Genomic DNA, 57,671 nt, shown 5'->3' with positions numbered 1-57,671 from the left:
TTTCATTAATGTATCTACCTTCATCCATGATTGTTTTTTCTAAAAACTGATGATCTGGATTTACAGCCATTACACTATAAGAATTGGCTTCGTTTTTATACTTAATGGTAAAATTTTTAAAGATTCTGGCAGATTTGTACTGTATTTCACTATCATACTCATCTGCAATATAATTGTAATCTTTATTTTTAAGTTGTACTGTTCTACCTGTTTGTAATCCTTTATATGGTTTAGATGTTTTCCATACACGAATAAACATAGAGTTTTGTGCATCATCTGCAAAAGCTCCTTTAAACGAATTACTTAAACCACTAACAACACCAAACAGTAAAGTAAAAAGTAAAATGGCAAATGCTACTGTAAAACCAGACATTACAGAACGTAATCTGTTTTTATTAATACTTTGAAATATTTCTCTCCAACGATCTAAATCAAACATAATTAAATGGCTTTAGCTTTTCCTATAGCTGTAATTTCATCACTTATAATTAAGCCATCTTTTAAACGTACTACTCTTTTTGTTTGTTCTGCAACTTCTTCTTCATGGGTAATAACAAAAACCGTCATTCCTTCATCATTAATATCTTTTAACAAATCCATTACAGAATCTGTGGTTGTAGAGTCTAATGCTCCTGTTGGCTCATCTGCTAAAACTACTTTGGGTTTTGTGGCTAAAGCTCTTGCAATGGCAACACGTTGTTTTTGACCTCCAGAAAGCTCGTTAGGTAAGTGATTAGCCCAATCTTTTAAACCTACTTTATCTAGGTATTCTAAAGCAATTTCTAAACGCTCTTTTCTTGCCATTCCTTTATAATATAAAGGTAAAGCAACGTTTTCTAAAGCCGTTTTGTATGAAATTAAGTTAAAAGACTGAAAAATAAAACCTAAAAATTTATTACGTAATAAAGCCGCTTTTTTCTCGTTTAATTTATCAATAAGCTGACCGTTAAGATAATATTTACCTTCATCGTGTTCATCTAACAAACCTACAATATTTAAAAGTGTCGATTTTCCTGAACCAGAAGATCCCATAATAGAAACAAATTCACCTTCTTTTATATGCAAATCAATTCCTTTTAAAACATGTAAAGAATCTTTACCTATCGGATAAGATTTATGTAATTTTTCTATTTTAATCATTCTTGGCTAGTTTTTAAAAATATTAAATGATGCAGATAATACTTATCTTTTTTATGTTGAAAAAAATATATTTTTAACTCAACACAAACATAAGACGCTTCAAAATAAATTATGTTACAAGAAATTTAAAAAAAGATAAAGTATCTTTGTTTTGTATAAAATTTTACTGTTTTAATGATTGATTTACCTAAGGATAAAAAAATAATACTTTTTGATGGTGTTTGTAATTTATGTAATAATTCTGTTTTAAAAGTTATTAAACACGACAAAAACAACATATTCATTTTCAGTTCACTACAATCTAAAACAGGACAAGAAATTATAAATAATTTAAAAATAGAAATTTCTAAAATAGACTCTATAATATTATATGAACCTGGTATTTCTTATGATATAAAATCTACAGCTGCTTTAAGAATAATGAGTAGTTTTGGTGGTTTTTGGTCTTTATCTCAAGTTTTTTTACTCTTACCAGAAGGTTTTAGAAATCTTGTTTATGATTATATTGCAAAAAACCGATACAAATGGTTTGGTAAAAAAGACAGCTGTATGATACCTACACCAGAACTTAAAGCTAAATTTTTAGATTAAAAATGAATTCTTTACTATCTATTAAATATGCTTTATACTCTCTTGTTTTAACAATTGCCATAATTATTTTATCAGTAAAAATAAATGAAACAAACCCTTATGTTGTTTCTACAATAGTGGGATTACTTGCTTTTATTATCTTAATTTTATCGATTATTGGTCTTATAAATGCTTTAAAAAGTTTTAAAGAAGTTAAAAAATTTCAAACAATCTTTGCCTTTGCTGTAAACTTGTTTTTTTTAACTCTATACTCATATTTAATAATATCTAATATTTAAAAAACCAAAAATGGAATTACCAAAAGAAATAAAATGTGTAATTTTTGATATGGATGGAGTAATTATAGACTCCGAAGAAATTCATAAAAAAGCTTATTACGAGACTTTTAATGCAATTGGCGTTAATGTTTCTGATGATTTATACAAAACCTTAACAGGATCTTCTACCATAAATGCTTTTCAGAAATTAGTGGCACATTTTAATTTAGATTTAAACCCAGAAGAATTGGTTTTAAATAAAAGAAAAAGATATGTAAACTTCTTTGAAAACGATCCAACTTTACATTTAGTAAAAGGTGTAGAAGATTTAATAAAACATTGCTATAATAAAGGACTTACTTTAATTTTAGCTTCTTCTTCTGCAATGGTTAATATTGATAGAGTTTTTAATAGGTTCGATTTAAACAAATATTTTACTGCTAAAATTAGTGGAGCGGATTTAACTGCTTCTAAACCCAACCCAGAAATTTTTGAAAAAGCGGCTGTTTTAGGAAATACACCCAAAGAAAATTGTATTGTTATTGAAGATTCTGACAACGGAATTAAAGCTGCAAATGATGCTAATATTTTTGTTTTTGGTTTTAAAAATCCAATGGCAGAAGACCAAACATTAGAAAATGCAGATTTTATTATTAATAATTTTAAAAGATTAAAAAAGATAATTTAGTATTATTTTTTTAAAAAGCATAAAAAAAAGCCTATCAAAATTGATAGGCTTTTAGATAAAAATTTAACTAGTAATAAATATATATATTATAATACTCTTACGTTTACTGCGTTTAATCCTTTTCTTCCATCTTGTAAGTCGAATTCAACCTCATCGTTTTCACGAATTTCGTCAACTAATCCTGACACATGTACAAAATGTTCTTTGTTTGTTCCTTCTTCAGTGATAAATCCAAATCCTTTAGATTCATTGAAAAATTTTACGGTACCTTTATTCATTATAAAAAATTATTGTGTTGTTTGTTTTATTACTAACAACGTGTATATTAGTTACAAAGGTAATGCCATTTTTTAAATAATCACATAAATTATTGATTTTCTTTATTTTAAATCATTAAAGCCTATAAACAAAGGCTTTAAGTCTATTAAATTCTTCTAAAATATCTTCTACTACATCATTTACAGGTTTTATACCATCAATTAAACCTGCTATTTGACCAATTTCTAATTCTCCATTATCTAAATCCCCTTCAAAAATTCCTTTTTTAGCTCTACCTTTTCCTAATAACTCTTTTATTTTTTCTTTTGATGGATTTTGTTGATATAATTCTTGCAAATCATTGTAAAACTTATTTTTTATCAGACGAACAGGCGCCAATTCTTTTAAGGTTAAATGTGTATCGCCATCTTTAACGTTAACAATTGTATTCTTAAAATTGATATGTGCAGAAGATTCTTTTGTGGCTGCAAACCTACTACCAATTTGCACACCATCTGCTCCTAAAACCATAGCTGCCAACATACCTCTTCCTGTTGCAATTCCTCCTGCTGCAATTATTGGTATTTTAATTTGTTCTTTAACCATAGGTATTAGTGTAAAAGTTGTAGTTTCTTCTCTACCATTATGTCCGCCAGCTTCAAAACCTTCGCAAACAACGGCATCAACTCCTGCTATTTCTGCTTTTAAAGCAAATTTTACAGAACTTACCACATGTACAACTATAATCCCTTTTTCTTTTAAAAAGGAAGTCCAAGTTTTTGGGTTTCCTGCAGAAGTAAATACAATTTTAACCTCTTCTTCAATAATAATATCTATAATTTTTTCAATATCCGGATACAGCATTGGCACATTTACACCAAAAGGTTTATTAGTGGCTTTTTTACATTTTTGTATGTGCTCTCTTAAAACATCTGGATACATAGAACCCGCACCAATTAAACCCAAACCACCAGAATTAGAAACAGCCGAAGCTAAACGCCAACCAGAAACCCAGACCATTCCTCCTTGTACAATTGGGTATTTTATTTTAAAAAGTTCAGTTATTTTAGTTGTCATTAATAAAAGTGTAGTTTTAATTTAAACTATAAAGTAATCTTCAATATCAATAAAATTATATTTTTAATAATTTTATATTTTTCTCTTTATTGTCTTTATAAATTTTTAATAAATAGATACCTTTTTCTAAAAAAGAAACGTCTAATATCTTAGATGTTAAGCCTTCTTTTTCTAACAGTTTTTCTCCAAGAACAGAAAACAGTTCTAATTTTACATCATTAAAATCATCTATTGCAATAGTAAAAGTACTTTCCACAGGGTTTGGATATATTTTTACATCCAAAAAACTTTCATCAATCAAAGACAAACTTGCTTGATAACTATTTAATGCAGTTTCAAAATTAGGAATTCCGTAACCATATTGATCTGCAGGGTTATTAAATTTATCTGCAGATTTATAAACTGCTTGTTTTAAATATTCATTTAAATTCTCTGCGGATGTTTTTGCAGATGTTTTTAAAGCAAAACTTTCATTTTGATTTAAACAAGCAATTAAACCTGTCATAATTGGTGATGAAAATGAAGTTCCGCTAGAAGATGTTGTTATTTCTCCTGTTAGATAATTAATTAGTGATGGATTTTGTCCTTGTCCTAAAATCTCTGGTTTTATTCTTCCGTCTGATGTTGGACCAAAAGAACTAAAACTAGCAATTTCTCCCGAAGCATTTACAGCTCCTACAGAAATTACAGAAGAAGCGTCTGCAGGTGCTCCAATATATTTCCAAGAACTGTTACCGCTATTTCCTGCAGAATTTACCAATAATAAACCACGAGAAGCTCCTATTTCTGCTCCTCTAGATATAAAAGTAGTTTTACCATCCATATCATTATAGGTATGACTATGGTTAGCGTTGTCAAAAGTTGTATAACCTAAAGATGTATTTACAACATCAACACCTAAACTATCTGCTCTTTCTGCGGCTTCTACCCAAAGTGTTTCTTCTAAAATAGTTTCTGTTTCTGCAATTTCTGATATGAATAAATAAAATTTCGCATCTGGTGCGGTTCCTACAAATTCATCTTCTAAATAACCAGCAATAGAAGATAAAACATGTGTACCGTGGCTATTTCTTGTATAAAAATTCTCATTTCTATCCGCAAAATTATATCCTCCTAAAATTTGATTATTTTCTCTAATTCTTTTAAATGCTTCTAAAGTATTTACATTAGGAAAACCGGCATCAATTATGGCTATAATTTGATTTTCTCCTGTTAAACCTTGCTCGTGCAAATAATCTCCTTTTAACATTTTAATTTGATTATCTGCAGCTCCATAAACAAAATCGGTTTGTACATCATTAAATTTATTGTAATGATTAGGTGTAATTTGCTCAGATTTTGTTTCTGTTTTACCCGAAGCATTTAAACTTTTATTTGCAAACTCTACATGATCTATAAAACTATAACTTGCTAATAGATTGTTAATATCTTCAACATCTCCTTGTATGTGAATTGCATTTAACCACTTAGATTTTGCCAAAACTGTAATTGTGGTTTCATTTTTTAATTGATTGTAATAATCCGAATCAATAGGAACATCAATTTCATCCAAAGAAATATTAAGTCTAGTTCTTCTATCTAATGCTCTTTGAGAAAGCATTGTTAATGGATTTTCTAAAAAAGTAGTTTTATTGGGTTTATCCTTTAAAAAAACCCATGCATCTTCTTGAGATATAGCCTGAAAAGTAATTGTTAAAAACAAAAAAAGTAGTAAATTCTTCATAATCCGAATTTACTACTTTTTTATAAAAATTTTTTATTTTTTTTATGATATAACTCCAGAACCTAAAAGTTCTTCCTCTTTATACCAAGCCACAAACTGACCTTCTTGTATGGCAGATTGTTTGTTTTCAAACTCAACATATAAACCTGTTTCGACTTTGTATAATGTTGCATTTTCTAAAGGTTGTCTATATCTAATTCTTGCATCAACCTGCATTGTTTCTCCTACTTCTAAAGTTAAATCTTCACGAATCCAATGCATTTCTTCATTAGAAACAAACAACACATTTCTATATAATCCTGGGTGATTTTTACCTTCGCCAGCATAAATTACATTTTCTACAACATCGGTTTCTATAACATACAAAGCTTCTTTTGTACCACCAACATTTAACCCTTTACGTTGTCCTTTTGTAAAATAATGAGCGCCTTGGTGCTTACCAACCGTTTTACCGTCTTCTTTTTTGTAAGAAAACTTTGTAGCAAAATGAGCCAATTCTGCTTCTTTGTTTTCAAACTCTGGAGCTTGTTTTGTATACTGCTCAAAATCTGAAGGAATGGTAACAATAACTCCATTTTTTGGTTGAAGTTTTTGCTGTAAAAATTCTGGCAATCTAACTTTACCAATAAAACATAAACCTTGGCTATCTTTTTTTTCTGCAGTAATTAAATCTGCTTCTTTAGCAATTGCTCTAACTTCTGGTTTAGTTAATTCGCCAATAGGGAATAATGCTTTTGTTAATTGATCTTGTGATAATTGACATAAAAAATAAGATTGATCTTTGTTATTATCAATTCCGCCTAATAATTTATATACTGGTTTTCCATCAATAATTTCTTCTCCTTTTCTACAATAATGGCCAGTAGCTACATAATCTGCACCTAATTTTAAAGCGATGTCCATAAAAACATCAAACTTAATTTCTCTATTACAAAGTACATCTGGGTTTGGTGTTCTCCCTTTAGAGTACTCATCAAACATATAATCTACAATACGTTCTTTGTATTGCTCGCTTAAATCTACAACCTGAAAAGGAATCCCTAATTTTTCTGCAACAATCATTGCATCATTAGAGTCTTCTAACCACGGACATTCATTAGATATTGTTACAGAATCATCGTGCCAATTTTTCATAAAAAGCCCAATTACTTCGTAACCTTGTTCTTTTAATAAATAGGCTGTTACACTACTATCTACACCACCAGAAAGACCTACAACTACTCGTTTCATTTTTTAATTTTGAGGATGCAAAGTTACAACATTGTAAGAGATTTGTATATTGAAAAAAGTAATAGATAAATTGATTTGATTTATTAAATAAAATCTAAAAAAAATTATTTAATTATTCGTCTTTTTAGTGTAACTAGATTTACTCTTCTTTAATTCTTTTTCTGTGGTAATTTCTCCATCTAAATAATATTCCCACTCACCTACTCTTTTTCCATCTTTATACTCACCAAATTCTTTTAAATCACCATTTAACTCATAATATTTTGCAAGTCCGTTTTGCTTTCCATTTTTGTAAGTAATTTCTTCTATTAAAATGCCATCACTTGTATAAGTTTTAGAAACACCGTCTTTCAATCCATTTTTATAAAAAGATTCTTCTGTTATTTTTCCGTTGGGATAATAATTTATTAAAACACCATCTAATTTATCGTCTTTATAAAACTCTTCAGACATTTTATTTCCATTCGCAAAATAATAAATCCATTTTCCTACTCGTTTTTTCCCTAAAAAATAACCTTTACTTTGCACACCTCCATCAGAATTATAAAAAGTAACAAGAACTTCATCTTTATCTTCTGAATAAGTTTTAATAATTGATGGAAAACCAGAATTTGAATCATCATAAAACTTAAAAACACCAACCTCTTTTCCGTTTTTAAAAGTACCTGTGTATCTAATTTTGTTATTAGGATAATATTTTTGCCAAACACCTGTTCTTTTATTATTGGCATCAAATTGATTAATTTTCTGAGCTTTAGAATTTTTGCTGATAAAAAAAGCAAAAAAAACCAGAATAAAACTTAGTCTTTTTATATTTAACATTTAAAATAAATTTTAGAGTAAATATACATTAAACGTAATAAAATGAGTATTATTTTTTTAACACAAGAATTAGAAAATATGGAAAACCCTAAAAGGGAAAACCGAGAAAGAGTTGCTAATATTGTTTTAGAAAATAAAAAGTTAATTCGTTATTTGGTGTCAATTACTTTTGATGTAGATAACAAAGTATCTATAAAAGCCGCTTGGATTTTAGAGTGGATTTGCACTCACCATCAATTAGAATATATTTTACCACATTTAGATGAATTTACAAGAAAAATAGAACTCTTAAAATTTGATAGCGCAATTAGACCTTGTGCAAAAATTTGCGAACATTTGGCCAATGCTTATTTTTCTAATAAAGATAATAAAGTAAAAGAAAAATTAACAGCACAACACATTAATAGTATTATAGAAACTGGTTTCGATTGGTTAATAACACCACAAAAAATAGCTGTAAGAGCATATACAATGACTACTTTGTATTTATTTGGATTAAAAAAATCTTGGATTCACCCTGAGTTAAAACACCTTATAGAAACTAAAATTATTCATGAAAGTAAAGGTTGTAAAGCACGCGGAAAGCATATTTTATATTTGATAGAAAAACATCAAAAAACAACTTTATAAATCTGTTAAAATGCCTATTTTTGCATTTAACAACATAACAAAAAAATGGAATTAACACAATTAAATGCCATCTCGCCAATAGATGGACGCTATAGAGGTAAAATAGCAAAATTAGCAGATTATTTTTCTGAAGAAGCTTTAATAAAATACAGAGTTCGTGTAGAAATAGAATACTTTATTGCTTTGTGCGAAATTCCGTTACCTCAATTAGTGGACTTTAATTCTGATTTATTTGACGAATTACGTAAAATTTATATTGATTTTACTGCAGAAGATGCTCAAAAAATAAAAGATATAGAAAGCATTACAAATCACGATGTAAAAGCTGTTGAGTATTTTATAAAAGAAAAATTTGATGCTTTAAAATTAGAAGGTTTTAAAGAATTTATACACTTTGGGTTAACTTCTCAAGACATAAATAACACAGCTGTTCCGCTTTCTATAAAAGAAGCAATGAATGATGTTTATGTACCACATTATTTACAAATTTTAGATAAATTACAAGAATTAGTTGTAGAATGGGCAGATGTTTCTATGTTAGCAAGAACACATGGGCAACCAGCATCGCCTACTAGATTAGGTAAAGAAATAGATGTTTTTGTAGTACGTTTACAAGAACAATTTAATTTATTAAATGATATACCAAGTGCTGCTAAATTTGGTGGTGCAACCGGTAATTATAACGCTCATAAAGTTGCGTATCCAAAAATTGATTGGAAAGAATTTGGTACTAAGTTTGTACAAGAAAAATTAGGTTTACACCATTCTTTTCCTACAACACAAATTGAGCATTACGATCATATGGCTGCTTTGTTTGATAATTTAAAACGTATTAATACTATTATTTTAGATTTAGACAGAGATTTTTGGACATACGTTTCTACAGATTATTTTAAACAAAAAATTAAAGCAGGTGAAGTTGGTTCTTCTGCAATGCCACATAAAGTAAATCCTATAGATTTTGAAAATTCTGAAGGAAATTTAGGTTTAGCAAATGCTATTTTTGAACACCTTTCTGCAAAATTGCCGGTTTCTCGTTTACAAAGAGATTTAACAGATAGCACTGTTCTACGTAATATTGGTGTTCCTTTTGGTCATACAATTATAGCTTTTACATCTACTTTAAAAGGTTTAAATAAATTATTATTAAATAAAGAAAAGTTTAATCAGGATTTAGAAAACAATTGGGCTGTTGTTGCAGAAGCTATTCAAACTATTTTAAGAAGAGAAGCTTACCCAAATCCTTACGAAGCTTTAAAAGGCTTAACAAGAACTAACGAGAAAATAAATAAAGATTCTATTGCAAACTTTATAGATACTTTAGAAGTTTCTACAGAAATAAAAGAAGAGTTAAAACTTATTACACCTTCTAACTATACAGGTATTTAATGAAAAAATTATTTGGAGTACTTACAATTTTAATCACTTTAGTTTCTTGTAAATCAGAAATTGAAGATAATTCTGATCGATTTAAACAAGGAGTTTTTGAAGTTCCGGCCGGTAAAGGATATAGTAAAACTATAATTACAAGAATAGACTCGATTCAAATTGAAGAATATGATAAAATTGTAAGTATTTCTAATGATAGTACTACTTCAGAAAAAAGAATAAAACATATTGATACTTTGTATATCAAATGGAAAAATAATTTCTTTTATACTTTAAAAATGAAATCACCTAAAAAGGAACTAGATAAAGATCCTATTTATGTGCAAATAACCGAAGTTAAAGACAGTTCTTATAACTTTAAAGCAAAAATTGGTTTTAGTAAATTTGTTACAGACGGTACTATTTACAAAATAAAATAAGCTTAATTCTACTTTTTATCATTAAAATATATTTTACAAAAAGGCTTTTTTAAGAGTAATAATTATATATTTTTTAATTATTTTAAGAATTCATTAACAAATCTATTATTACATTTGTTTTTTTACACAAAATACGTTTTAAAATTAATTACACAATTATTCACTTTAAAAAACATATAAGCACAGTATTATTGGTAATTTTTTTATTACCAATGTCTATACTCTCTTTACATGGTTTTAGTAACCATGAGCATGTTATTTGTTATTCTAAAGTAGAAAATCATATCCATAAAAAAGATTTAGACTGTAAGTTAAACGTTTTAAAACAAAACCATTCTTTTTTAACTAATAACAGTTTTTATTTAGAGTTAAAGCAATCATTTGTTACAAATAATATATTACAATATAATTTCTTAAAAAATCATTATCATCTATCGTTTTCATTAAGAGGTCCACCCTTTTGTATTTAAATTAATTTCTATTTAATTTAAACTTATGAAAATAAAAAATGATAAAATTACTTTGTAAATATGTATTTGCAATATGTATAACAACAACTGCATTTACACAAGAATGTCAATTTTCTTTTAAAGGAAAAATTACAGACTTTCATGATAATACATCAATAATTGGTGCTTCTTTACAGATAGAAAATTCAAATAAATTTGCCACTACAGATTTTGACGGTTTGTTTGAATTTAAAAACTTATGTGAAGGAAAATATACCATAGTTATAAAACATATTTCTTGTGAAACTAAGAGAGTTACAGTTTCTGTAAATAAAAATACCTTTCAAGAAATTACATTAGAACATCATGTAGAAGATTTAAAAGAAGTTATTGTAACATCTACACATAATGTAACTGCAAAAACTAACCAAACCACAAAAATAGATAGTAAAACTATTGATGAATTTAGTGGTAAAAGTTTAGGAGATGCGTTAAAAAATGTTGCAGGTGTTTCTTCAATAAATACAGGTAATACTATTGTTAAACCAGTAATTAATGGTTTACACAGTAGTAGAATTATTGTAATGACAGATGGTGTTAGATTGCAAGACCAAGAATGGGGAATAGAACATGCGCCTAATATAGACATAAATAATGCCGATAAAATAACAGTAGTTAAAGGTGCTAATTCTTTAGAATTTGGTGGCGATGCTATTGGCGGTGTTATTGTTTTAGAACCTTCTAAATATGTTTTAAAAGACAGTATTTTTGGTAAAACTATTTTGGGTATACAAAGTAATGGTAGAGGTGGTAATTTACATAGTAGTATTACCAAAACTACTAAAAAAGGATGGTTTTTAAATGCTAAAACCACTCTAAAAAGGTTTGGAGATTTTAATAGTCCAGATTATAATTTAACAAATACAGGTTTAGCTTCAAAAGCTTTTTCTATTCATACAGGATTGAAAAAATTTGAAAATGGATTTACTGTTGATTATAGTTTTATTAACAACAATATTGGTATTTTGAAAGCATCACATATTGGTAATATAGATGATTTAGTAAGCGCAATTAATAATAAAGAACCTTTAATTGTAGAAAGTTTTAGTTATGATATAAATGCGCCAAAACAAGAAATAAATCATCATATTTTTAAAATTGATTATTACAAAAGATTTCAAGATTTAGGCAAACTTGATATTCAGTATGATTTTCAAAAAAACCAACGATATGAGTACGATATAAGGGTTGGAGACGACAAAGATAAAGCATCAATTGATTTAGATTTAACAACACATTCAATCAGTTCTACTTTTGATTTTAACAACAACTTAGAAAAAACTTATAAAATTGGTGTAAAAGGAGTTTATCAAAATAACTTTGCAAATCCTTTAACTGGTGTTAGACGATTAATACCTGATTATGATAAATTTGATGCTGGCATTTTTGCTATTGGTAATTATATTTTAAATGATAAAACAACTGCTAATGTTGGTTTAAGATATGATTTTAATTATATAAATGCTAAAAAATTCTATTTAAAAAGTAGATGGACAGAAAGAGGTTATGATGAAGAATATGGTAATCTAATTACTGGTGATTATACAACACAGTGGTTAGTAAACCCTAAATTTTCTTTTCATAATATTTCTGCTTCTGCAGGAATAGTTTATCAAATAAATGATAAAAACGCTATTCTTTTCAACTACGGATTATCTAATAGATCACCAAATGCATCAGAATTATTTAGTGATGGTTTACACCATTCTGCAGCTAGAATTGAGTTGGGTGATTTAGCTTTACAACAAGAAATTTCTAATAGAATTTCTTCTACATATAACTTTACATCAAACAATACTTTTATATCTGTAGAAACATTTTTTAATAACATTCATAATTTTATTTATTTAGAACCAACGGGTACAGAACAAACTATTCGTGGTGCGTTTCCTGTTTGGGAATATAAAGCTACAAATGCCAACTTATTTGGATTTGATTTTACATGGCGTCAAAAAATTAATAATGCTTTATTATTTAGCAATAAATCATCTTTAACTTTTGGTAACGACGTTAAAAACAATAAATCTTTAATTGATATCCCTGCTCCTAGCTTTAAAAATTCTTTAGAATATAAAAATGTAAATTGGCATCAACTAAGTGTTCGTTTAGATAGCGAGTTGGTTTTAAAACAAACTAATTATCCAAACAACAATTTTACAACTTATTTGCCTACTAAAGACAGCTACGAAGTTGTAGACATTAGCTCTACACCTGCAGGTTATCATTTATTACATTTACACACAGATGCCGTTTTTCATCTTTCAAAAAAAACAGATTTACAAATATCAGCTAGTGTAACTAATCTATTAAATACAAAGTATAGAGATTACTTAAATAGATTACGATATTATGCCGATGATTTAGGAAGAAATTATAACCTACAAATAAAAATTAATTATTAAATACACATTATGAAATCTATAAAACACATATTAATATTAGCATCAATTATTTTAGCAACAGCTTGTTCTAATGATGATGATCCAGAAGTAGTAAACGAAGAAGAATTAATAACTACAGTTACTGTAACATTAACATCGCAAGAAGATGGAACTGAAATTGTTTTAAATAGTGTAGATTTAGATGGAGACGGACCAAATGAGCCTGTAGTTACAGGTGGAGTTTTAGCAGCTAATACTATTTATACTGGTAGTACAAAAGTTTTAAATGAAACTGAAGATCCTGCAGAAGACATTACAGAAGAAGTTTTAGAAGAAGGTGTAGATCATCAATTCTTTTATTCTTTTGCTAATAGTTTAGCTATAGCTACTTATACAGATGCAGATGAGAACGGAGATCCTATTGGTATTACTTTTACATTATCAACTTCGTCTGCTGGTTCAGAGAACTTAACTGTTTCTCTTATACACGAACCAAACAAAAGTGGTGAGGGAGTTATAGATGGAAATATTACAAATGCAGATGGAGAAACAGATGCAGAAGTTACTTTCCCTTTAACAATAGAATAAGTTCTTACAAAAACATTTTTAGAAAAAAGTGCTGAATTTATAAATTCAGCACTTTTTTTATTTTACATATTTTGTCTTTTTTAAAGTACTTAAAATAATTAAAGACGCTAAAAAAAATAAACCTAAGCACAATACAGACCATTGCATAGAATCTGTAATTGCATATAATACACCATATACTAGAGTACCTAAAACTATTGCTATTTTTTCTGTAACATCATAAAAGCTAAAGTAAGTTGCATGATCTTCGGTTTCTGGTAATAATTTAGAATAAGTAGACCTAGTTAAAGATTGTATAGCACCTAAAACCAAACCTAAAACAGCACCTAAAGAATAAAAATAAGTAGCAACATTTGGCAACTCTTTATGTAATAAAAAAGCACCAAAACAAACCAGCATCCATATTACAATTGCAATTTTTAAAGCAAAAAAGTTTCCTTTTTTTTCTGATAATCTAGAAAACAAAAATGCTCCTAAAATAGCTACAATTTGTATTAATAAAACGGTTATAATTAAATCTATAGCTTCTAAACCTAATTCTGTAGAACCAAATATTGTTGCTAACAAAATAATAGTTTGTACCCCAACACTCAGTAAAAAAAAAGAAATTAAAAAACGTTTTAATGTTTGGTTCTCTACAACTTCTTTAAAAACTAATTTTAATTCTCTAAAACCTTTCCATATATAATCTTTATCTGGTTTTCTATTGTAAATATCATTTGGTAATTTTTTAAAAGTAAATTGTGCAAAGCCAATCCACCAGATACCAACCATAACAAAAGAAATTCTAGAAGCCATACCAGAAGAAATACCGAAAAAATCTGGCATTTGTATCATTATTAAATTAATAATTAATAAAATAACAGAACCAATATAACCATAAATAAATCCTTTTGCACTTGCTCTATCTTGTTGATCTGGATGTGCAACTTCTGGTAAATAAGCATTATAAAAAACCAAACTTGCCCAAAAACCAATACTAGCCAAAACTGTAAATACAATACCAATCCAAACAGTATCTATATCTTCAAAAAAATATAAGCTTGCTACAGATAAACCACCCAACCAACAAAAAAACTTCATAAACTTTTTCTTGTTACCGGTATAATCTGCTATACCTGATAATATTGGAGAAATAAAGGCTACTATTAAAAAAGAAAAAGACAACGCATAACTATATAAACTATCTGAATGAGACCAGTTTACACCCAAAAAAGAAACTGTTTTACCATCTGTAACTGCACTATAGTATAATGGAAAAACAGCTGTACTAATTACTAAAGAATATACCGAATTTGCCCAATCATAAAAAGCCCAAGCATTAATTAATTTCTTATCTCCTATTTTTAACATAATTACTTTTTTATAAAAAAACCGTTCAAAAAAATCATTTTTTTTGAACGGTTACAATATAGGAAATCTATTTGTTTTATTGTTTAATACTATTTAGCATTATACTGTGCTGCATATTTTCTTGCAGTAGGTAAATATGTTTTTAAATCTTCTATTCTAGATTCGTTAGAAGGGTGTGTACTTAATATTTCTGGAGTAGAACTACCACCAGAATTTTGGCTCATTCTTACCCAAACTTCCGCAGCTTCTGTTCCATCATAACCAGCCATAATCATAAAAATTAAACCCAATCTATCTGCTTCTTGTTCATGAACTCTACTATATTTTAACATTCCTAAACCAGATGTTACACCATAAGCGGTATTCCAAATAGCTTGTGTTTGAGGGTCTTTGTTAGATGTACCTAAAGCAACCAATAAAGTACCTATTTCTTGTCCGTAAGAAGATGTCATACGTTCTTGACCATGTTTTGCAAATGCATGAGCTACCTCATGCCCCATAACAGCTGCTACTCCATTTACATTATCACAAATTGGCATAATCCCTGTATAAAACACAACTTTTCCACCAGGCATGCACCAAGCGTTTACAGTTTTATCATCCACCAAATTAAACTCCCATTTATAAGCATCTGCCTCTTCTACCATATTATTTGCTCTCATAAATCGATCTACAGCTTCAGAAATATTTTTTCCAACAGATTTTATCTGATTAGTCATTTCTTTATTTGTAGATAATTTATTTTCTTCTAAAAAAGTAGAATACTGGGCAAAACTAGTTGGTAAAACCTGTGCATCACTTACTAAATTAACACGTTTTCTACCAGTAATTGGCACAGTACTACATTCTACAAATACTAAAACAGTTAAAATTAAAACAATTATTTTTTTCATATTTATCTTTATTTTATCAATTATTCAGACACTAGGTTCTTTAATTTGTCACAAATTTATTGTTTTAAAATTACAGATCTTAACTCATATAATAGTTTTTTTAGCCTAAAAATTTTAAGCTGTAAGTTAACTCCTTAAATTTCGTCTAAATTTACAAACAAAAAATAATTAAAATACATGAAGAAATTTGTATCCATCATAACCTTATTATTGATGATCAATTGCGTTGGAAATGCGCAAAACTCATCAAAAGAACAAAAGACGTATAAAGTGGAAAAAACAAATGCAGAGTGGAAAAAACTTTTGTCTCCTTTACAATACTATGTTTTAAGAGAAGCTGGTACAGAAAGAGCTTACACTAGTGAGTTTAATAGTAATCACAAAGAAGGAACTTATGTTTGCGCAGCTTGTAACACACCTTTATACAAATCTGAACACAAATATGAATCTGGTTCTGGATGGCCTTCATTTGATAGAGCTATTGAAGAAAATGTTGAGTTAGATGTAGATTATAAAATAGGATATGCAAGAACAGAATTAAAATGTAATACTTGTGGTGGTCATTTAGGGCATTCTTTTGATGATGGCCCAAGAGAAACAACAGGTAAACGCCATTGTATTAATGGTGTTGCTCTAAAATTTATTCCAACAAAAAAATAAGTACTTATTTTTTTTATCAAGCATAAACTTATAAATATTAGTACCAATAAATTACTTACCTAATTTGGTATTAGTAATATTCTTTATAATGATAGTTATTAATCATGTTTCTTTTTAAACGTATTAATAACTATCATTTTTTTTAAGAAAATGTATACAAAAAAGTATTCGTAATCAGTTTACAAATCGACTCTAATTCATATATTTGTGCTTCCTAAAAAAGAAGACAATTTATGTTTAATAATTTAAGCGAAAAATTAGATAAAGCCTTACACACCTTAAAAGGTCATGGTAAAATTACCGAGGTAAATGTTGCAGAAACTTTAAAAGAAGTAAGAAGAGCGTTATTAGATGCCGATGTTAACTTTAAAATTGCCAAAGAATTTACCAAAAGAGTACAAGTTAAAGCTATTGGGCAAGATGTATTAACTACATTAAACCCAGGACAATTAATGGTAAAGTTAGTTAAAGATGAACTAACTGATTTAATGGGTGGAGAAACTGTAGGTGTAAACTTAGGTGGATCACCAACCGTTATTTTAATGTCTGGTTTACAAGGTTCTGGTAAAACCACTTTTTCAGGAAAATTAGCCAACTTTTTAAAAACAAAAAAAGCAAAACAAGTTTTATTAGTTGGTTGTGATGTTTACAGACCTGCCGCTATTAATCAATTACAAGTTGTTGGAGAACAAATTGGTGTAGAAGTTTATGCAGAAGTTGGTAACAATAACCCTGTAGAAATTTCTGTAAACGCCATTAAACATGCAAAAGCTAATGGTAAAAATGTAGTTATTATTGATACCGCTGGTCGTTTAGCTGTTGATGAGGAAATGATGACAGAAATAGCAAACATCCATAAAGCTATTACACCACAAGAAACTTTATTTGTTGTAGATTCTATGACAGGGCAAGATGCAGTAAATACTGCAAAAGCTTTTAATGATATTTTAAATTTTGATGGAGTTGTTTTAACAAAGTTAGATGGTGATACTCGTGGTGGAGCTGCATTATCTATTAAATCTGTTGTTGATAAACCTATTAAGTTTATTGGTACTGGAGAAAAAATGGATGCTATTGATGTTTTCCATCCAGATAGAATGGCAGATCGTATTTTAGGAATGGGAGATGTTGTTTCTTTAGTAGAAAGAGCACAAGACCAATACGATGAAGAAGAAGCTAGAAAACTACAAAAGAAGATTGCTAAAAATCAATTTGGTTTTGATGACTTTTTAAGTCAGATTCAACAAATTAAAAAAATGGGTAGCATGAAAGATTTAGTTGGTATGATTCCTGGTGCTGGTAAAGCAATGAAAGATGTAGATATTGATGATGATGCTTTTAAAGGTATAGAAGCAATAATACACTCTATGACACCTTCTGAAAGAAGCACACCTTCTAGCATAAATGCAAGTAGAAAAAGAAGAATTGCAAAAGGTTCTGGTACATCTATACAAGAAGTTAATCAATTGATGAAACAATTTAATCAAATGAGTAAAATGATGAAGATGATGCAAGGCGGCGGCGGAAGAAAGATGATGCAAATGATGAAAGGAATGAGATAAAAAATATTTTTAAAAGATAAACATGCGTTTATCTTTTTTTAGTTTATATAATATACAATAACTAGAAATGATTTTATTAGACGGAAAAAAAACATCGGCAGATATTAAAGAAGAAATTGCTTTAGAAGTAAGAGATCTAAAAAACAAGGGACATAAAACACCTCATTTAGCTGCTGTAATTGTTGGTAATGATGGCGCAAGTATAACATACGTAAATGCAAAAGTAAAAGCTTGTGAACGTGTTGGTTTTGAATCTACTTTAATTAGATTATCTGAAGAAACTACAGAAGAAGAGTTATTAAATGAAATAGCTGTTTTAAATATTGATAATGATATTGATGGCTTTATCGTTCAATTACCATTACCTAAACATATTGATGAACAAAAGGTTTTAATGGCTATAGATCCTGATAAAGATGTTGATGGATTTCACCCAACAAATGTTGGTAAAATGGCTTTAAACTTACCTACATTTATTTCTGCAACTCCATTCGGAATTTTAGAACTTCTAGACAGATATAATGTAGAAACGTCTGGTAAACATGTAGTTGTTTTAGGTAGAAGCCATATTGTTGGTAGCCCAATGAGTATTTTATTATCTCAAAAAAGAAAAGTTGGTAATGCTACAGTTACAATGTGCCATAGTAGAACAAAAAACTTAAAAGAAATAACTTTACAAGCAGATATTATTATTGCTGCAATAGGAATTCCTGAGTTTTTAAAAGCTGATATGGTTAAAGATAATGTAACAGTTGTAGATGTTGGTATTACTCGTTTAGCAGATTCTAGCAAAAAAAGCGGATTTAGATTAGTTGGTGATGTTGCTTTTGATGAAGTTGCTGCAAAGTCTGACTTTATTACACCTGTTCCTGGTGGTGTTGGCCCAATGACAATTGCCATGCTATTAAAAAACACATTATTAGCTTGCCAAAGAAAAAGCTAGTTTTTACATAAAATAAAAAAAGCGATGAATTTAAATTCATCGCTTTTTTTTATTCTTAAAACTAATTTATTAAAGATCTCCTTCTGCAAATTCTTTTCTATAAATTTTTACAATCACCAAGAACAAACTAATTAACAAAGGCCCAAAAATTAAACCTATAAAACCAAATAGAGGTACACCAACAATTACACCTATTAGGGTTATTAAAGGGTGAACGTTGTCTAATTTTTTTAACACAAAAAGCCTTATAATATTATCTGTAGATCCTACTACTACTATTCCATAAATTAAAATACCCCAAGCTGCAAAATCATTTCCAGAAGCTAAAGTTAAAATAAAAACGGGTAAAATACCTACAAATGTACCTATAAAAGGAATCATAGAGCCCACAGTAACAATTGCAAACCAAAAAAATGGGTTTTCTACATTAAAAATAAGAAAACCAATAAGGGCTATAACACCTTGTGCAATTGCAACTAAAGGAATTCCTATGGTATTAGAACGAACCATTGCATGAGATTCTGAACCTATAATTTTTAAATTTCCTTCATTAATAGGAATATATTTATATAAAGATTTTCTTAAAATATTTTCATTAACTAACATAAAATAAAGGATAAAATACATCAATCCTATTGATAAAAAGATATTAAATGTACTACCAACAAAACCTTGTAAATTATCGGTTAACCAACTAGAAATTTCAGAAAAATTCATTTTATCTGTAAAATTGTAGCCTACTTTTGTTTCTAAAGAAGTCATTTGAGACTTAAAGGATTCTACTATTTCTTCAGAATTACCTACTAAATCACTAACCTTATTTGCTAGCATAAATAAAATACCTGATACAGGTAAAAGTATACCAATAAATGAAACTATAATTATTAAAGTTGCTGCTATACTTGGCGCCCAATTTTTTTCTAAAAGATAAACCATCCATTTTCTTAATAAAACATAAATGGTTATAGCTCCTAAAATTCCGGATAAATAAGGAACTAGCTCTCTAAAAATTAAAATTGAAATAAATAAAATAAGCAATAAAACAAAAACTTGTCTTATTATTCTAGGTGAAATTGTGTCTTTCATGTTTAGTTGTTTATCGTAATTTAGAAATAATAAGGAGTTTATTTTATAACTATCAATTTATAAATTAACCCATATGTAATTTTATTATACTTGTTCCCTATTTACCAATTCTATAGAAAAAGCTGGTAAACAAATGGCTAAATATTCGCATTCTTCATCAAAAGGATTTGAATATTGAACTCTGGTATTTTTTTCTATTTTAATAGACTGTCCTGCTTCTAAAATAATAGTTTCATTTTCTATTATAAATTGTTTTTTCCCTTTTATAATATATGTGTATTCTTCGAATTCTGGTGTTTGAAACGGCTCGCTCCATCCTGCAGGTGCAACCATGTGAGCAATACTAACTTTAGAGTTATTATTGGTTGCATTACCAAAATGCTCTTCTATTAATTTACCATCTGTTGTTGGTACTACAAATGGAGATTTTTGAATGGTATATTTTTTTTTCATGTTGATTGGTTTGCGTAAGCGATTGAAGTGGCATCCTTTTTATGTAAAAAACACTTATTGAATAAATATAATACAAAATTATTATTTACTTAATAAGTGTTTTAAAAATGCTAAAAATTAATTTAACATAAAAAGATATAGCGGAAAGCGCGGTTTATGGCTTTCTTAAAAAAGGCATAAATACGCCCTAATTAAACCAAATTATAAAAGACTTCATTTTTGCTAAATCTGGTATTTGTTCTAAAGTAACTTTTTGAGTACTAAACTCTTTTAAACCTAGTTCTTCTTTATCAATTGCTATTGTTGCATTTAAATCATCTATAAACAAGGTAGCAGAAGAAAATGTAGATTCTACTCTGTTTATATTGTTAGAAGAATTGATTTCTGAAAAACTTGAGTTTAAATTAATGCCTGTTTCTGTTTTAAAACGCGCATCATTAATTTCTACACTTTTAATAGTAGATGTAGAATCTAATTGTTCTTTTGGCATAATAGTTAATAGTAACTTACCTCCTTTTTCATAAACAAAATACTCATCGTCTTCTTGAAAATAATTATCTCCTTGTGCTCCTTCGCTTAAATTTCTAACAATAGAATCTTTTTTAAAAATAGAGCTTAAATCTTTAATTTTTGTTTGTGATGTTAACTCTCCTATTTTTCCTTTTTCTATTTTAAATTTATTATTACTAGTACAACTAACCATTAATAATGAAAATGCAATTGCTGTTATTGATAAGATATTTTTATGAATCATTTTGTTATTTTTATACGTAGTTAAACGTATTTATTTTTAATTTGTTATTTAATCACTTTTTTTAATATACCAAATGCTGCTCTTATAAACGTAGCACTTGTTAATACTTTTACTATTGGATTTTGGGCTGTACTTCTTCTTCTAGAAGCCGTTTTTGCAGCTCTTTCTTCTCTTTGTCTTTCTTTTTCTTTCTGCTTCGCTAATTTTTCTTGTTCTTTTTTAAAGGCTTCTTCTTTTATTGCTTTTTCTTCTGCAATGTTTATCTTTTCTATTTTAGAGTTTAATAATTCGTAAGCACTTTCTCTATCTAAATTTTCGTTGTATTTGTAAAAAAGACGCGAATTATTTATTACACTTTTTAGCTCTTTTTCTGTAAGTACATCCATTCTACTCATTGGTGCGCGTAACATTGTTCTTGCCAATGGAGTTGGAATTCCTTTTTCGTTTAAGACAGATACAAAAGCTTCTCCGATACCTAATTGCGTTAAAATTTCTTTAGTATCGTAATAATCTGAATCTGGATAATTTTCTGCTGCTAATTTAATAGCTTTTCTATCTTTTGCTGTAAAAGCTCTTAATGCATGTTGTACTTTTAAACCTAATTGTGCTAAAATATCTTCTGGCACATCTTTAGGGTTTTGTGTTACAAAATACAACCCAATCCCTTTAGAACGAATTAGTTTTACAATACTTTCTATTTGGTTTAATAATGCTTTAGAAGCTTCATCAAAAACCAAATGTGCTTCGTCTATAAAGATGATTAATTCTGGTTTGTCTGCATCTCCTTGTTCTGGAAAAGTTTCATAAACTTCTGCCAATAATTGCAACATAAATGTAGAAAACAATTTTGGCTTGTCTTGTATATCTGTTAAACGTAATACAGAAATTATTCCTTTTCCGTCTTCATCTGTTCTGGTTAAATCTTCTACATCAAAAGATTTTTCTCCAAAAAATAAATCACCTCCTTGTTGTTCTATTTCTATAATTTTACGCAAAATTGCACCTGTAGATGCTGTAGAAATTCGTCCGTATTCTCCTTGAATTTCTTCTTTACCTTCTTGGGTTACAAATTGCAATAATTTTTTAAAATCTTTTATATCTAAAAGTGGTAATTTATTGTCATCGCAATATTTAAAAATAATAGAAACAATACCACTTTGCGTTTCTGTTAAATCTAAAATTCTTGATAATAAAACAGGCCCAAACTCAGATACAGTTGCTCTTAACCTTGTACCTTCTTGTTCTGATATTGTTAAAACTTCTATAGGAAATTTTTTAGCTGTAAAAGGAAAGCCAATTTTTGCATGACGTTCATCTATTTTTGCATGACCATCACTTGCTTTTGCCAAACCAGAAAGGTCTCCTTTTATATCCATTAACAAAACCGGAACTCCTTTTTCTGATAAGTTTTCTGCTAAAATTTGAAGTGTTTTTGTTTTACCTGTTCCGGTTGCACCAGCAATTAAACCGTGTCTGTTTAATGTTTTTAAAGGCACTTTTACAATTGCATTTGTAATTGTTTCTTCACCCAACATTGCAGCACCTAACTCTATAAAATCGCCTTTGGTTTTGTAACCGTTATTTATGTACTCAAAAAATTCTTCCTTCTGACTCATCTTCTTAAATTTCGATAAAAATAATCAAAGTTTAATAGTTTAAAAATTATTTATCCTTTAAAAAACAATTCTTACTCTTTTGTAAAATATTGCGGTATTAATCCTTTTAATTTTTCTAAAGTTTCATCAACAGTTAAATCACTCATTCCTCCTGCAGCATTTGCATGTCCGCCACCATTAAAATGTTCTTTTGCTAAAACATTTACAGGGTTTTCTTCTCCTTTAGATCGGAAAGAGATTTTCATAATTCCGTCTCTTTCTGTAAATACAATAGCAGCTTTCATCCCTTTTATAGATAGTACTAAATTTGCTAAATTATCTGTATCTCCTTTTACATAATTATATTCTGCTAATTCTTCTTTAGACAAAGAAATAATTGCAACATTATAATCGTATAAAATTTCTAATTTTTTACTCATTGCATATCCTTGCAAACGCAAACGAGTTTCTGTATTATTATCGCTTAATTTTTCGTGAATTAAATGATGCTCTACACCTGCTGCTAAAATTTTAGCTAAAACTTCGTGCGTTCTTGGCTTTACAGAATTAAATCTAAAACTACCTGTATCTGTTAAAATTCCTAAATATAAAGGTGTTCCTATTTTTGAATCTAACAAATCTAAATGGCCAGATTCTTCTATTAAATCTACAATTAATTGTGATGTTGATGATGCAGTAGTTTCGGAAACTGTAATGGTTGGAAAATCTTCTGGATTTAAATGATGGTCTATCATTATTTTTTTACAAGTTGCGTTTTCTAACAATTCTTGCATTTCTGGTCCTACTCTATTTGTTGCATTGTAATCTAAACAGAAAATTAAATCTGCATTTTGCATTTTTTCTGTTACTTGTTCAGGATTTTCATCCATTAATAAAATTGAAGAAGTATCTAACCAATATAAAAAACTTGGTGCTTTATCTGGATGACAAACAATAGCTTTTTTACCTAATTTTTCTATAAAATATTGCAATCCTAAAGAAGAGCCTATCGAATCTCCGTCTGCAGATTTGTGTGCTGTAATAACAATATTTGAAGCATCTTTAATTTCTGCTTCTATTTCTTTGTAAATATTCATGAATTCTATTTTTACAACTACCTCTTAATAGTAATTATTTCTTTTTAAGAACGTGTAAAGTTAGGTTATTATTAAAGAGAGTGAAAATGAATCAAAAATTATTACTAAAAAAATCTAGTTATTTTTTTTAAATAGTCTACCAATCTTTCTAAAAATATTTTGTTTTTTAACAATAACAACTTCACCTAAAATTACATCATCTTCTTCCATGACTATATTTAAGAATTTTGTTTTGTTAGATATTTTTACTTCTTGACTTTTAAAACCAAGATAAGATATTACAAGAATTACATTTTTTTCTATTTCTTTACTATCAATATTAATTGAAAATTTTCCATCAAAATCAGTTTGTACTCCATAAAATTGTTTCTTTAAGTAGACATTTACTCCAGGTAAACCAAAATTATCATCAGAAATAAAACCTTTAATTTGTATGGAATCTGAAACTTTTTCAATAAATATATCTTTTTCTTGACTCTGATTAAATTGAGCTACTTTATTTATTTTAACTATTTTTTTTTGACTAAATAAAGGATTTGTTAATGATAAAAAAGTTGATATTCCTAAAAGAAATTTAAAATTTGAATATTTATTATTTTCAATAGAAGAAATTTCGGTATTTAATTGTTCTGCTTTAAATTTTCCACATATTTCTTGATTATTATCTAAAATTTTTGCCAAATAAAAATTTGATTTTTTAGTAAAATCTAAGACTTCTTTTTGACAAATAGAACAGAACGCACCTCTTTCAGTTGGAGTCATCTTATTCCAATTTTGATTACAAGGTTTAGGAATCTGTACTTTATATCTCATTTTTAAATAAAAATTATACTTGCTAAGTTAAGAAGAAATTAAACAATATTATTCTGGTAATCATTTCCTTAAAAAGAGGCAATAAAAAAACCTTTAAAAACCTTTTTCCACTTTTCTTTCTCTAAATTTGATAATTGATTATCATCTAAAATAATACTTTTTAAAGAGTATTTATTTGTAAAAAAAGCATCAGGAATATTACTAATCTTACAATTATTAATATGTAGAAGTGTTAAAACCGGCATATTAATCAATTCTTTTGGTAACTCAGTAAATTTATTGTAACCTAAGTGAAAAACCCTAACTTTTTTAAGCGTTTCTATATTTTTAGGCAATGAAGATAAATTATTATGTTCTAAATATAAGTTGTTTAACGAGATTAACAATCCTATTTCATCTGGTAAATTATTAATATTATTTCCTGTTAACCATAAAGAACGTAGTTTTGGTAATCTAGCTAAATTTCTAAAAGTTTTTGAATTTGTTATTTTATTGTAAGATAAATTAATACTCGAAATACTACTTAGTTTAGCAATATTAATAGTAAGTTTTTCTAAACTATTATTTTGTAAATTCAGGAAACTTATTGGTAAATTAGAAATTAATTCTAAAACCTCATCTAAATTAATATTTTTATTTTCATTTAAAGAAAGATGCTTTAAATTATTAAATCTTAAAATTGATTTTGGTAAATTTCTTAAATTTAAACTATCTAAAATAAGTACTTCTAACTTTTCTGGATTCTTAATTGCTTTAAAAGTTTCATCTAAATTTAAAAAAGTATTACCAGAAAGATTTAACATTCTTAATTCTATAAGTTTATCTAAATTTTCTGGTACAATTTTTAAAAATTGATTACTTAAATCTAAACGATATAATGTTGTGTAATTTTCTGGTTTTAAATCAGTAAATGTAGTTCCAAAAGAACGTTTATAAGCGTTGCAACTTTGCAATAAAACTACTAATAAAATGTATGTTAAAATTTTATTCATTTGTTTTATTAGTATTAAAAAAACTGTTATTAATTTCTAAAAATAATTTGTCTTTTTTACTTACTTCCCAAGGAAAACGAGGATTTAAACCAAAACTATCATGTAAAGTATTCTGAACAAATGCACCTAATTTTTGAGAATTCATTCCAGCTTTTAAAGATCCATAAAAATAATTATTTTTATAAGCACCAAAAGCATATATATTAGCATAAAACAAGTTATTGTAAGGCCTTTTTGTATACCAAACATTTTTACTACTATCATCTGAATTTATAGGATTGTTTGGTGTTTTACTGTAATCTGGACTTGGCGTAAATAAAGAAAGTGCCATACCAAAATGAATTATCTCTTGAGGTTTTACAATAGAACTATAACTGAGTTCTAGAATACCTGTTCTACCAAAATCTGTTCCGTTTCCATAAAAAAAATTTCCTACTCTAAGATCGTTTTTAAACTGAACGTTAATGGAATTGTTTTCTTTACTGAAACGCATTAAAAATTTTCCTAATCGTTGATTAAAAAAACTTAAATCTCTGGGTAAAAACTCTTTTTCGAAGCCAAAACCTATTCCATAAAAATATTGCCTATTTTCTATTGAAGCTAATAAAGGTCCATCTTCAAAAAAAGAAGAGCCTAAAAAATTATTATTATTCCCAACCCCTAATAGAGTAAAAAAATCGAAGCCAAAATTAAACCCTGCAGTTTTAACAGTGTGTTTTTTTAATAAATAACCACTGTACAATGCAAGCCCTGTTTCTATAGAAAAATCATTAAACTGCCCTGTTCCTAAACCATAAGCACCTATTTTTATGCCTTGGTTTTGATTGCCTAATTGTATTTGTGCTTTTAATAAAAAACTCAAATTCACTTTAACAGATTGTGTATAAAAAATACTTGTATTTAATATAAAAAATAAAAAAACACCTAGTTTTATAATTGTAGTATTTAAGCTGTAAAAATTATAATTATTAAAAATAATAACTGATTTAATTAATATATAAATTTAAGGCTTTCTTTTTTAACATCAACCAAAACAGCTATCACTTTAAAGTTAAGGGATTTTTATTTATTCTAATCCTTTTTTACTTGGATTCCAAAATGGTTTTGTTTTAATCTGTTTGACATCCCATTTTAATTCTTTTCTAAAATATTGATTTAAAGCGATACAAACTCTACTATCTCCTGCTATATAAACCATTTTTTTACCTTTTAGTTTAGATGCTAATTCTTTAACAACTTTTAGAATATCATCCATAGAATTTTGTTTTATTATTTCTTATTACTCTTATTTAGATGATCAATAATTCCACTTCTAAAAACAGTTTTTAACGTTCTTTCTGGTTTATTTTCATAACCAATTATTATAGAACTATGCACAATCATTTTATCAAAATCAAAAACAATGGTTAAATAATCTTTTATTCCGGTTTCATGCCAATTAATTAAATACAAATTTTCTCCAATTTTACGAGAACGATAAGAAATATCCGAATTACCATTTCCTTTAGCAGGTCCAGCAATCCATTCATATTCTGCTTTTCCTTCATTAAATTCCATATGAATTGCAGTACCATTTTGATACTGAAAATTCAATAAATATCCATCTAAAAAAGCTCTAGTTCGCCAAATTGAAATTTGGTTTCTTCTTTTTTATTGGTTTGGGCAGTAACAAGTCTTGCACTAAAAAGTGCAAGACAAATACATATTAATCATTTCGTTTTCATATTTTAATTTTTAAAATTGATTAAAAATTGAATTTACCATTCGTGTTTTTATGCGCTTCTTTTGGTAAAATAGTTTCTATAGTGTCCCAATGTTCAGCAATTTTACCATTTTCAATTCTAAATAAATCATAAAAAGAAGTAGGTTTTCCAGCAAATTTCCCTTCGGTTACAGAAAGCACAAAATTACCTTCACCTAAAACCATATGATTCTTTTCAAAAACCATTGTAATGCCTTTTTTAGCCATTTCTTCAACTGCTTTTCCAAAACCAGAAAGCCCGTCTCCAATCATAGAATTATGTTGAATGTAATGATCTCCATCAAAATAATTTGACATTTTATCATATTCTCCATTAATCAAAATAGTATTTACAAAATCTTTTATTAAAGCTTTATTTGCTTCGGTTTTATCTAAATCTGTAAGATCAATAGTACCATCTGTCTGTGAATGATTACTTGGGTTTACAGCAGTTTTGTCAGAAAAATTATCCCAATGTTCTACAATTTGTCCTCCTTCAAATTTAAAAATATCGAAGCCTACTTTTGGTCCAAAAAAGTCGTAAATAGTATGTGTAAATGTGTAGTTTCCATCTTGAAAAGTACGAACTACATTTGCTTTAAATCCGCCTTCTGGCGCATGATGTAAAACTTCTCCAAATCCCTCTAAACCATCTGCAACCATTAAATTGTGTTGTTTATAATTGGTAGGGTTTATGTAAGCAATTGTAGATTTATCTCCAGTTTCTAAACTTGTAATTAATGCTGCTGCTTTTTCTTTGTTTAATAATGCTGTTTTAGTTTCCATTTTTTCTATTTTTTTTGTTGATACTTCTTTTATTGTGTTACAAGATGCTATTGTAAAAGCAATTGCAACCGTTATTATTATTTGCTTCATTTCTTTGTTTTTGTCTGATACAAAGGTGCAGCAAGTATTAATTTTACAAAAGATGAAAAAAGGAATAAAAATGGTTAAAATCGAACCTTTAAATACTAGAAACGGACTTTATAAACGAATTTGGGGTTAATCCTGTATTTTTCTTAAAATACTTTGTAAAGTTTGTAGGATCATCAAACCCTAAACTATAAGCTAATTCCGTGCTTTTTATAGAAGAGTTTATCAAACTTCTTTTTGCTTGTAGAATAATATAATCATCAATAACATTCTTTGCAGTTTTGTTTACCAAATCTTTACAAATGGAATTTAAATGTTTGTATGTAATCGCTAATTCATTTGCATAAAAACTAGCATTTCTACTTTTGGACAAATTATGTTCTATTAGTGATGTAAATTTTTTAAATACACTAATTTTAGAAGAATCTTTAATGTAAATAGTCTGATTTTGTTTGATGTTTTCTGCTTTTGAGATAAGAATTGTAAACAATGAATTGATAATGTTTTTTTGATTAAACATCGCTGTATTATAATACTCTTTCTGTAACAACTTAAAATAATCATTAAAATCTGACTCTTTTGGAATTTGTAATATTGGAGAAAATAATTGCGGATTAAATAATCTAAAAACAAAATCTTTTGATAAGTTAGCAAAACAATCTACAAAATACGCTTCTGTAAAAATGATGCAAAAACCTTTTAGGTTGTTAGAAAAATCGAAAGCAGTAACCTGTTCTTTTGTTAAATAAATCAAACTATTTTGTTGTACAGGAAACCAGTTAAAATCTATAAAATGCCTTCCACTACCTTCTATAAAAAATATTAAATTATAAAATTTAAGTTGATGAGGCAATTCTGGATGATGATCGTGTTCTTCTTTGTGTTGAGCAATTCTTGATATAGGAACAATTTCGAAACCAAAATCTTCTGTTTTCTCTGAGTTAAATTCTATATACGGAATTCCTTTCATATCAATATTTCTCTTAATTTATTAGAAAGAATAATACTAATCAATCCAGTTCTTAAAATCTTTTACACGCTCTCTACTTACAATAATTTCTGAGTCATTATAAGAATTTAAAATCAATTTTAAGCGAGAATTAGAATAGGCAATTATGTCCTTTATAGAATTAATATGGATAATGAAGGTACGATTTACTCTAAAAAAATGTTCTGGATTTAACTGTTCTTGCCAAGTTTCTAAAGAATTATCTAGCAAAAAACTTCTATTTTCTTTAGTGTGAATGTATGTTGATTTGTTTTCGCTATAAAAACACTCTACATCATCTATTGGTATTATTTTTATATGTTGACCAACTTTTATAGACAATCTTTTTTTAAACTTTCTATCTACCGGATTAATTAATAGTTTTCTGATATCATTAATATTTACCTGAACGTCTGTTTGCTTTGGTTGGTTTTCTTTAAACTTATCAACTGCAACTTTTAATTCATCATCATCTAAAGGTTTTAATAAATAGTCTATACTATTTAATTTAAATGCTTTTAATGCATATTCATCATAAGCTGTTGTAAAAATAATGGCAGATTTTACTTCAATTTCTTCAAAAATTTCAAAAGATAATCCATCAGAAAGTTGAATATCTAAAAATATTAAATCTGGATGTTTATTGTTTTGTAACCAATTTAAAGACTCTTCTACAGAATGCAACATTTGCTTTACTTCTATATTAATAGCAGCTAACATTCTATTTAGTCTTCTTGCAGCTGGTTTTTCGTCTTCAATAATTAATACATTCATTTTTTTAAATTTTTACAGCTTTTATTAATTCTTTTCGTTCATAAATTCTTTAATCTTTTTCTCTTCCCAGTTTTTAGTAAAACTACCAGCAAAACCAAAAGTTCTTAAGGCATCAAAAATTAGAAAAATTCCCCAAACCAACCAAAAAGGAATGTGTATAAATCCATCTGCATTATATTGGTTACTAAATACAAGATTTCCAAAAATTTTAAAAGAAAACGTCCAAACAAAGGTTAAAAATAAATTTACTATTATGTATGTAATTACATGTTTGTAAAACTGTTTAATTTCTGCAACTCTTTTTTTTGCTTTTATTAATCTCTTTTCGTCTAAATTTTCCATCTTGTTAAAATTTACGGTTTCTTGTTTCGTCTTTCTCCATCATTTCTTTAATTTTTCTCTCTTCCCACTCTGTACCAAAACCTAAAGATTTAAAACCAAAAACCCCTAACCAATGAAAAATCATTCCTATTCCCCAAAAAAGCCACGTAGAATACACTCCAAAGTTAGTTAAAGCATCTTTAAAATTATAACCACTTTGCATTAAACCAAAAACAATAATACCACTAATAAAAATGTTAACTAAAACATATACAATTAAATGAATGTAAAAACCTTTTATCTTTTTTACTCTTTTTTTTGCTTTAATATAACTCTGTTCTTGTCTAAAATCTCTTTCCATTACTTTTTATTTTTCGTTCATAAATTCTTTAATCTTTTTCTCTTCCCAATTTTCACCCAAACCGATTAAACTCATTCCGAATACCGAAAACCAATGAAAGAAAAGTCCAATACCCCAACCACATAGAGAAAACCAAAACCAATGAAAACCTGGATCGAATTTTAAATTTATAAAAATTAAAGTTGGTATAATTATACAGTAAACTGTTAAGTGAGAATAGAAACCTTTTATTTTTTTTACTCTTTTTTTAATTATAAGAAGTTTTTGCTCTTGTGTGTAATTTGATTCCATTTTATCTTGTGTAATTTTATTCATTCATATATTTTTCAATATTTCTTTTTTCCCAATCTTTATTAAAAATGATATTTAATCCAAAAACATTTAAAGCCTGAAAAACAACTCCGATTCCCCAAAAAAACCAAATTTTATAATTTCCTAAATTAAAAAATGCTTCTTTAAAAGTGTCTCCATCGTTTATATCACCAACAATAAAAATTGCACTCAAAAATGTGTTTACTACAATATAAACTGCCAAATGTTTATAAAACTTACTTATTTTTTCTACCTTTTTTTTAGCTAAAATATATCTTTGTTCTTCTGTAAAATTTGCTTCCATTATTTATAATTTTTACGTTGGTTTTCTTTATCCATTAATTCTTTAATTTTTTTGTCTTCCCAGTTTTTACCTAATAAAACACTGTAATTGTTTACTTCTAAAAAGTGAAAAGTTAAGCCCATTCCCCATCCGAATAAAGGAAACCAAAACCAGTGAAATCCTGGAGAAAATCTTAAATTAATAAATATTAAAAAAGGAATTACAATACAGTAAGAAGTTAAATTTTGATAAAATTCTTTTAACTTTTCTACTTTTTCTACTGCTTTTACGTATTTGCTATTTTCTAAATCGTTTGTATTCATAATGTCGTTTATTTTATATAAGAGAGGTAAACTCACCTTAAAAGTTTTGTTATTATTTTCTATTTTCACTCCTTTTTGAGTGATTAATCCATATCTGTCTGCAATATTTTGTAAACCAACTTTTGTGCTTTTACCTATTGCTTCTTTAGGATTGATGTTATTTTCTATAATTAAGTAATCATTTTCTTCATAAATAGAGATTTCTAAAGGTTTAGAAGAAGAAACCACATTGTGCTTTACTGCGTTTTCTAACAATAACTGTAAAGACAGCGGCACAATTTTTAAATCTATATTACTTACCTTATCCGGAATGTTAAATTTTACAGCATCTTCAAAACGCATTTCTAACAATTGCATATATGTTTTTGCAAAGGTTAACTCTTCTGTAAGCGTTGTTAAATCTTTATTTCTTTGTTCTAAAACATACCTATATACTTTAGACAATTTGGTAGTAAATTTTTCTGCTTGCGCAGGATTTTCGCCAATTAAACTAGTTAATACATTTAAACTGTTAAATAAAAAATGAGGATCTATCTGACTTTTTAAAGATTCAAATTTTGCAGTTTCTGTTTTTGCTACAATTTGCTGTTCTGTAGTTTCTTTTGTCATTGCAATTTTCCAGTTTTCCATAAAACCTTTTGCATGAAAAAAAACTGCTACACCTAAAGAAAAAACAATTGCAAATAAATGTATCAAAATTAAAGTACCGCTAAAAAAATTTTCGCTCTTGTACCCAAAGAATAATATATATTGTACGTAGTGTATTATTAAAACCGCAATTACTGTATAAACAACTGTAGATATAATTCCTGCCCAAACTCTTTGATTGGTTTCTTCTACCCAATCCCATTTAGAGTTTAAAAACTCATTTACAATTCCGTTTCCTAAACCTAAAGTAAAGGAATACATTGCAGAAATTAAAAAAGTTAAACCTATTCCCTTTAAACTAAACTGCTGATTAATAATTATGAAAATAATTCCTATAACGATTGCTAGTTTTAAAGAAATTATAGAATCACTTTTTATTTTTTTAAAAACACTTGAGTTTAATCTTATCATTTTTTTTAATTTATACAGTACTAAACTTACTTAAAATTTAATTATTAAAGATACATCTTTATCAGAAACTGTAAATTTAGCATCTTCATAATTTGGTGGTCCAAAATTCATTACATTATTAGAAGCTCCGTAATCTTCCATTGGCATTCCGTAAGAATTAAAATCCATCTTTTCATTATTATTTTTATCATGATAACAGATAATTGCATATTCTCCTACTTCTACATTTTTAAAAGTTACTACACTTTTTCCTTCTTTAATTTTTGATGCAGAAGCTTGTAACGGTATTATTCTAAAATTAGCTTTATCATACAATGCAAAGCCTACTTTTCCTTCATCAGAAACAGCATTAACAACTGTTGCTGTAATTGTTTTTTTCTGAGCCGTAACATTATTAGTAATAAATAACATTGCTCCCATAATAACTGCTAGTAAAAATTTCATAATATTTTGTTTTAGTGATTAATTACAATACAAATATGCAACGGAACGTTAGTTTTAGAAATTAAAGAATACCGAATTGTATTTTTTTAAAGATGAACTGTAATTATCCATACCAAAATGGTATTTATACACTAATTATCACAAAAAAACCTTTTTAAATTTTATCAAAAAATTGGATATTAACCATTTATGTTGATTTATTTTTAACGCAAAATCCAATTTTGCTTAAATTTGATAAAACTCACAAAAAAGAGATATATTTTTAACAATAAGTTTTAAAAAATATATACTTTAGCAGCATGATTACTGCAACAAGAAATAAATTATGTACTACAATAGCTCCCGGTATGCGCTTACGCAACCGACGTTGTTAATATTATATATTAGCAACAAATTACCCTATTACAGTATTTAACCATTTATTTTTTATCGTGAATCTTTCTACAAAAACTTACTTACAACCCTATGTTATTTTAAATAATAACAATATAAATGTACGACGTTATACAACATGTCGCCCTTTGGGGTATGTTCTAAATTCAAAGAATTAGGTGAGTCCAATTCTACAGTATAAAAAAACAAACAACAACTTTATAAAAAATAAACACACACAATGCAATGGAAATTGTAATTGCTAACAAATCACATACAGTTTATGCAGATATTATTTGCAAAACTATAGAAGATGCTGCACAAGTAAGAGGTACTGGTATAGCTAAACGTAAACCAGAATATATTGCCACTAAAATAGAAAATGGTAACGCAGTAATTGCTTTAGATAATGGCAAGTTTGCAGGGTTTTGTTATATAGAACAATGGGGACATGGAAAATTTGTTGCCAATTCTGGGTTAATTGTGCACCCAGATTATAGAAACATTGGGCTTGCTAAACAAATTAAAGAAGTTATCTTTAAGCATTCTAGAACCAAGTTTCCAGATGCTAAAGTATTCAGTATTACTACTGGTTTAGCTGTAATGAAATTAAATAGTGATTTAGGTTACAAACCTGTTACTTTTTCTGAATTAACAGACGATCAATCTTTCTGGGATGGTTGCCAAACTTGTAGAAATTATGATGTTTTAACAAGAACAGACAGAAAAATGTGTTTGTGTACAGGTATGTTGTTCGATCCAAAAAACAATAATAAAGAAGCTTCTGTAGAAGTTAAAGAAAGCGTATTTAAAAAATTAAAAGATATTAAACAGAACTTGTTTCTAAAAAAAGAAAATAAAAAATGAAAAAATTAGTAATTGCATATAGCGGAGGATTAGACACATCTTATTGTGCTGTAAGTTTATCTAAAGAATATGATGTACATGCTGTAAGTGTAAATACAGGTGGTTTTACAAAAGAAGAAATTAGCCATATAGAAAGTAACGCCTACAAAATGGGAGTTACAACTTATAAAAATATTGATGCAGTTGCTACTTTCTATAATAAAGTAGTTAAGTATTTAATATTTGGTAATGTATTAAAAAATGCCACTTATCCTCTATCTGTAAGTGCAGAAAGAATTATACAAGCTATTGAAATTATTGAATATGCCAAAAGTATAGATGCAGAATATATTGCACACGGAAGTACTGGTGCAGGAAATGACCAAGTAAGATTTGATATGATTTTTCAAACATTGGCGCCAAATATTAAAATTATTACCCCAATTAGAGATCAAAAATTAGCCAGACAAGAAGAAATTGATTACTTAAAGTCTGAAGGAATTGACATGAATTGGGAAAAATCTAAATACTCTGTAAACAAAGGTCTTTGGGGAACAAGTGTTGGTGGTGTAGAAACTTTAAAATCAGAAAAACCATTACCTAGCGAAGCGTATCCTTCTCAATTAGAAAAAGAAGGAGAAGAAAAAGTTACGTTAACTTTTAAAAATGGTGAATTTGTTGCTTTAAACGGACAAGAAAATGCACCTGAAATAAATATTGAAAACTTAAACAATATTGCTTCTAAATTTGCAATTGGTAGAGATATTCATGTTGGAGATACTATTGTTGGTACAAAAGGAAGAGTTGGTTTTGAAGCTGCAGCTGCTTTAATTACTGTAAAAGCACATCATTTATTAGAAAAACACACTTTAACAAAATGGCAATTACAACACAAAGAATATTTATCTAGTTTTTACGGAATGCATTTACACGAAGGTCAATATTTAGATCCTGTAATGAGAGATACAGAAGCTTTTTTACAAAGTTCTCAAAAAATGGTTTCTGGTGATGTGGTGGTTTCTTTAAAACCATATCATTTTACTTTAGATGGTATTGTATCTAAACACGATTTAATGTCGAGCGCATTTAGTACGTATGGTGAAGAAAATAAAGCTTGGACAGCAGATGATGCTAAAGGTTTTATTAAAATTATAGGTAACCAGAACAAAATATATCAACAAGTAAACAAATAATTATGTTAGAAGTAGGAATTATTGGTGGTGCAGGTTACACAGCAGGAGAATTAATAAGATTATTGTTAAATCATCCAGAAACAAATATCAATTTTGTGTACAGTACTTCTAACGCTGGTAATAAATTATATAAAGTTCATCAAGATTTAGTAGGTTCTACAAAAATAGATTTTACAAGTAAAATTAATGCTGATGTAGATGTTTTATTTTTATGTTTAGGTCATGGAAATTCTACTGCTTTTTTACAAAACAATAGTTTTTCTAATCACACAAAAATTATTGATTTAAGTAATGATTTTAGATTAATTGCTGATAAAAATTTTGAAGGTAAAGAATTTGTTTATGGTTTGCCAGAATTACAAAAAGAGGCTATAAAATCTGCTAAATACATTGCAAACCCTGGTTGTTTTGCAACTGCTTTACAATTGGCAATTTTACCGTTAGCCGCAAACGGATTGTTAAAAAACGATGTTCATATAAACGCAGTAACTGGTGCTACAGGAGCAGGAACTTCGCTTTCTGCAACTACGCATTTTACATGGAGAGACAATAATTTTTCTCACTACAAAGCTTTTAATCATCAACATTTAGGAGAAATTAATCAAACAGTAAATCAATTACAAAGTGATTTTAATGCAGAAATTAACTTTATGCCAAACAGAGGTGATTTTTCTAGAGGAATTTTTGCAACAACGTACACAAAGTTTGATGGTTCTTTAGAAGAGGCAAAATCAATTTATAAAGAATATTATAAAGATGCTGCTTTTACATTTGTTTCTGATGAAAGTATTTTTATGAAACAAGTAGTAAATACTAATAAATGTTTGGTTCAGTTAGAAAAACATGGCAATAAATTATTAATAACAAGTACTATTGATAATTTATTAAAAGGTGCTTCTGGTGCAGCGATTCAGAATATGAATTTAATGTATGGTTTTGAAGAAACATTAGGTTTAAATTTAAAAGCGAATTATTTCTAGAAAATAGTTTTTAGTTTTTGGTTGTTAGTTTATAACACACTCATCCAAAAACAAAAAACTATCAACAAAAAGCAACAATTATGAAAGCAGCAATTATAGGTGCAGGAAGTTTAGGACAATCTATAGCAAAAGGATTATTGACTAACAAAACAGTTACATCTCTTTATATGACAAAGCGTAACACCAATTCTCTAAATAAATTTAATATTTATGATGAGGTGGTTTTAACGTCTGATAATGAAGAAGCTGTTAAAAATGCCAATGTTTTAATTTTTGCGGTTCAACCCAGACATTTTGAAGCTATTTTAAAAAATATAAAGCCATTATTAACAGAAAATCATATTATAATTTCTGTAATTACTGGTTTTTCTATTGCTAAAATAGAAGCTGTTGTTGGCAAAGAGCAATATATTATACGTTCTATGCCAAACACTGCGGCTTCTGTTGGTCAATCTATGACGTGCCTTTCACCAAATACAAAAGGAAAAGAAAAAGTAGAAATTGCCAAAACTATCTTTAATAGTTTGGGTATTTCTATGGAAATACCAGAAGAGCAATTACAAGCTGCAACTGTTATTTGTGCAAGCGGAATTGCTTTTTGGATGCGTTTAATACGCGCAACAACACAAGGTGCAATTCAGTTAGGTTTTGAAGCCGATGAAGCACATGAATTGGCAATGCAAACTTGTTTTGGTGCCGCTACATTATTAAAAGAATCTGGCAACCACCCAGAAGCAGAAATAGACAGAGTTACTACTCCTGGAGGTTGCACTATAGAAGGTTTAAACGAAATGGAACACCAAGGTTTAAGTTCTTCTTTAATAAAAGGAATCAACAAATCATTTGATAAAATTAACCAAATAAAAAACTAAGAAAATGCCACTATTTAACGTTTATCCTTTGTACGATGTTACACCTGTTAAAGCAAAAGGAATTTATGTATATGATGATAATAAAACGGAATATTTAGATTTATACGGAGGTCATGGAGTTATTTCTATTGGTCATGGTCATCCTAAATATGTAGAGGCAGTTTCTAAACAAGTTTCTCGATTAGGTTTTTATTCAAATGCAATTCAAAATCCATTACAAAAAAAATTAGCCTCAAAATTAGAAGAGGTTTCTGGTTGCAAAGATTATCAATTATTTTTATGTAATTCGGGTGCAGAAGCCAATGAAAATGCCTTAAAATTAGCTTCCTTTAAAACAGAAAAACCTAGAGTAATTGCTTTTTCAAATAGTTTTCATGGTAGAACTTCTGCTGCTGTTGCTGCTACAGATAATAAAAATATTATTGCTCCAATAAATGCCCAACAAAAAGTTACTTTTTTAGATTTAAATGATATCGATGCTGTAAAAACAGAACTAGAAAAAGGTGATGTTTGTGCAGTTATTGTAGAATTTATACAAGGTGTTGGTGGTTTAGACCAAGCAGATGCAACGTTTTACGAACAAGTAGATGCGCTTTGTAAAGCTAATAACACTATGTTTATTGCTGATGAAATTCAGTGTGGTTACGGGCGTTCTGGTAAGTTTTTTGCTTATCAATATTACAATGTTACGCCAGATATTATTTCTATAGCTAAAGGTATGGGAAATGGTTTTCCTATGGGAGGTATTTTGATTCATCCAAGCATTGAAGCTAAATTTGGAATGTTAGGTACTACTTTTGGAGGAAATCATTTAGCATGTGCTGCAGGTTTATCTGTTTTAGAGGTTATTGTAGAGCAAAATTTATTAGAAAATGCAAATGAAATTTCATGTTATTTTTTAAAAATAGCCAAAACAATTCCGCAAATCAAAAAAATAAAAGGTAAAGGACTAATGTTAGGTTTAGAATTTGATTTTGAAGTTGGCGATTTACGTAAAAAATTAATTTACGATTACCACATTTTTACTGGTGGCGCAATGAATAAGAAGTTATTAAGAATTTTACCTCCATTAACTGTTAGAAAAGATCATATCAATCATTTTTTTGAAGCTTTAGTTGATGCTTTAGAAGCATAAAAAATAAAATCTAAAAGATGAACACTTTATTATCTATAGAAACTAGAAATGCTGTTTTATTAACAATGGCATCACTTTTAGAACAAGAAAGAGAAGCAATTATAAACATCAATAAAAAAGATTTAGAAGCTTATAAAGGTGATGATATTTCTATGTTTGATCGTTTAAAAGCAGATAATGCAAAAGTTGATGAAATGATTAAAGCTGCAAAACATTTGGCTACACAAGCAGATCCTGTTGGTGTAGAACGTTTTAGTTTTAAACATGATAACGGTATGCAAGTTTATAACAAAACAGCATCTTTTGGTACAGTTTTAATTATTTACGAATCTAGACCAGATGTAACTGTAGAAGCTGCAGGAATTGCTTTTAAATCGGGTAATAAAATACTTTTAAAAGGTGGTAAAGAGTCTTTAAACTCTAATTTGAAAATTGTAGAACTTTGGCATAAAGCTCTACAAAAACATGGAGCATCTACAAATTGGGTAGAATACTTACAGTTTAATAGAACCGAAACTCAAGCTTTTTTAGAAAAACCAACACAAAAAGTAGACTTAATTGTTCCTCGTGGCGGAGAACGTTTAATAGCTTTTGTTAAACAACACGCTACTTGTCCGGTTATTATTAGCGGACGCGGAAACAATTTTGTGTATGTTTCTAAAGAGGCAGGTTTAGATATTGCAATTGATATCATCATTAACGGAAAATCTAAAATATCTGCTTGTAATGCCGTTGATAAAGTTTTAATTGATGAAAATTTAGCGGATAAAAATACTTTTATCAACAAACTAATATCAAAATTAAATGAAAATAAAATTACAGTTTTAGGTGATGAAATTGTGGCTAAAAATCATCAACTAGAAGCAATTTCATCAAACGAAGTTTGGTATGAAGAGTTTTTAGATTATAAAATTGTAATTGGAGAAATTGCATCGAACGAGGCAGCAATTTCAATGATAAATATTTATGCAGGTGGTCATTCTGCAGCAATCATCACAAAAAACGAAACAGAAGCCAAATTATTTATGGAAAATGTAGATACTGCTGCTGTTTATCATAATGCTTCTACACGTTTTACAGATGGTGGTCAATTAGGTTTGGGCGGCGAATTAGCAATTAGTACGGATAAATTACACCAACGTGGACCAATTGGTTTACAACATTTGGTTACAAATAAATGGTACGTTCATGGTAATGGACAAACAAGATAATATGCAAAAGAAAAAGCGAATTTTACTAAAAATAGGTTCTAATACTCTTACCAAAGAAACCAATAATATTTCTAGAGGAAAAATTGAAGATATTGCAAATCAAATTGCAAAATTAAAAGATTCTTGCGAGTTTATTATTGTAAGCTCTGGTGCAATTGCTGTTGCAAAACAGTTTGTAAAATTAGAGAGTAAACAAGAAGATGTCTTTGTAAAACAAGCATTAGCATCTATTGGGCAGCCACATTTAATTAGAATTTATCAAGAAATTTTTAGAGAATATGGCTTGTTAAGTTCTCAGTGTCTACTCTCCTATTCAGATTTTGAAAAACAAGAAAGTAAAACCAATATTGTAAATACCATTAATGTTTTAGTAAACAATAATTACATACCTATCATCAACGAAAATGATACTGTTGCCACTGATGAAATTAAGTTTGGTGATAATGATAAATTAGCAGCATTAACAGCTACTTTATTAGACGTAGACTTATTAATAATTGCTACAAATACAAACGGAATTTACACTAAAGAGTCTTTTAAAAACAACAATCCAGAAACTATTTTAGAGGTTGATAATTTTGAAGATTTAAAAAGTGAAGTGGTTAGTTCTAAATCATCTCACGGAACTGGCGGAATGGCGTCTAAAATAGAAGCTGCTTCGTTAACAAAAAAAGCAAATATAGAAACCTGGATTGTAAATGGTTTAGAAGATAATTTTATTACCAATGCTATTAACAACCTAGTACCATTTACAACAATAAAATAACCTAAAGGTTTTGCTGATTTTCAGCATAAAAAAATACAAGAAATGAAGAATTACACATCGATTAACGACATAGAAAACATTGATACTTGGATTTTAGAAGCCAAAGAAGTTAAAAGAAATCCTCTAAAAAATAAAGATTTAGGTAAAAATAAAACTTTAGGATTGTTATTTTTTAATTCAAGTTTACGTACTCGTTTAAGTACACAAAAAGCAGCATTAAATTTAGGTATGGATCCTATTGTAATGAATGTTTCTGGTGATGCTTGGGGAATTGAGTTTGGTGACGGAACGATTATGAACGGCACAACTGCAGAACATATAAAAGAAGCTGCCGCTGTAGTTTCTCAATACTGCGATATTATTGCTGTAAGAGCTTTTCCAACATTAACTGATAAAGAAAAAGACGAATCTGAACAAGTTTTAACTGCTTTTAAAGAATATGCTTCTGTACCAATTGTAAATATGGAAAGTGCCACCGGACATCCTTTACAAGCTTTAACAGATGCTATTACTATTAGAGAAAATACTACTAAAAAAAGACCTAAAGTTGTTTTAAGTTGGGCGCCACATATTAAGGCATTACCACATGCTGTTGCCAATAGCTTTACACAGGCAATGCAAAAAATGGATGTTGAGTTTGTAATTGCAAACCCTGAGGGATATAATCTAAATCCTGAAATTACAAAAGGCACACCTATTTATCATAACCAAGAAGAGGCTTTTAAAGATGCCGATTTTGTGTACACAAAAAACTGGAGTTCTTATGAAAATTACGGAAAAGTAGTAAATACAGATCCTAATTGGATGATTACAAAAGATAAATTAGGCGATGCTAAATTTTTGCACTGTTTGCCTGTAAGAAGAAATGTAATTGTAGAAGATGCTGTTTTAGAATCTGATAGTTCTTTGGTAATACAACAAGCAAATAACAGAACCTATGCTGCGCAACTTGTTCTAAAAAAAATATTAAATAAATTATAAAATTTGTCAGGTTTAGCGTAATCGAAACCTAAACAAACTCTCAACTATGTTCAAGGAGACATAGCATAAAATAAAAGATACTGAAACAAGTTTAGCACTTATGGAAAAACTATCAATCATAAAAATTGGAGGAAATATTATTGAAGATGAAACTTCTTTAAATGCTTTCTTAAAACTATTTTCTAATTTAGAAGGAAATAAAATTTTAGTTCACGGTGGCGGAAAACGAGCAACACATGTAGCTTCTAAACTAGGTATTGAGTCTAAAATGATAAATGGAAGACGTATTACTGATGCTGAAACTTTAGAAGTAATTACAATGGTTTATGGTGGGTTAGTTAACAAAAATATTGTTGCAAAATTACAAGCTTTACAAATAGATGCTATTGGTTTAACTGGTGCAGATATTAACAGTATACAATCTGATAAAAGACCTGTAAAAGACATTGATTTTGGTTTTGTAGGTGATGTTAAAAAAATTGCATCAAATTCTATTGATAAATTAATTAAAGCTGATTTTACACCTGTTTTTTGTGCCATTACTCACAACGGAAATGGGCAGTTACTAAATACAAATGCAGATACTATTGCAAGTACAATTGGGGTTGGAATGAGTAAAATTTATGATACTTCTATTTACTATTGTTTTGAATTAAATGGTGTTTTACAAGATTTTGATGATAAAAATTCAGTAATTAAAAATATCAATTCTAATACTTATAAAGAGTTGTTAGAAAACGGAATTATTTCTGACGGAATGATTCCAAAACTAGACAATTGTTTTGATGCGCTTAACAATGGCGTACAAAAAGTACACATTGGTAACACATCTATGCTAACCAAAGAAAACGATAATTTTACAACAATTACATTATAATGATGACTATTGAAAAATTAACAGAAAAAGCAATCTCACTTTTAAAAAGTTTGATAGAAACACAATCTTTTTCTACTGAAGAAGAACAAACCGCTGCTTTAATTGAAGCTTGGTTTGTAGAATATAATATTCCGTTTAAAAGAACAAAAAACAACGTTTGGGCAACCAACAAACACTTTGATGAAAGCAAACCAACTATGTTGTTAAACTCTCATCACGATACCGTTAAACCAAACTCTGCTTACACAAATAACCCTTTAGAGGCCTTTATAGAAGATGGTAAATTATATGGTTTAGGTTCTAATGATGCTGGTGGATGTTTGGTTTCTTTAATAGCAACTTTTACACATTTTTACGCACAAGAAAATTTAAAATACAATTTGGTAATTGTTGCATCTGCAGAAGAAGAAAATAGCGGACCAAATGGTTTAAATAGTATGTTGCCAATAATTCCGCATATAGATGTTGCTATTGTTGGTGAGCCAACTTTAATGAATTTAGCAGTTGCAGAAAAAGGTTTGGTTGTTTTTGATGCAGTTGTAGCTGGTACACCAAGTCATGCTGCACACCCAAACAATAACAATTCTATTTATAATACAATTGAAGTTTTACAATGGTTTAAAGATTTTAAATTTAAAAAATCTTCTGATGCTTTAGGTGATGTTAAAATGACAGTTACTCAAATAAATGCAGGTAAACAACACAATGTTGTACCAGCACATGTAGATTTAGTAATTGATGTTCGTGTAAATGACGCTTATTCTAATCAAGAAATTGCCGATATTTTACAAGAACAATCACCTTGTACAAAAATAACACCTAGAAGTTTACGTTTAAATTCTTCTTCTATTTCTACAGAACACGATTTGGTAAAAGCTGGTGTTGCAATGGGTAGAGAAACTTATGGTTCTCCTACTCTATCAGATCAATCTGTTTTATCTTGCCAATCTTTAAAACTAGGACCTGGAGACAGCACACGTTCTCATTCTGCAAATGAATTTATATATTTGGCAGAAATTGAAGAAGGAATACAGATTTATGTGGAGTTACTAAACAGAGTGATAGTTTAAAAAATGTCTCCTCGAGTGCAGTCGAGAGGTTAATTATATAAAATTACTTAGGTTTCTACTGCGCTCAACCTGACATTAAAAAATAAAAAATATGAAACTTTGGGATAAAGGATTTTCAATAGATAAACAAATAGAAAATTTTACAGTTGGTAATGATAGAGAAATTGACATTCATATTGCAAAATACGATGTACAAGCTTCTCTAGCACATGCAATTATGTTAGAATCTATTGGAATTATTACTGCAGATGAATTAAAAGACTTAAAAAAAGGCTTAGAAGAATTAGCTGCTGATATAGAAAACGGAACCTTTGTTATAGAGCCTTCTTTTGAAGATGTACACTCTAAAATTGAATGGGAATTAACTAACAAATTAGGAGAAGTAGGTAAAAAAATTCATACTGCTCGTTCTAGAAACGATCAAGTTCTAGTAGCTCTTCAATTATATTACAAAGAAAATTTAGCTGTTGTAAATAACAAAGTAAAAGACTTATTTGATACTTTATTAAATTTAGCAGATACACATAAAGATTCTTTATTACCTGGTTACACACATTTACAAGTTGCAATGCCATCATCTTTTGGCTTGTGGTTTTCTGCGTATGCAGAATTGTTAATTGATGATGTATATGTTTTAAATGCAGTTTCTAAAGTTGTAGATCAAAATCCTTTAGGTTCTGCTGCTGGTTACGGTTCATCTTTTCCTATTGATAGAGAGCTAACTACCAAAGAATTAGAATTTGCAACCTTAAAATACAACGTAGTTGCAGCACAATTAAGTCGTGGTAAGAGTGAACGATCTATTGCAGCTGCTTTAGGCGGATTGTGTAATACAATGGCTCGTTTTGCTATGGATGTTTGTTTATACATGAGTCAGAACTTTGGTTTTATTTCTTTTCCTGATGAGTTAACAACAGGAAGTAGTATTATGCCACACAAAAAGAATCCAGATGTTTTTGAATTAATTCGTGGAAAATGTAATAAAATTCAAGCATTACATTCAGAAATGTTATTAATTACCAACAATTTACCTACAGGTTATCATAGAGATTTTCAGTTATTAAAAGAAAACATTATTGCTGCTTTTGAAGATGTAAAAGATATTTTAGACATTTTTAATTACTCAATACAACAAGTAATTGTAAAAGATATCGATTTAAATGATGAAAAATATCAATATTTATTTACTGTAGATTCTATCAATAATTTAGTGGTAGAAGGCATGTCTTTTAGAGAAGCTTATCAACAAATTGGCGGTCAAGTACAAGCAGGAACATACAAACCAGATTTAGGAAAACAACATTCTCATGTAGGTAGTATTCATAATTTATCCTTAGAAAAAATAAGAGAAAAATTTCCTAAATAGCACTTAATTTACATCAAAATGCCTTTTAAATTTAAAATTTTATCTTTGCGCATTAATTTTTAAAAAATACAATAATACATGTTTTGGTATCTAGACGATATAACGCGCCTTGAAAATGAGATTGATAAGTTAGATTATAAACCAAAAATGGTTTTTTACGGAAGTTCTACTTTTACTTTATGGAATGAGTTAACTACAGTTTTTAAAAATTATAATCCTGTAAATTTAGGTTTCGGTGGTTCTACTTTAGCTGCGTGTACTTGGTATTTTAATCGTGTTTTTAAAAAACTAGACACAATAACATCAATTGTAATATATGCTGGAGATAATGATTTGGGAGATGGAAGACATCCTGAAGAAGTAATTTTATATTTAGAAAATTTAATAGCAAAAATTAGAGCTAAATATGGTAATATAAATTGTACAGTTATTTCTATAAAACCTAGTATTGCGCGTTTACATCTTTTAGATAGTATTCGTTTTACTAATACAAAAATTAAAGAACTAGCTTCTAAAGACGATAATTTGTATTTTGTAGATATTTATAATAAATTTTTAGATGTAGATGGAAAACCAGATGCTATTTATTTTAAAGAAGATGGTTTACATTTTAATGATTTAGGTTACGAATTGATAATAAACGCTTTAAAAGAAAATTCTAAAATATTTCCTAAACAAACACTCGTTAAAATATAAAGAAAGACATTATATTTACAATAAAAAATATAATGAAACGCGAATATCATAAATGGTACAGTCCTAACCTTGAAAAAGAAATGGAATTACTAATTTTTGGTCATACTGGTGCCAAAGTATTATTTTTTCCTCCAAGAATGGGACGCTTTTATGATTATGAAAATTGGAGGGTTATAAAATCTTTAGAAGATAAAATAACCGAGGGCCATTTACAAGTTTTTTGTGTAGATAGTGTAGATTTAGAATCTTTTTATAACAGTTTTGTACATCCTGGTTACAGAATCTATAGGCATATACAATATGAAAAATATGTATTAGAAGAAGTACTACCTTTAGCAAATTCAATTAATCCTAACACAAATGTAATTTCTGCTGGTTGCAGCTTAGGTGCTTATCATGCTGTAAATGTTGCAATGCGTCATCCGCATTTATTTTGTAAAGTTGTTGGTATGAGTGGCCGTTATGATTTGACAAAATCTAAAGGATATTTTAAAGATTTACTTAGTGGTTTTCATAACGATTTTGTCTATTTTAATATGCCAAATCAATTTTTAAAAAACTTAGAAGATCCTAATTTAATTCAGCAAATTGAAGAAATGGATATTATTTTAACGATTGGTAAAACCGATCCGTTTTTAGAAAGTAACTACAAGCTTTGTAATATTTTAAATGAAAAAGGAATATCTCATCAATTATTAGAATGGGAAGGAGAAGCACACAAAGCAAGATATTGGCGAGAAATGGTTAAGATTTATCTATAAATAATTTTCTTTTTTCTTAAATTTCTCTATCAATAAAACATTACCAAAAAGCATTGTAAAAGCGTAACCAATATCTTCTACTGGTATTGTTAATAAACGAATTCCTAAATTTTCTGCATTATTATACCAAACTACAGGTTCATCTATCCCCGTACCTGTTAAAACTCCATTAACGATAAAAAAAGGTACTAAAATTATTAAGAAAGCAATATAAAATCTTTGTAAATGCTTAATACCAAAGAAAAAACCTATTAATAAAACAAATTCTAAAGCTATATAATTTACAAAAGTGTATGATTTATCTGCATTCAAAAAAATTACTGGAAGTAAAACTGCAATAAAAAAAAGTGTAATTGCTTTGGTTATTTTTTCTGATATAAGCAAATTGGGCTTAAAATATGCTAAAGAATAATGAATAAAAACACTTGCATATGGAATACAAAAAAAGAACATCCACTCCTCTATCGGCATATCTAAAATTAGCAGATTTAAATGATAATCTGGGTTAAAACCCCAAACACTATTAGCTGTAAAAATGGCATCCCAAATTAAAAAAAAAGTTGCTACAATAACTAATGATAAAAAAACGGCTTTCCAATGTTTTATAAATCGCATCTTTTTCTCAAAAGAGTATAAAAACGGAATGCTAATAGAGCCTAGATTTAAAATCAAATATAAAAACACTAAATTTTTGGTTTTTTAAAATATTTTAAAGGAACAAACAACATTCCAAAACATTGGCTATCTTCTTTACCCATATTTTTATGATGAATTTTGTGGGCTTTACGCAAACCTTTTAAATATCTATTATTCGTATTTTTAAACCATTTAAAACGTTGATGAATTAAAACATCATGAATCATAAAATAAGCGATTCCGTATAACAAAATACCTAATCCTATAAAAAATAAATAGGTATGTTCTGTATAAGTACCAAAATAAAATAATGCCATACTTGGTATTGCAAAAACTACAAAAAAAGCATCATTTTTTTCAAATACATGTGGATATCCAGGTTCATGATGATCTTCATGCAAAAACCACCCAAAACCATGCATTACATATTTGTGTGTACACCAAGTTACACCTTCCATAATAATAAAAACTCCTAAGGTTATTAAAAAATACATTCTAAATAATATTCAATTTATATTTTACATAACTTCTTGCTAATAAATTTATTTTCATAGAATCAGAAATACGAATTCTAGTATCCATAATTTTTTCTGAAGGAACATCTTTTAATTTTTTTAGCAATCTTCTATAATACCTAAAAGCCATATAAACTCCAAATTTAGCTTCTACTGGCAATTTAAGAATTCCGTTTGTATATGCATAATCAAAATCGGCTTCAATTTCATCAATAATCAACTGTTTTGATTCTGCGTTTAATTCTCCTAAGTTTATATTGGGAAAATAAGAACGATTTAATACTTCAAAATCATCTTTTAAATCACGTAAAAAGTTTACTTTTTGAAAAGCAGAACCTAAACGCATTGCTGCATCTTTTAGTTCATTATATTTTTTTTCATCTCCATCAACAAAAACTTTTAAGCACATTAAACCAACAACATCAGCAGAACCATAAATATAAGCATCATACTCTGCTTTGGTTTTATACTCTGCTTTGTACAAATCTGCTTTCATACTTTTTAAGAAAGCTTGTACCATATCATCAGGAATTTTATAAGTTTTTACAGTTTGCTGAAAAGAATTTAATATAGGATTTAAACTGATACCATTTTCTTTAGAAATATAATAATCTCTCTCAAAATGCTGCATCAATACTTCTTTATCATAATCATGAAAACTATCTACAATTTCATCCGCAAAGCGAACAAAACCATAAATATTATAAATGTCTTTTCTAATCTTTGGTGATAACATGTTAACTGCCAAAGAAAAAGAAGTACTGTATTTTTTTGTAACTAATTTGCTACAATCATTAGAAACACTATCAAATAATTCTTTCATACCATTACTGATTTTTAATGATTAATTCTGATGCTAATTTTCCTGAAATTAATGCTGGCGGAACTCCAGGTCCTGGAACAGTTAACTGTCCTGTAAAATACAAATTTTTTACTTTACTACTTTTTATTTTTGGTCTTAAAAAAGCAGTTTGTAAAAGTGTATTTGCCATTCCGTAAGCATTTCCTTTATAAGAGTTGTATTCGCTCTTAAAATCGTTTACACAAAAGGACTTACTAAATAATACGTATTTTTTAACCTCTTGGTTTGTTAATTTCTCAAATCTATCTAAAATTTTATGAAAATAAGCTTCTCTAAGTTCTTCTGTATCTTCTATTCCTGGTGCTAACGGAATTAAGAAAAAACCAGCTTCTTTACCTTCTGGAGCAGATGTTCTATCTGTTATAGAAGTAAAATTTGCATAAAACAAAGGATCTGTTGGCCATTTAGGATTGTCATAAATTTCTTTTGCATGCAATTCAAAATCTGAATCGAAAAATAAAGTATGATGACTTACATTTTCTATTTTCTTATCAAAACCAACATAAAATAATAATGATGATGGAGCAAAAGTCTTTTTATCCCAATATTTTTCTGAATATTGTTTTACTTCTTCATCTAATAAGGTTTCTGTATGATGATAATCTGCGCCACTTAAAACTAAATCCGTTTTAATTTCTTTACCATTTACCAATAAACCTGTAACTTTTTTTGAGTTATCGGTAATAATTTTTTCAACATTGGCATTGGTTTCAAAATGTACTCCTAAACTTTCTGCTAAAGAAATCATTCCTTCAATAACTTTATACATTCCGCCTCTAGGATGCCAAGTACCTAAACCGAAATCGGCATAATTCATAAAATTATAAAAAGCTGGCGTATTACTTGGTTTTGCTCCTAAAAATAATACAGGAAATTCTAAAATTTGAATTAATTTAGAATTCTTTATATTTTTTCTTACCTGATTTTTAATGGTTGAAAAAAACTGAGATACTCTTGCTATTGTGGTAGTATTAACTAACTCTAAAGGAGAAACTCCTGGTTGATATACTAAATCTTTAATTGCAGTATCGTAATTTGCTTTGGCAGAATCTAAAAATGTTTTTAAATGTTTTGCACTACCTTTTTCTGTTTTTTCAAAAAGTTGATAAATTTCTTCTAATTGACTTGATATTTTTAGTGAATCTTTTTCTCCAAAATATACTTCGTAACCTGGGTTTAATTTATCTAGCGTGTAATAATCTGATGGCTTTTTATCAAAATCTGCAAAAAAACGTTCAAACACATCAGGCATCCAATACCAAGACGGACCAATATCAAAAGTAAATCCATCTTTTTTAAATTGTCTTGCTCTTCCTCCTAAAGTTTCATTTTTTTCTAAAACAGTTACCTTAAAACCATCTTTTGCCAAATAACAAGAAGCTGCCAGTGCAGAAAAACCAGATCCTATAATGTATATTTTTTTATTCATATTTTATTTTGTTTAACAAATATATAAAATTAATAAACAAAAAGAATAAAATAAAAAATATTATAACTCTTTTAACAAATCTGAAACAGAATTATAAAGGGATATTTTTGATTTAAAATTATCTTCATTTATTAATTGCGTTTTTCTTCCTAATGCTATTAGTTGATGATTTGTACCTTCTAATACAGACTCAATTTCATTAAAATATTCTTTAACTTTATCATCATACGGCATTACTGTCATAGAAGTTATAAAGCAAATATCTCTAGTATTTTTAAAAAAATAATCTAAATTATTTAGTGGTAAACTTTGTCCTAAATAAATTGTATGATGGCCTCTTAAAACTAATTCGTAATTTAAATATAATAAACCTAGCTCATGTATTTCATTTTCTGGTAAAAACAACACATAAGTTTTATTTGTACTAGCAATATTATATTCTAATTTTTCTGTATTAATTTGAATTTTTTGAGCAATTAAATTAGATATAAAATGTTCGTGAGCCGGCAACAATGTGTCTGTTTGCCACAATAAACCAATATGATTTAAAAAAGGCATAAAAACATCTTTAAAGATTTCTCTAAAAGTTTTTTTATGTAAAAGCTTGTTGTATGTATTATTAAATAAAACTTTATCAAACTGAAACATGCATAGTTTAAAAGAGTTTATTGCTTCGTCATTTATAGCTGTACTAAATGCAACTTCTCTAGATTGCAACAACAACTCTTCATCTGTCATTTTAGCAATCTTAGATATTTTAAAATTGTTGTTATTTAATAAAACAATATTTAATAATTTTTGTAAATTATCATTAGAATAAAAACGGATATTTGTGTCTGTTCTTTTTGGATGTAATAAATTGTATCTTTTTTCCCAGATACGTATTGTATGAGCTTTAATACCAGAAATATTTTCTAGGTCTTTGATAGTAAAATCTCGCTTAATATTGTTCAATTTATTTTATTTTTTATTGAACAAATTTATGAAAAAATATATAATTAATTATTTTTTAAAAAAATTTGTAACATTTTATACTTTTAAACAACTAATAAGTAACCAACCAAACTAACTAAGTGCAAAAAGATTTAGAGACTAAATTTTTATTAGACTTTGAAACAAATCAAAATATAGCTCATAAAATTTGTAGAGTATATACTACAAACCAGAGTGATCATAATGATTTGTTTCAGGAAATTACCATCCAACTCTGGAAAAATTATCCAAAGTTTAGAGGCGATGCAAAATTTAGTACCTGGATGTATAGAGTGGCTTTAAATACAGCAATTTCTTTATACAGAAAATCGACAAGAACAGTTAAAACCCAAGATATTAGTGATTTTGCGTACAAAATTAAATCTACTGACTATGACGATACTGAAGAAATTCAATTAAAAGCCTTGTACAAAGCGATTCATAAATTAAATGACATTGACAAAGCTCTTATTTTCTTGTATTTAGAAGATAAACCTTATAAAGAAATTTCTGAAACATTAGGAATATCTTCTGTTAATGCAAGAGTTAAAATGAATAGAGCAAAAGAAAAGTTAAAGAATATTTTAAACCCATAACTTATGGATTTATTAGAAAATTATAAAAAAGCCTGGGAGAATCAACCTGAAGAAAACAACAAGTTTTCTGCAGTAGAGATTTATAAAATGGCAAAATCAAGATCATCATCTATTGTAAAATGGATTTTTATCATTGGTATATTAGAGTTTGTTTTATTAAATTCTCTATATTTTGTTTTTGATATGGATTCTGCTTATGCAGAATATGAAAAATTAGGATTAATGAATTTTGTATATTGTACACAAATATTGGCTTACATTATACTATTTTATTTTCTAGGGATGTTTTATATCAACTATAAAAGTATTTCTACAGTTGATTCAACTAAAAAGTTGATGAAAAAAATTGTAAAAACCAGAAAAACTGTACGTAATTATGTATTGTTTAATTTAGGATATATGGCCTTATTAATGTTTACTGTTATGATTGCAGAAATTAATTTTAATTTTGAAGATTTAAACATTAAACAAATACTATTAATCATTCTTTTAACATTTGTAATAACTCTTGTTTTTTTAGGTGTTTTATGGCTATTTTATCAATTATTATATGGTATTTTATTAAAAAAACTATACAAAAACCATATAGAATTGGCTAAATTAGACAGCATTAATTCTTAATATTTATGAAAAAAAATAGCTTTTTAATATTTATATTTTTTTCTGTTTCTTTATTCTCTCAACAATCTTCTGAATTTTGGAAAGATGTAAGGTTTGGTGGAGGTTTTACCATGGCATTTGGATCAGAAACTACTATTGGTATTTCGCCAAGTGCAATTTATGATTTTGATAATGGTCTTTCTTTAGGTACTGGTGTAACTTACATTTATAGTAAAATAAATGATTCTAAAACCAATGTTTATGGTGCTAGCATTATTTCTTTATACCAAATTCCTAAAGTAGAAATTCAACTTTCTGGAGAATTTGAACAATCTTTTGCCAAACAAACTAATAATTTTGGATCTGAAAGCAGAAGTTTTCCTGCCTTGTATTTAGGAGCTGCCTACAACAAAGGTAATTTTGCTGTAGGTTTTAGATATGATGTTTTATATGATGATAATAAAAGTATTTATGCATCACCATTTTCTCCTATAGTTCGTTTTTATTTCTAAAAACTTTGCAATTCTTTTATTAAGATTTCATGCATTTTATCTGTATAATCTAAATGAGTTACAATTCTAATTCTACCTTCTCCCATAGGAGTTAATAGAATATTTTTTTCTTTCATTTTTGTTATAAAATTGTTAGCACCTATTTTTTCATCAACATAAAAAATAACAATATTAGTTTCTATTGGTTCTACTTTTGTAACATAAGAAACAGATTCTAAAACTTTACCTATTTCTTTTGCTTTTTGATGATCTTCTGCCAATCTTTGTACATGATTATCTAGTGCATAAATACCTGCTGCTGCTAAATAACCAACTTGACGCATTGCACCACCTAATAATTTTCTAATTCGTAATGCTTTTGCAATATGCTCTTTAGAACCTAATAAAATAGAACCAATTGGCGCTCCTAATCCTTTTGATAAACAAATAGAAATTGTATCAAAAAGTTTTCCGTATTGCTTTGGTGTTTCATTTTTAGCAACTAATGCATTAAACAAACGTGCACCATCTAAATGAAAAGCTAAATTATTTTGTTTTGAAACTTTTTGTAATTTTTCTAACTCAGTAAAATCCCAACAAGCACCACCTCCTTTATTTGCTGTATTTTCTATACAAACTAAACTTGCAAAAGGCGTGTGAATATCAAATCCGCCAGCAATAGCTTCTTCTAATTGTTCGGCAGTAAACATCCCTCTTTCTCCATCTATTAATTTACAAGTAACGCCAGAGTTAAAGGCTGCTCCTCCTCCTTCGTAATTATAAACGTGTGCATATTTATCACAAAACAACTTATCACCAGGTTGGGTGTGTAATTTTATTGCTGTTTGGTTTGCCATGGTACCAGAAGGGAAAAATAAAGCATCTTCCATACCAAATAGTTTTGCTGCTTTTTCTTGCAACTCTATTGTTGTGGCATCCATTTTAAAAACATCATCACCAACTTTAGCATTTATCATTGCCGCTAACATTTCTTTTGTTGGCTTGGTAACAGTATCAGAAATTAAATCTATGATCATTTATTTTTTATCTTTAACTATAAAACTCGTTTCTTAATTTTACTAATTCTGAGAAAATTTATTCTACAGACAATAAACTCTTTAACATTTTTTCATCTCTTGGATTATTTAAAACAACCCATTTTTTATGAGGAAATAAGTTTTCTTTCCAGTGATGCATTCTTTTCTTTCTTTTCCAATAAGTTTTAAAAATCCATAGAAATAAACTCTCTTTTGAAAAAGTTTTGCTTAAAGTCTCATAATTTTCTCCACAACATTTTTCTTTTAAAACAATCCTTTTGTAAGTCCTTATAAAGTATCTTCTAAGAATTAAATTTAAAGGATAATCTAACCAAATAATTATATTAGCTTCTTGCCAAAGTGTATCTTTTAATAAAGATTGATAACTCCCAGACACAATCCATTCTTTATACTTATTCAACTCTTCACTTACTTCTTTTACAAAAAGAGTTTTCTCTTTTTCTACCCAATTAGGCAAAAAATGAATATCATCTAAATCGATTTGTTGTAAGAAAAATTCTTTAGATAATTTCTTACCTAAAGTTGTTTTTCCCGTACAAGTTGTACCAGTTATAATTATTTTTTTTATCATTAATACTGATAATCATTTCCTATCGGAGAACCATCAGGGATTGTTGGTGCATCAGACTTTTGAAACTTTGTTGGATTTTTAATAAAACCTTCAATCATTTTAATCATTGAAGCATCATAAATTTTTTGAATACCTGATGATTTTTTATTTTGAATGATCGATTTTATTTCATCTAACTTAAACAACACAATTGCATTTACTTGTTTGTATTGATTTTGATATGAAGCTAAATAAAATAAGTTTTCTAAAACTTTTGTATTAATTACATTCTGTAGCTCTTGATAGTATGTGTTTTTGTGTGATTTACTAATTGTTTTTGCAACTAATTCATCAATTAACTCATCTAAACCTAGTTGTTTTTTATCTAAACTTTTATGTGCAATTAATCTTGATGCTCTTTGCGGATTTAATAATAAACTCAACGTCATTTCACTTGCAGTTTCTACTGCTCCAAAAGCATCAAACTCTACACCTAAATCACTTTTAAAAGACTCTCTAGTTCTGTTAAATCCTATCGCCCTTGGCGGAAACAAAGCCAATTTTTCTTTAGGAATGGCAATTTCATCTACAGCAATTGTTTTTAATATTGCTTGCAAAGCATTTCTTTCTTCTGTACCAGAAACTCTTTCTACAATTGTTTCTTTACCTCCTTTTACAGCATAACTATATTCTAAACCACCAATTATTTTTACTGTTGCTTCTGTTTGAAATCTATGTAAAAAATATAAAGGAACAAAAACATCTTCTAAAACAGAATATGGTTGATTTGTTTTAATATTATCTGTAGAAAAATTACCAATAGCCGTTTTTCTTATCTCTAATAAATTATATAATTCTTTATAAATATTGTCTCCGTTATCCCATAAATGTGCAGATGCGCTTGCACTTCCTTGTGGTCTAGCGTCTGAATCTGACAAATATTTAAATCCCTTTACTGCGGCATCTTCTAAAATTTTATTTAATTGATTTTCTTCATCCGATTTAAAATCTTGATAAAAGTAAGAAACCGTTATTTTATCCCAATCTCCAATTTTATCATCATAAGCATTCGAAAAATCTATTTTACCGTTTTTTAAAGTAAATTTTGGATGAGGATAATCCATTACCGATGCTCTACCATTTGTACTTGCAGCAAAATTATGAGCAAAACCTAAAGTATGTCCTATTTCATGAGCAGATAATTGTCTAATTCTTGCAACTGCCATTTGCAAAGCAAAATCATCATCTGTATTATTATTTGCATAAGGTGCTTGCAATGCTTGTGCAATTAAAAAATCTTGACGAATTCTTAAACTTCCTAAACTAACATGGCCTTTAATAATTTCGCCAGTTCTTGGGTCTGAAATACTAGAACCATAGCTCCAACCACGTGTAGATCTGTGTACCCATTGTACCATATTGTAACGCACATCTAACGGATCTGCACCTTCTGGTAACATTTTCATTTGAAAAGCATCTTTATAACCAATAGCCTCAAAAGCTTGATTCCACCAACGACCACCTTCTAACAATGCAGATCTAACTGGTTCTGGTGTACCTCTATCTAAATAATAAATAATTGGTTCTTTTGCTTCTGATATTGCTGCGTCAGGATTTTTCTTTTCTAATCGATGACGACGAATAAATTGTTTTTTTATAGATTCATTTACTGGTGTTGCATAATCTAAATAAGACATTGAAAAACCACCAGAACGAGGGTCGAATTTTCTTGGTTTGTAATTATCATCTGGTAATTCTACAAAAGAATGATGTTGATGTACAGTTACTAAACTAGAATTAGGCGTTACACTTCTTATGTAAGAACCTTTTGCAGATCCTTTAAAAGTTAATAAAACATCAAATTCTACATTTTTAGGAAATGCTTTTGTTCTTTCTAAATTAAAAGCAGATTTACTCTTATCTAAACTATAACTACCTTGTTTATTTCTAGCTAATTTTGCAGCAACTCCATGCGCATCTCTCATAAAAAAATCAGTTGCATCTACTAAATACTTACCTTTTTTAGTTTCTTTAATTTTAAAACCATGCAAAACCGATTTTGCAAAAGCTTCTTTTACAGATTGCTTTTCTTCTTTATTATCTGTAATTGCTCTATAATTTAAATTTGGCTGAATTAACAATAATTTGTTACCTGCTTTTTTTAAAGATACAACAACGCCACCACCTAGCTGTCCTCTATCTAAACCAATATCATTAGAGCCTACTCCTTCAGAAAGCGATCTTACGTATAGGAATTCTGTTTCTAAATCATCAATTTCTAAAAATAATTTATCAGAATTGTCATCATAATAAAAAGTAAAATAACCTTCGTATTTGGTAATTCCTTTTTGTAATTTATTACCTGTTTTTTCTGTAAAAAACTGTGAAAAACCATCCATAGAAACGGTTATAATAAATAAGGCAAGTAGTATTTTTTTCATATTTAAATTATATTTTGCATAAAACTATAAAATAACTATTAGGTTTTAAAACTTGAAATCTTAAAATTTCATTTATTTTTGTAAATCTATGATTACACAAGACCAAATTAAAGATATTGCTATCAGAATAGATAAACTTAAATCTTATTTAGAGATTGATAAAAAACTAATTGAAATTGCTAACGAAGAAGAAAAAACTGCAAATCCAGATTTTTGGAATGACCCAAAAGCTGCAGAGTTAGTAATGAAAGAATTACGTTTTAAGAAAAAATGGGTAGAAGATTATAATAAAGCTGTTACCCTTAATGAAGATGTTGTTGTTTTATATGATTTTTATAAAGAAGGTGAAGTTGAAGAAAGTGAAATTGAAGAGCAATTTGAAAAATTAAGTACCTTTTTAGAAGATATAGAATTTAAAAACATGCTTTCCGAAGAAGGTGATGCTTTATCAGCAGTTATTCAAATTACAGCTGGCGCTGGAGGTACAGAAAGTTGCGATTGGGCAGAAATGTTGTTTAGAATGTACACTATGTGGGCAGAAAAACAAGGTTTTAAATTAAAAACATTAAACTACCAAGCTGGTGATGCAGCCGGTATAAAAACAGTTACTGTAGAGGTTGATGGTGATTATGCTTTTGGGTGGTTAAAAGGTGAAAATGGTGTACATAGATTGGTACGTATTTCTCCTTTTGATTCTAACGCTAAACGTCATACAAGTTTTGCTTCTGTTTATGTATATCCGGTTGCAGATGATTCTATAGAAATTGAAATAAACCCTGCAGATATAGAAATAACAACTGCTAGATCTAGTGGTGCTGGTGGACAAAATGTAAACAAAGTAGAAACAAAAGTTCAATTACATCATAAACCATCAGGTATTCAAATTCAATGTTCTAATTCTCGTTCTCAGCATGATAATAGAGCAACTGCTTTACAAATGTTAAAATCTCAATTGTACGAAATTGAGCTACAAAAACAACAAGCTGCCAGAAACGACATAGAAGCTAATAAGA

64 protein-coding genes (2 of these 64 cut by a window edge) are annotated in these 57,671 nt (G+C 28.2%); 28 read left to right on the top strand and 36 right to left on the bottom strand.

Annotated elements, in window-relative coordinates; translation table 11 throughout:
* Positions 1-439: the 5' end (the start) of an ABC transporter permease gene (locus KI686_RS09960; protein ID WP_237589138.1), read on the bottom strand. Its footprint begins 794 nt before the window's first position; 439 of the gene's 1,233 nt are visible here — the first part of the coding sequence; it begins with the start codon at positions 437-439; its stop codon lies beyond the left edge, outside the window.
* A 2-nt stretch (positions 440-441) separates the two neighbouring features.
* Positions 442-1,140 carry an ABC transporter ATP-binding protein gene (locus KI686_RS09955; protein WP_237589137.1) on the bottom strand — a complete coding sequence of 233 codons (699 nt, stop codon included), beginning with the start codon at positions 1,138-1,140 and terminating at the stop codon, positions 442-444.
* A 174-nt stretch (positions 1,141-1,314) separates the two neighbouring features.
* On the opposite strand from KI686_RS09955, the gene KI686_RS09950 reads away from it, so the two are divergent.
* From KI686_RS09950 to KI686_RS09940, 3 genes are read left to right on the top strand one after another with little or no spacing between them, the layout of a single operon-like run.
* Positions 1,315-1,731 carry a thiol-disulfide oxidoreductase DCC family protein gene (locus tag KI686_RS09950; RefSeq protein WP_237589136.1) on the top strand — a complete coding sequence of 139 codons (417 nt, stop codon included), beginning with the start codon at positions 1,315-1,317 and terminating at the stop codon, positions 1,729-1,731.
* A gap of 2 nt (positions 1,732-1,733) precedes the next feature.
* Positions 1,734-2,009: a hypothetical protein gene (locus tag KI686_RS09945; protein WP_237589135.1), complete on the top strand. Its 276-nt coding sequence runs from the start codon at positions 1,734-1,736 to the stop codon at positions 2,007-2,009.
* 10 nt (positions 2,010-2,019) lie between these two features.
* Positions 2,020-2,676 (top strand): HAD family hydrolase, encoded by a 657-nt coding sequence (locus KI686_RS09940; protein ID WP_237589134.1) that lies wholly within the window; start codon positions 2,020-2,022, stop codon positions 2,674-2,676.
* 86 nt (positions 2,677-2,762) lie between these two features.
* On the opposite strand, the gene KI686_RS09935 is transcribed toward KI686_RS09940, so the two are convergent.
* From KI686_RS09935 to KI686_RS09915, 5 genes are all read right to left on the bottom strand, one after another.
* Positions 2,763-2,954, bottom strand: coding sequence for a cold-shock protein (locus tag KI686_RS09935; RefSeq protein WP_015480027.1), 192 nt, complete (start codon positions 2,952-2,954; stop codon positions 2,763-2,765).
* A 115-nt stretch (positions 2,955-3,069) separates the two neighbouring features.
* Complete coding sequence (locus KI686_RS09930; protein WP_237589133.1) at positions 3,070-4,011, bottom strand: NAD(P)H-dependent flavin oxidoreductase; 942 nt, start codon at positions 4,009-4,011, stop codon at positions 3,070-3,072.
* 55 nt (positions 4,012-4,066) lie between these two features.
* Positions 4,067-5,734, bottom strand: a complete 1,668-nt coding sequence (locus KI686_RS09925; RefSeq protein WP_237589132.1) for a S8 family serine peptidase — start codon at positions 5,732-5,734, stop codon at positions 4,067-4,069.
* Between the two features lie 42 nt (positions 5,735-5,776).
* Positions 5,777-6,964 (bottom strand): tRNA 2-thiouridine(34) synthase MnmA, encoded by a 1,188-nt coding sequence (mnmA, locus tag KI686_RS09920; protein WP_237589131.1) that lies wholly within the window; start codon positions 6,962-6,964, stop codon positions 5,777-5,779.
* Between the two features lie 108 nt (positions 6,965-7,072).
* Complete coding sequence (locus KI686_RS09915; RefSeq protein ID WP_237589130.1) at positions 7,073-7,786, bottom strand: toxin-antitoxin system YwqK family antitoxin; 714 nt, start codon at positions 7,784-7,786, stop codon at positions 7,073-7,075.
* A gap of 42 nt (positions 7,787-7,828) precedes the next feature.
* On the opposite strand from KI686_RS09915, the gene KI686_RS09910 reads away from it, so the two are divergent.
* The 5 genes from KI686_RS09910 to KI686_RS09890 all read left to right on the top strand — a co-directional run bounded on the left by KI686_RS09910 (position 7,829) and on the right by KI686_RS09890 (position 13,702).
* Positions 7,829-8,416, top strand: a complete 588-nt coding sequence (locus KI686_RS09910) for an adenylosuccinate lyase (protein WP_237589129.1) — start codon at positions 7,829-7,831, stop codon at positions 8,414-8,416.
* A 45-nt stretch (positions 8,417-8,461) separates the two neighbouring features.
* The gene (purB, locus tag KI686_RS09905) at positions 8,462-9,805 is read left to right on the top strand and encodes an adenylosuccinate lyase (RefSeq protein ID WP_237589128.1); all 1,344 of its coding nucleotides are present in this window, start codon (positions 8,462-8,464) and stop codon (positions 9,803-9,805) included.
* A complete protein-coding gene (locus KI686_RS09900) occupies positions 9,805-10,224 on the top strand; it encodes a hypothetical protein (RefSeq protein ID WP_237589127.1) in 420 nt (139 codons plus the stop codon). Before purB ends, KI686_RS09900 begins: the two co-directional genes overlap by 1 nt.
* A gap of 508 nt (positions 10,225-10,732) precedes the next feature.
* Positions 10,733-13,135 carry a TonB-dependent receptor gene (locus KI686_RS09895; RefSeq protein WP_237589126.1) on the top strand — a complete coding sequence of 801 codons (2,403 nt, stop codon included), beginning with the start codon at positions 10,733-10,735 and terminating at the stop codon, positions 13,133-13,135.
* Between the two features lie 9 nt (positions 13,136-13,144).
* Positions 13,145-13,702, top strand: coding sequence for a type 1 periplasmic binding fold superfamily protein (locus KI686_RS09890; protein ID WP_237589125.1), 558 nt, complete (start codon positions 13,145-13,147; stop codon positions 13,700-13,702).
* A 57-nt stretch (positions 13,703-13,759) separates the two neighbouring features.
* Here the strand turns inward: KI686_RS09890 and KI686_RS09885 are convergent, their stop codons facing one another.
* The gene (locus tag KI686_RS09885; protein WP_237589124.1) at positions 13,760-15,055 is read right to left on the bottom strand and encodes an MFS transporter; all 1,296 of its coding nucleotides are present in this window, start codon (positions 15,053-15,055) and stop codon (positions 13,760-13,762) included.
* Positions 15,056-15,144: 89 nt separating this feature from the next.
* A complete protein-coding gene (locus tag KI686_RS09880; RefSeq protein WP_237589123.1) occupies positions 15,145-15,948 on the bottom strand; it encodes a M48 family metallopeptidase in 804 nt (267 codons plus the stop codon).
* 177 nt (positions 15,949-16,125) lie between these two features.
* Here KI686_RS09880 and msrB point away from each other — a divergent pair, with 177 nt between their 5' ends.
* From msrB to folD, 3 genes are all read left to right on the top strand, one after another.
* Complete coding sequence (msrB, locus tag KI686_RS09875) at positions 16,126-16,608, top strand: peptide-methionine (R)-S-oxide reductase MsrB (protein ID WP_237589122.1); 483 nt, start codon at positions 16,126-16,128, stop codon at positions 16,606-16,608.
* Between the two features lie 233 nt (positions 16,609-16,841).
* Positions 16,842-18,170 carry a signal recognition particle protein gene (gene ffh, locus KI686_RS09870; RefSeq protein WP_237589121.1) on the top strand — a complete coding sequence of 443 codons (1,329 nt, stop codon included), beginning with the start codon at positions 16,842-16,844 and terminating at the stop codon, positions 18,168-18,170.
* 67 nt (positions 18,171-18,237) lie between these two features.
* Entirely contained in the window at positions 18,238-19,113 is an 876-nt protein-coding gene (gene folD, locus KI686_RS09865; RefSeq protein WP_237589120.1) for a bifunctional methylenetetrahydrofolate dehydrogenase/methenyltetrahydrofolate cyclohydrolase FolD, read from the top strand.
* 69 nt (positions 19,114-19,182) lie between these two features.
* On the opposite strand, the gene KI686_RS09860 is transcribed toward folD, so the two are convergent.
* From KI686_RS09860 to KI686_RS09770, 19 genes are all read right to left on the bottom strand, one after another.
* Positions 19,183-20,199, bottom strand: a complete 1,017-nt coding sequence (locus KI686_RS09860) for an AI-2E family transporter (RefSeq protein WP_237589119.1) — start codon at positions 20,197-20,199, stop codon at positions 19,183-19,185.
* 84 nt (positions 20,200-20,283) lie between these two features.
* On the bottom strand, positions 20,284-20,652 hold the full coding sequence (locus KI686_RS09855; RefSeq protein ID WP_237589118.1) for a cupin domain-containing protein: 369 nt from the start codon (positions 20,650-20,652) through the stop codon (positions 20,284-20,286).
* A gap of 187 nt (positions 20,653-20,839) precedes the next feature.
* A complete protein-coding gene (locus tag KI686_RS09850) occupies positions 20,840-21,406 on the bottom strand; it encodes a hypothetical protein (RefSeq protein ID WP_237589117.1) in 567 nt (188 codons plus the stop codon).
* 44 nt (positions 21,407-21,450) lie between these two features.
* A complete protein-coding gene (locus KI686_RS09845; protein WP_237589116.1) occupies positions 21,451-23,022 on the bottom strand; it encodes a helicase HerA-like domain-containing protein in 1,572 nt (523 codons plus the stop codon).
* Positions 23,023-23,093: 71 nt separating this feature from the next.
* A complete protein-coding gene (locus tag KI686_RS09840; protein WP_237589115.1) occupies positions 23,094-24,098 on the bottom strand; it encodes a DHH family phosphoesterase in 1,005 nt (334 codons plus the stop codon).
* A 114-nt stretch (positions 24,099-24,212) separates the two neighbouring features.
* On the bottom strand, positions 24,213-24,911 hold the full coding sequence (locus tag KI686_RS09835) for a carboxypeptidase-like regulatory domain-containing protein (RefSeq protein WP_237589114.1): 699 nt from the start codon (positions 24,909-24,911) through the stop codon (positions 24,213-24,215).
* Positions 24,912-24,979: 68 nt separating this feature from the next.
* On the bottom strand, positions 24,980-25,903 hold the full coding sequence (locus KI686_RS09830) for a leucine-rich repeat domain-containing protein (protein ID WP_237589113.1): 924 nt from the start codon (positions 25,901-25,903) through the stop codon (positions 24,980-24,982).
* Complete coding sequence (locus KI686_RS09825) at positions 25,896-26,771, bottom strand: polymorphic toxin type 23 domain-containing protein (protein ID WP_237589112.1); 876 nt, start codon at positions 26,769-26,771, stop codon at positions 25,896-25,898. The genes KI686_RS09830 and KI686_RS09825 overlap by 8 nt, the downstream gene beginning before the upstream one ends.
* A 198-nt stretch (positions 26,772-26,969) precedes the next feature.
* Positions 26,970-27,158: an SIP domain-containing protein gene (locus KI686_RS09820; RefSeq protein ID WP_237589111.1), complete on the bottom strand. Its 189-nt coding sequence runs from the start codon at positions 27,156-27,158 to the stop codon at positions 26,970-26,972.
* Between the two features lie 14 nt (positions 27,159-27,172).
* The gene (locus KI686_RS09815) at positions 27,173-27,496 is read right to left on the bottom strand and encodes a MoaF-related domain-containing protein (RefSeq protein WP_237589110.1); all 324 of its coding nucleotides are present in this window, start codon (positions 27,494-27,496) and stop codon (positions 27,173-27,175) included.
* A gap of 151 nt (positions 27,497-27,647) precedes the next feature.
* On the bottom strand, positions 27,648-28,520 hold the full coding sequence (locus KI686_RS09810) for a nuclear transport factor 2 family protein (RefSeq protein ID WP_237589109.1): 873 nt from the start codon (positions 28,518-28,520) through the stop codon (positions 27,648-27,650).
* Between the two features lie 88 nt (positions 28,521-28,608).
* Positions 28,609-29,487 carry an AraC family transcriptional regulator gene (locus tag KI686_RS09805; protein WP_237589108.1) on the bottom strand — a complete coding sequence of 293 codons (879 nt, stop codon included), beginning with the start codon at positions 29,485-29,487 and terminating at the stop codon, positions 28,609-28,611.
* Positions 29,488-29,523: 36 nt separating this feature from the next.
* Positions 29,524-30,279, bottom strand: coding sequence for a LytR/AlgR family response regulator transcription factor (locus tag KI686_RS09800; RefSeq protein ID WP_237589107.1), 756 nt, complete (start codon positions 30,277-30,279; stop codon positions 29,524-29,526).
* Between the two features lie 24 nt (positions 30,280-30,303).
* Complete coding sequence (locus KI686_RS09795; protein WP_237589106.1) at positions 30,304-30,621, bottom strand: 2TM domain-containing protein; 318 nt, start codon at positions 30,619-30,621, stop codon at positions 30,304-30,306.
* A gap of 4 nt (positions 30,622-30,625) precedes the next feature.
* Positions 30,626-30,961 (bottom strand): 2TM domain-containing protein, encoded by a 336-nt coding sequence (locus KI686_RS09790; protein WP_237589105.1) that lies wholly within the window; start codon positions 30,959-30,961, stop codon positions 30,626-30,628.
* Between the two features lie 6 nt (positions 30,962-30,967).
* Positions 30,968-31,276, bottom strand: a complete 309-nt coding sequence (locus KI686_RS09785) for a 2TM domain-containing protein (RefSeq protein WP_237589104.1) — start codon at positions 31,274-31,276, stop codon at positions 30,968-30,970.
* The gene (locus KI686_RS09780) at positions 31,269-31,577 is read right to left on the bottom strand and encodes a 2TM domain-containing protein (protein WP_237589103.1); all 309 of its coding nucleotides are present in this window, start codon (positions 31,575-31,577) and stop codon (positions 31,269-31,271) included. Before KI686_RS09780 ends, KI686_RS09785 begins: the two co-directional genes overlap by 8 nt.
* Positions 31,577-32,938, bottom strand: a complete 1,362-nt coding sequence (locus KI686_RS09775; RefSeq protein WP_237589102.1) for a 2TM domain-containing protein — start codon at positions 32,936-32,938, stop codon at positions 31,577-31,579. The genes KI686_RS09780 and KI686_RS09775 overlap by 1 nt, the downstream gene beginning before the upstream one ends.
* A 30-nt stretch (positions 32,939-32,968) precedes the next feature.
* Positions 32,969-33,382: a DUF2141 domain-containing protein gene (locus KI686_RS09770; protein WP_237589101.1), complete on the bottom strand. Its 414-nt coding sequence runs from the start codon at positions 33,380-33,382 to the stop codon at positions 32,969-32,971.
* 618 nt (positions 33,383-34,000) lie between these two features.
* On the opposite strand from KI686_RS09770, the gene KI686_RS09765 reads away from it, so the two are divergent.
* The 13 genes from KI686_RS09765 to KI686_RS09705 all read left to right on the top strand — a co-directional run bounded on the left by KI686_RS09765 (position 34,001) and on the right by KI686_RS09705 (position 46,508).
* The gene (locus KI686_RS09765) at positions 34,001-34,621 is read left to right on the top strand and encodes a GNAT family N-acetyltransferase (protein WP_237589100.1); all 621 of its coding nucleotides are present in this window, start codon (positions 34,001-34,003) and stop codon (positions 34,619-34,621) included.
* A complete protein-coding gene (locus KI686_RS09760) occupies positions 34,618-35,793 on the top strand; it encodes an argininosuccinate synthase (RefSeq protein WP_237589099.1) in 1,176 nt (391 codons plus the stop codon). The genes KI686_RS09765 and KI686_RS09760 overlap by 4 nt, the downstream gene beginning before the upstream one ends.
* Before the next feature lie 2 nt (positions 35,794-35,795).
* Positions 35,796-36,773: an N-acetyl-gamma-glutamyl-phosphate reductase gene (gene argC / locus KI686_RS09755; protein ID WP_237589098.1), complete on the top strand. Its 978-nt coding sequence runs from the start codon at positions 35,796-35,798 to the stop codon at positions 36,771-36,773.
* An 80-nt stretch (positions 36,774-36,853) separates the two neighbouring features.
* A complete protein-coding gene (proC, locus tag KI686_RS09750; RefSeq protein WP_237589097.1) occupies positions 36,854-37,645 on the top strand; it encodes a pyrroline-5-carboxylate reductase in 792 nt (263 codons plus the stop codon).
* Positions 37,646-37,649: 4 nt separating this feature from the next.
* Positions 37,650-38,780 carry an aspartate aminotransferase family protein gene (locus KI686_RS09745; RefSeq protein WP_237589096.1) on the top strand — a complete coding sequence of 377 codons (1,131 nt, stop codon included), beginning with the start codon at positions 37,650-37,652 and terminating at the stop codon, positions 38,778-38,780.
* Positions 38,781-38,797: 17 nt separating this feature from the next.
* The gene (locus KI686_RS09740; protein WP_237589095.1) at positions 38,798-39,991 is read left to right on the top strand and encodes a glutamate-5-semialdehyde dehydrogenase; all 1,194 of its coding nucleotides are present in this window, start codon (positions 38,798-38,800) and stop codon (positions 39,989-39,991) included.
* 1 nt (position 39,992) lies between these two features.
* Positions 39,993-40,757 carry a glutamate 5-kinase gene (gene proB, locus KI686_RS09735; protein ID WP_237589094.1) on the top strand — a complete coding sequence of 255 codons (765 nt, stop codon included), beginning with the start codon at positions 39,993-39,995 and terminating at the stop codon, positions 40,755-40,757.
* 42 nt (positions 40,758-40,799) lie between these two features.
* On the top strand, positions 40,800-41,738 hold the full coding sequence (locus KI686_RS09730) for a Rossmann-fold NAD(P)-binding domain-containing protein (RefSeq protein WP_237589093.1): 939 nt from the start codon (positions 40,800-40,802) through the stop codon (positions 41,736-41,738).
* 100 nt (positions 41,739-41,838) lie between these two features.
* Complete coding sequence (gene argB / locus KI686_RS09725; protein WP_237589092.1) at positions 41,839-42,615, top strand: acetylglutamate kinase; 777 nt, start codon at positions 41,839-41,841, stop codon at positions 42,613-42,615.
* A gap of 2 nt (positions 42,616-42,617) precedes the next feature.
* Positions 42,618-43,685 carry a M20 family metallo-hydrolase gene (locus tag KI686_RS09720; protein WP_237589256.1) on the top strand — a complete coding sequence of 356 codons (1,068 nt, stop codon included), beginning with the start codon at positions 42,618-42,620 and terminating at the stop codon, positions 43,683-43,685.
* A gap of 91 nt (positions 43,686-43,776) precedes the next feature.
* The gene (argH, locus tag KI686_RS09715; protein WP_237589091.1) at positions 43,777-45,051 is read left to right on the top strand and encodes an argininosuccinate lyase; all 1,275 of its coding nucleotides are present in this window, start codon (positions 43,777-43,779) and stop codon (positions 45,049-45,051) included.
* Between the two features lie 78 nt (positions 45,052-45,129).
* Positions 45,130-45,747, top strand: coding sequence for a GDSL-type esterase/lipase family protein (locus KI686_RS09710; protein ID WP_237589090.1), 618 nt, complete (start codon positions 45,130-45,132; stop codon positions 45,745-45,747).
* 32 nt (positions 45,748-45,779) lie between these two features.
* Complete coding sequence (locus KI686_RS09705) at positions 45,780-46,508, top strand: esterase family protein (RefSeq protein WP_237589089.1); 729 nt, start codon at positions 45,780-45,782, stop codon at positions 46,506-46,508.
* Here the strand turns inward: KI686_RS09705 and KI686_RS09700 are convergent.
* Genes KI686_RS09700 through KI686_RS09680 form a run of 5 tightly spaced genes read right to left on the bottom strand, consistent with a single transcriptional unit; the run spans position 46,503 to position 50,904 of the window.
* Positions 46,503-47,192, bottom strand: coding sequence for a lycopene cyclase domain-containing protein (locus KI686_RS09700; protein ID WP_237589088.1), 690 nt, complete (start codon positions 47,190-47,192; stop codon positions 46,503-46,505). The two genes, KI686_RS09705 and KI686_RS09700, sit on opposite strands and share 6 nt — an antisense overlap.
* A complete protein-coding gene (locus tag KI686_RS09695) occupies positions 47,192-47,638 on the bottom strand; it encodes a sterol desaturase family protein (RefSeq protein WP_237589087.1) in 447 nt (148 codons plus the stop codon). The genes KI686_RS09700 and KI686_RS09695 overlap by 1 nt, the downstream gene beginning before the upstream one ends.
* A 1-nt stretch (position 47,639) precedes the next feature.
* Entirely contained in the window at positions 47,640-48,482 is an 843-nt protein-coding gene (locus tag KI686_RS09690; RefSeq protein WP_237589086.1) for a phytoene/squalene synthase family protein, read from the bottom strand.
* Positions 48,483-48,486: 4 nt separating this feature from the next.
* Complete coding sequence (gene crtID / locus KI686_RS09685; RefSeq protein WP_237589085.1) at positions 48,487-49,950, bottom strand: bifunctional phytoene desaturase/3,4-desaturase; 1,464 nt, start codon at positions 49,948-49,950, stop codon at positions 48,487-48,489.
* 60 nt (positions 49,951-50,010) lie between these two features.
* A complete protein-coding gene (locus KI686_RS09680) occupies positions 50,011-50,904 on the bottom strand; it encodes a MerR family transcriptional regulator (protein ID WP_237589084.1) in 894 nt (297 codons plus the stop codon).
* Positions 50,905-51,023: 119 nt separating this feature from the next.
* On the opposite strand from KI686_RS09680, the gene KI686_RS09675 reads away from it, so the two are divergent.
* Genes KI686_RS09675 through KI686_RS09665 form a run of 3 tightly spaced genes read left to right on the top strand, consistent with a single transcriptional unit; the run spans position 51,024 to position 52,630 of the window.
* Entirely contained in the window at positions 51,024-51,518 is a 495-nt protein-coding gene (locus KI686_RS09675) for an RNA polymerase sigma factor (RefSeq protein ID WP_237589083.1), read from the top strand.
* Between the two features lie 3 nt (positions 51,519-51,521).
* Positions 51,522-52,139: a DUF8845 family protein gene (locus KI686_RS09670; RefSeq protein WP_237589082.1), complete on the top strand. Its 618-nt coding sequence runs from the start codon at positions 51,522-51,524 to the stop codon at positions 52,137-52,139.
* Positions 52,140-52,144: 5 nt separating this feature from the next.
* On the top strand, positions 52,145-52,630 hold the full coding sequence (locus tag KI686_RS09665) for a hypothetical protein (RefSeq protein WP_237589081.1): 486 nt from the start codon (positions 52,145-52,147) through the stop codon (positions 52,628-52,630).
* Here the strand turns inward: KI686_RS09665 and KI686_RS09660 are convergent.
* Genes KI686_RS09660 through KI686_RS09650 form a run of 3 tightly spaced genes read right to left on the bottom strand, consistent with a single transcriptional unit; the run spans position 52,627 to position 56,658 of the window.
* The gene (locus KI686_RS09660; RefSeq protein WP_237589080.1) at positions 52,627-53,646 is read right to left on the bottom strand and encodes a threonine aldolase family protein; all 1,020 of its coding nucleotides are present in this window, start codon (positions 53,644-53,646) and stop codon (positions 52,627-52,629) included. The genes KI686_RS09665 and KI686_RS09660 overlap by 4 nt on opposite strands.
* Positions 53,647-53,704: 58 nt before the next feature.
* On the bottom strand, positions 53,705-54,238 hold the full coding sequence (locus tag KI686_RS09655) for a P-loop NTPase family protein (protein WP_237589079.1): 534 nt from the start codon (positions 54,236-54,238) through the stop codon (positions 53,705-53,707).
* Positions 54,238-56,658 carry a zinc-dependent metalloprotease gene (locus tag KI686_RS09650; protein ID WP_237589078.1) on the bottom strand — a complete coding sequence of 807 codons (2,421 nt, stop codon included), beginning with the start codon at positions 56,656-56,658 and terminating at the stop codon, positions 54,238-54,240. Before KI686_RS09650 ends, KI686_RS09655 begins: the two co-directional genes overlap by 1 nt.
* Positions 56,659-56,746: 88 nt before the next feature.
* On the opposite strand from KI686_RS09650, the gene prfB reads away from it, so the two are divergent.
* Positions 56,747-57,671, top strand: the 5' portion of a protein-coding gene (prfB, locus tag KI686_RS09645) for a peptide chain release factor 2 (protein ID WP_237589077.1). The gene runs 179 nt beyond the window's last position; only the first 925 of its 1,104 coding nucleotides appear in the window; its start codon is at positions 56,747-56,749; its stop codon lies beyond the right edge, outside the window.

It is taken from the genome of Polaribacter sargassicola (assembly GCF_021991835.1).
Classification (GTDB): domain Bacteria; phylum Bacteroidota; class Bacteroidia; order Flavobacteriales; family Flavobacteriaceae; genus Polaribacter; species Polaribacter sargassicola.
Note: the sequence above shows the minus strand (reverse complement) of the source record. Positions and strands in the feature narration are given on the sequence as shown.

What these genes read in the sequence shown, in the direction of transcription:
- KI686_RS09955 (WP_237589137.1), bottom strand. Translation starts at nt 1,140, where the DNA reads ATGATTAAAATAGAAAAATTACATAAATCTTATCCGATAGGTAAAGAT.
- KI686_RS09655 (WP_237589079.1), bottom strand. Translation starts at nt 54,238, where the DNA reads ATGATAAAAAAAATAATTATAACTGGTACAACTTGTACGGGAAAAACA.
- folD (WP_237589120.1), top strand. Translation starts at nt 18,238, where the DNA reads ATGATTTTATTAGACGGAAAAAAAACATCGGCAGATATTAAAGAAGAA.
- KI686_RS09950 (WP_237589136.1), top strand. Translation starts at nt 1,315, where the DNA reads ATGATTGATTTACCTAAGGATAAAAAAATAATACTTTTTGATGGTGTT.
- KI686_RS09900 (WP_237589127.1), top strand. Translation starts at nt 9,805, where the DNA reads ATGAAAAAATTATTTGGAGTACTTACAATTTTAATCACTTTAGTTTCT.
- proC (WP_237589097.1), top strand. Translation starts at nt 36,854, where the DNA reads ATGAAAGCAGCAATTATAGGTGCAGGAAGTTTAGGACAATCTATAGCA.
- KI686_RS09720 (WP_237589256.1), top strand. Translation starts at nt 42,618, where the DNA reads ATGACTATTGAAAAATTAACAGAAAAAGCAATCTCACTTTTAAAAAGT.
- KI686_RS09850 (WP_237589117.1), bottom strand. Translation starts at nt 21,406, where the DNA reads ATGATTCATAAAAATATCTTATCAATAACAGCAATTGCATTTTCATTA.
- KI686_RS09785 (WP_237589104.1), bottom strand. Translation starts at nt 31,276, where the DNA reads ATGAATAAAATTACACAAGATAAAATGGAATCAAATTACACACAAGAG.
- KI686_RS09770 (WP_237589101.1), bottom strand. Translation starts at nt 33,382, where the DNA reads ATGAAATTTTTACTAGCAGTTATTATGGGAGCAATGTTATTTATTACT.
- proB (WP_237589094.1), top strand. Translation starts at nt 39,993, where the DNA reads ATGCAAAAGAAAAAGCGAATTTTACTAAAAATAGGTTCTAATACTCTT.
- KI686_RS09710 (WP_237589090.1), top strand. Translation starts at nt 45,130, where the DNA reads ATGTTTTGGTATCTAGACGATATAACGCGCCTTGAAAATGAGATTGAT.
- mnmA (WP_237589131.1), bottom strand. Translation starts at nt 6,964, where the DNA reads ATGAAACGAGTAGTTGTAGGTCTTTCTGGTGGTGTAGATAGTAGTGTA.
- KI686_RS09890 (WP_237589125.1), top strand. Translation starts at nt 13,145, where the DNA reads ATGAAATCTATAAAACACATATTAATATTAGCATCAATTATTTTAGCA.
- KI686_RS09670 (WP_237589082.1), top strand. Translation starts at nt 51,522, where the DNA reads ATGGATTTATTAGAAAATTATAAAAAAGCCTGGGAGAATCAACCTGAA.
- KI686_RS09760 (WP_237589099.1), top strand. Translation starts at nt 34,618, where the DNA reads ATGAAAAAATTAGTAATTGCATATAGCGGAGGATTAGACACATCTTAT.
- argB (WP_237589092.1), top strand. Translation starts at nt 41,839, where the DNA reads ATGGAAAAACTATCAATCATAAAAATTGGAGGAAATATTATTGAAGAT.
- KI686_RS09930 (WP_237589133.1), bottom strand. Translation starts at nt 4,011, where the DNA reads ATGACAACTAAAATAACTGAACTTTTTAAAATAAAATACCCAATTGTA.
- KI686_RS09945 (WP_237589135.1), top strand. Translation starts at nt 1,734, where the DNA reads ATGAATTCTTTACTATCTATTAAATATGCTTTATACTCTCTTGTTTTA.
- KI686_RS09745 (WP_237589096.1), top strand. Translation starts at nt 37,650, where the DNA reads ATGCCACTATTTAACGTTTATCCTTTGTACGATGTTACACCTGTTAAA.
- argH (WP_237589091.1), top strand. Translation starts at nt 43,777, where the DNA reads ATGAAACTTTGGGATAAAGGATTTTCAATAGATAAACAAATAGAAAAT.
- KI686_RS09660 (WP_237589080.1), bottom strand. Translation starts at nt 53,646, where the DNA reads ATGATCATAGATTTAATTTCTGATACTGTTACCAAGCCAACAAAAGAA.
- msrB (WP_237589122.1), top strand. Translation starts at nt 16,126, where the DNA reads ATGAAGAAATTTGTATCCATCATAACCTTATTATTGATGATCAATTGC.
- KI686_RS09805 (WP_237589108.1), bottom strand. Translation starts at nt 29,487, where the DNA reads ATGAAAGGAATTCCGTATATAGAATTTAACTCAGAGAAAACAGAAGAT.
- KI686_RS09820 (WP_237589111.1), bottom strand. Translation starts at nt 27,158, where the DNA reads ATGGATGATATTCTAAAAGTTGTTAAAGAATTAGCATCTAAACTAAAA.
- ffh (WP_237589121.1), top strand. Translation starts at nt 16,842, where the DNA reads ATGTTTAATAATTTAAGCGAAAAATTAGATAAAGCCTTACACACCTTA.
- KI686_RS09665 (WP_237589081.1), top strand. Translation starts at nt 52,145, where the DNA reads ATGAAAAAAAATAGCTTTTTAATATTTATATTTTTTTCTGTTTCTTTA.
- KI686_RS09800 (WP_237589107.1), bottom strand. Translation starts at nt 30,279, where the DNA reads ATGAATGTATTAATTATTGAAGACGAAAAACCAGCTGCAAGAAGACTA.
- KI686_RS09810 (WP_237589109.1), bottom strand. Translation starts at nt 28,520, where the DNA reads ATGAAGCAAATAATAATAACGGTTGCAATTGCTTTTACAATAGCATCT.
- KI686_RS09690 (WP_237589086.1), bottom strand. Translation starts at nt 48,482, where the DNA reads ATGAAAGAATTATTTGATAGTGTTTCTAATGATTGTAGCAAATTAGTT.
- KI686_RS09730 (WP_237589093.1), top strand. Translation starts at nt 40,800, where the DNA reads ATGAAGAATTACACATCGATTAACGACATAGAAAACATTGATACTTGG.
- KI686_RS09935 (WP_015480027.1), bottom strand. Translation starts at nt 2,954, where the DNA reads ATGAATAAAGGTACCGTAAAATTTTTCAATGAATCTAAAGGATTTGGA.
- KI686_RS09910 (WP_237589129.1), top strand. Translation starts at nt 7,829, where the DNA reads ATGAGTATTATTTTTTTAACACAAGAATTAGAAAATATGGAAAACCCT.
- KI686_RS09855 (WP_237589118.1), bottom strand. Translation starts at nt 20,652, where the DNA reads ATGAAAAAAAAATATACCATTCAAAAATCTCCATTTGTAGTACCAACA.
- crtID (WP_237589085.1), bottom strand. Translation starts at nt 49,950, where the DNA reads ATGAATAAAAAAATATACATTATAGGATCTGGTTTTTCTGCACTGGCA.
- KI686_RS09880 (WP_237589123.1), bottom strand. Translation starts at nt 15,948, where the DNA reads ATGAAAAAAATAATTGTTTTAATTTTAACTGTTTTAGTATTTGTAGAA.
- KI686_RS09765 (WP_237589100.1), top strand. Translation starts at nt 34,001, where the DNA reads ATGGAAATTGTAATTGCTAACAAATCACATACAGTTTATGCAGATATT.
- KI686_RS09925 (WP_237589132.1), bottom strand. Translation starts at nt 5,734, where the DNA reads ATGAAGAATTTACTACTTTTTTTGTTTTTAACAATTACTTTTCAGGCT.
- KI686_RS09895 (WP_237589126.1), top strand. Translation starts at nt 10,733, where the DNA reads ATGATAAAATTACTTTGTAAATATGTATTTGCAATATGTATAACAACA.
- KI686_RS09740 (WP_237589095.1), top strand. Translation starts at nt 38,798, where the DNA reads ATGAACACTTTATTATCTATAGAAACTAGAAATGCTGTTTTATTAACA.
- argC (WP_237589098.1), top strand. Translation starts at nt 35,796, where the DNA reads ATGTTAGAAGTAGGAATTATTGGTGGTGCAGGTTACACAGCAGGAGAA.
- purB (WP_237589128.1), top strand. Translation starts at nt 8,462, where the DNA reads ATGGAATTAACACAATTAAATGCCATCTCGCCAATAGATGGACGCTAT.
- KI686_RS09940 (WP_237589134.1), top strand. Translation starts at nt 2,020, where the DNA reads ATGGAATTACCAAAAGAAATAAAATGTGTAATTTTTGATATGGATGGA.
- KI686_RS09830 (WP_237589113.1), bottom strand. Translation starts at nt 25,903, where the DNA reads ATGAATAAAATTTTAACATACATTTTATTAGTAGTTTTATTGCAAAGT.
- KI686_RS09885 (WP_237589124.1), bottom strand. Translation starts at nt 15,055, where the DNA reads ATGTTAAAAATAGGAGATAAGAAATTAATTAATGCTTGGGCTTTTTAT.
- KI686_RS09780 (WP_237589103.1), bottom strand. Translation starts at nt 31,577, where the DNA reads ATGGAAGCAAATTTTACAGAAGAACAAAGATATATTTTAGCTAAAAAA.
- KI686_RS09650 (WP_237589078.1), bottom strand. Translation starts at nt 56,658, where the DNA reads ATGAAAAAAATACTACTTGCCTTATTTATTATAACCGTTTCTATGGAT.
- KI686_RS09840 (WP_237589115.1), bottom strand. Translation starts at nt 24,098, where the DNA reads ATGAATATTTACAAAGAAATAGAAGCAGAAATTAAAGATGCTTCAAAT.
- KI686_RS09915 (WP_237589130.1), bottom strand. Translation starts at nt 7,786, where the DNA reads ATGTTAAATATAAAAAGACTAAGTTTTATTCTGGTTTTTTTTGCTTTT.
- KI686_RS09705 (WP_237589089.1), top strand. Translation starts at nt 45,780, where the DNA reads ATGAAACGCGAATATCATAAATGGTACAGTCCTAACCTTGAAAAAGAA.
- KI686_RS09835 (WP_237589114.1), bottom strand. Translation starts at nt 24,911, where the DNA reads ATGAGATATAAAGTACAGATTCCTAAACCTTGTAATCAAAATTGGAAT.
- KI686_RS09775 (WP_237589102.1), bottom strand. Translation starts at nt 32,938, where the DNA reads ATGATAAGATTAAACTCAAGTGTTTTTAAAAAAATAAAAAGTGATTCT.
- KI686_RS09860 (WP_237589119.1), bottom strand. Translation starts at nt 20,199, where the DNA reads ATGAAAGACACAATTTCACCTAGAATAATAAGACAAGTTTTTGTTTTA.
- KI686_RS09695 (WP_237589087.1), bottom strand. Translation starts at nt 47,638, where the DNA reads ATGTATTTTTTAATAACCTTAGGAGTTTTTATTATTATGGAAGGTGTA.
- KI686_RS09790 (WP_237589105.1), bottom strand. Translation starts at nt 30,961, where the DNA reads ATGGAAAGAGATTTTAGACAAGAACAGAGTTATATTAAAGCAAAAAAA.
- KI686_RS09845 (WP_237589116.1), bottom strand. Translation starts at nt 23,022, where the DNA reads ATGAGTCAGAAGGAAGAATTTTTTGAGTACATAAATAACGGTTACAAA.
- KI686_RS09795 (WP_237589106.1), bottom strand. Translation starts at nt 30,621, where the DNA reads ATGGAAAATTTAGACGAAAAGAGATTAATAAAAGCAAAAAAAAGAGTT.